The following is a 57,671-nucleotide window of genomic DNA, read 5'->3' on the forward strand; positions in this document are numbered from 1 at the left end:
AGGGTTGTTAATAGTTTAACTTGGAGTTAACTCTTTTGTCAAACTATATTGATTCGCTACGCTCAATTAATTAGCTGGTCGCAATTCATCTCCCGTTAAGCTAACGCTATAACGGGAGTCTTCTTGCGACATTAAGATAAATCGGGGATGAACTATCATCAGTACCCCAACTAACCCGACAGCTAGCAATCCACAATTATAGGTATTTTGCGATCCTGTCCCACTTAACTGGCTGGTAATTATCGCGGTCGATAGAGCGGCGGATATCATTAAAAAAGGCTCGATGACAACGCTCAGGGTAGCAATATTGACAGAAACCCCTGCCTGTTTAGCGCTCCAAATTCGACCGTAATAGTGCCAGACGTGACCCGGTAAATACTTGGCAATATGGGTTTTCAAATATACTTTAACTAACCAAGTGTAGTTCAAGCGGTGCTTGAATTCTTCCAAAGTCCAACCCCACACCAATCCAGACCAAGCAAAAGCTAGTAAACTGGCAATTATGCCGATCGCCAAACAAAACCATCCCGTACCATCAACGCGAATAGCTGCTACTTCCTCCCAGTGATGTCTGAGCGCTTTAGTAAAGAAAAATAGCATTCCTCCTAACATTAACCAGTGTATGTAATGCTTCGTGCGAGACCAAATTTGTTTCATGGCGTTATAAGTTTGATGTCTACAAAATTGGCCAACTTTATTTTCCTGAAATGCAGAAAAATCGGGATAAAAATCTACATTGCCAGTTTTTTCGCTATATACCCCTGAAGGTTAACTTGGTGGCCATTGGAGATAGTTGGCAAATTTGTCGCCATTCTTCTACCGCACCCTTCTCCAAGTCATCTACCCTGCGGTAGAGCAGGGTAGATGACTGGTGACCTGTCTCAAAACAGCAGCAGTCACAAAACTTACACTTTTTTGATTTTAAGGATTGTTAAGTGTGTTTTTGCCCGTTTGTGTAGTAGATAGAAGTCTACCGTATTGATAATTTGCCACGATAGAGACATTAACGGATTTTTGAAAATAATGGAAGCAACTTATAATTAATTTACAAATTATCAAGTAAAAGCTGATATCTAGGTAAAAAAGCAGACTGAGGTATAAGCAAAAGGGCAAAGATAAAGGCAAAAAGGGAAAAAGATTTATTTTACCTTTGAGCTTTGCCCTTTTTTTATAATTTTTGTTACCGAGAAGCAGCTTTCAGCAAAAAGGATTGAGTTTGGCGCACTTTCTGAGAGTAGAACGAAGCAGATTCCTCGCCTTTGGCACACTGACGAGTAAACTCGATTAAGTGATGAGCTACTAACCCTACATGAATTATGTTTTCAATTTTTCCTGCTTTTAATTTAGGTTTGGCCATCTGCCAAAAAGTTTTCCTGTAGCTACCAAAAACACCCACGCGCAGCAGGATTTTACTCAGCATAATTAAACCCTTGCGGATATTTTCCTTAGAAGCACGCTGCGGACTGTTGGGAACCTTAATGCGGTGCGGATAAGTATGTTCCATGTTGTAAGCAAATCGTTGATATAAAAATTCCGGTTCGTAAGCAGTTGTAATGCAGCGACGCCACATTTCGACCACCTGTTCGTAGGGCATTAAAAACTCGACATTTGATTCGCGATTTTCTGCCAAAACTAATCTTCCTTCTGTTTCCAACCTGCGCCACAAAGGAGTTTTTGGTAAGGCATAAAGCAGATTGATTGTCAGCATAGGAATGTTAGACAGACGAATAAATTCGAGTATTCTATCTGCCGTATCAGGCGTATCTGTATCGAGACCCAGGATAATTCCCGATACCACTTCCATGCCGTAGTTGTTCAAAGTTTTAATCGCTTCTAAAATCGGCATACTGAGGTTGTGGTCTTTGGAAATAGAGTGGAGTGCGTCGGGGTCTGGCGTTTCGATGCCGCAAAAAACAGTACCGAAATAAGCTTCCCGCATCATTTCCAAAAGTTTGGGACTTTGGGCTAGATTCAGGGTGGCTTCGCAAGCAAATTGCACCGGATAACCGTTGCGTTTTTGCCACTCAATTAAGTGAGGTAGGAGGTTCATGGCAGCGCGGCGATCGGCCACAAAATTATCATCGACAAAATACACCGCGCCGGGATTCCCGACCTTCAGCATAGCATCGAGTTCTGCTAACACCTGTTCGGGTGTTTTCATGCGAGGATTGCGACCGTAAAGTTCGGGAATATCGCAAAATTCGCAACGATAGGGACAACCGCTGGAAAACTGAACGCTGCCAATAAAATAATTATTGATATTCAGCAAGTGATAAGCTGGGATGGGAAATTCGCTGAGGGGCAAACGTTCTTTAGTTTCAAAGCGAATTTGCTTTTCCGGGCGTTCCTTGTGTTCGTCGAGGTATTCGATCGTTAAATCGGTCGCATCCCCCAACTCACCCAAGTGCAAAATATCAAAATCCGGGTAATATTCAGGGCAACCCGATACCGAGGGGCCACCGATAACTGTAATTTTGCCTTCTCGATGAGCGAGTTCGTTAATTTTATGCAGTTGTGGGCGCTGAATGTGCATCCCGCTAGCAATTACCACATCTGCCCATTTGTAATCGGATCTTTTCGCAGGGCGCACATTTTCATCAATAAACCTAATTTCCCACTCTTGAGGTAAATAAGCAGCCACAACCAAAATACCTTGGGGTGGCATAAAAGCTTTGACACCATTCGTCAGCGGATAAGCGTGCTGAAATGTGCCAAAAGAGGGGCTGTACTTGGGAAAAATACAGAGGATGCGACGATGGTTGCGCGGTGCGTAGAGCTTTCTCCCTGTAGTCATTTCGGGAACCGCTCGCTCCAAAGATTTCAACTTAGCAGTCATCCAACATTTCTCCTCGCATTAGTCATCAGTCATCATTCATTAGTCATTAGTCATTAGTTAGCGATCGAGAACAATGAGCAATGAAAAATGAACAATGAAACAAAATCATTTTGAGTTTTGAGTTAAAAATTTTTGAACTCAAAACTCAAAATTCAAAACTATTTAGCGCCGGTCACCTGAGAAATCAGCGCCATAACCGCACTGCGGCTGAGTTTCTTCTCGCCATGAGCCATCACGTTGAGAGTAGCATGAGCCAAAGTGAGGGGAATTTGGCAAAAGTCCAAAGCTGGCCCAGGAGGGAGAGACTTAGTATAGGCGTCCGCGAGGCTGAGATTGCGACGCGCATAAATCTGCAAATCGTTTGCTGTCCAGCCTTCTGGAAAGAACTCCACTCCACGCGCCCGATCCTCATTGTGATTGCGTAAAATGTTCACAGCTTGTAAGCCGCGCCCAAAGCCGATCGCCTGAGTTCGGTCTGTTTGCGTCCCATCATACCAAGCCCATAAGTCAGAAAGTAACAACCCCACCGCACCAGCCACCCCAAACGTATACCGATCGAGATCGGCTTCTGTACGAATTGTCCAGTTGTTCATCGCCCAGTAAGCCATGCGATCGGCCATTGCCGCCGTCGCATCCCAAACGCGAGGTGCAATGCTTGCAGGTGCCAGTAAAGCCCATTCCCGAATGCGAATAGATACTTCCGGCACCAAACTCTGGTGCGTAGCCAATCCCAACCAAAAGTCATCCATATTGGAACCATCAACCGCTGCCTGCAAAGTTAGGCTGATATTCCGCAATAGTTTCGCCTTGGTGGGATTATCCAGATCGGGATTATCTTCGATTTCGTCAATGGCACGCATACACAGGTAAGCTGACGCCACTGCTGCTTGCAACTCCACTGGCAAACGACTGATGGGAATGTAGAAAGTCCGGCTGGTTTCTTTGAGAATCTCTAAGGCATCTCGACGCAAATCCATCTGTTCACTCCTCTGAATCTGTATGGAGTTTAAACCAATGCCGAAAATTTACGCAGCTGGTACAGGTGACAGTTGGCAAAGAGGCACCTGTGCCATACACGTCCAATGTCGCTAAAATCCTTTAGGGACTAGGGTTAGGGAAAGTCACTCATTCAAAAGTCACTCATTCAAAAGTCAAAAGTCACTCATTCAAAAGTCAAAAAGAAGAGGGAGAGGGAGAGTGGGGGAGCGGGAGAGCGGGGGAACGAGAGAATTAATCTTTTCCCTCTTTCCTCTTCCCGACGCCCTAACCCCTAACCTCTAGCCCCTTTTTTTGACTTTTGACTTTCGCGTAGCGGTAGCCCCTCTTCTAGTGTTCGATCGCTTTGAGATATTCTCGATCGAATTGAGCTAACAAGCTTTCTGCACTTGAATAAGGGCCGGTAGTATAAGCACGGGACGAAACACCTGTCTGCATCAATTCACACACTTGCCAGTCTTGTCGGTCAGTCATATCGCAAACTTCACGGCATTCTGTGGATCGAAATCTGCTTGGTTCATTGCCTCTGGGTCAAATGACCATTCACAGACAACTTGAGTTCGACTGGGACTTTGGGGCCAAAGTCGGTGAACCATCACATAGTCACGATGAAGGCTCAGCAGCATATTGGGGAAAATCGAATCATAATAAACTCGCTGCAAATCTTCGCCGCTGACATTTGGGTTACGGCGCAGGAATTCAACTATTTATTTATGTTTTAAAATTTTCGCCTGCGCCTAACTTACCCTCCAAATTATACTTATATTTTTAAAGACTAATGACTCTTGACTCCGAATGGCTAAATTTATTTGTTCCCGGACGACTTTGCTTGTTTGGCGAACATTCCGATTGGGCTGGTTCTTATCGAGACTTGGCAGAAACACCGGGTTACTGCATTGCCGTCGGTACAGATGGGGGAATTTACGCCCGCGTTCGCAAACGAGATGGAATTATAGTAGCTTGTTCTCATCTTCCTAATGTAGAACCTCTTTGTATTCCTCCAGACTTGGCAGAACTGCTTTCAATCGCCAAAGCTGGAGGTTTTTGGAGCTATGTTGCGGGTACTTTGCACGAAATTTTGCAAAGTTACCCAATTTCAGGATTAGAAATAAAGTGCGATCGCATGGATTTACCCCTCAAAAAAGGGCTATCTTCATCAGCAGCAGTTTGCGTTTTAGTGGCGAGAGCGTGCAACGAATTATACAACTTAGGTCTTGACAAACGCGACGAAATGGAATTAGCTTACCGTGGCGAAACTCTTACACCTTCGCGCTGCGGGCGCATGGATCAAATTTGCGCCTACGGTCAAGTGCCGACTTTTCTTACTTTTGATGGTGAAGATTTAGCAATAGAAACTATACCTTTGGGTGGCGCGTTTTATTATTTAATTGTAGATTTGCAGGGAAACAAAGACACCGTTACTATCTTGCGCGATTTGAATAACCAATTTACTAAGAGAGAAGGTGCTATAGCTGAAGGAATTCGTCGCGCCCTTGGCTCTTTAAACCAACAAATAGTTTATCAAGTTCGCGCCGCTTTGATTTCTGGCGATGCGCGTCGAGTTGGTGAGTTAATGGTGGAAGCGCAAACGATATTCGATCGCCTCGTCGCACCCGCCTGTCCGTCCCAATTACAAGCGCCGAAGCTGCACCAGCTACTTGAATATCCTCCCTTGCAAGAGTTAATCTGGGGCGGCAAAGGCGTGGGCTCCCAAGGCGACGGCACCGCACAGCTACTCGCCCGTGGCCCAGAAGAACGGCTGCTTGCCCAGTCTACGATCGAGAGCGAATTGGGATTGCCTTGCCTGAGTTTGTTTTAATTGACATCCTCGCCGCCGTGAACGGGCGGGGCTTTAGACCCATTATTTTCGGTAATCCCCTCACCCCTAACCCCTAACCCCGACGCCCTAATTATGAAACCAACACGCGCCGTCATCCCTTTAGCTGGACTCGCCTCTCGCCTCTACCCAGCGACAAAAGTTATCCCCAAAGCTTTGTTACCAATTCCGGGACGAGATGGTTCCCTGCGTCCGGCGGTAGATTGGATTGTGCGGGAAGCACTTGCTAGCGGTGTAGAGGAAGTTGTGCTAATTGTTTCTCCCCGCGATGGGGAATTGATTCGCTCTTACTTCGACGAACCGCCACCGGGAATTTTGGAGGGTGCTGCTGGCAAACGCATCTATAATGCTTGGAACGAACTTCAACCGCTTTCGCAGCACTTGCGCTATGTGTATCAATTAGAACCTGGCGGTTTTGGCGATGCAGTGCTGCAATGTCGGGAAGTTGTCGGTGACGAGCCTTTTGTCCTGCTTCTGGGCGATCATCTTTATCAGTCAAGTTCTCCTGTTCCTTGCGTGCGTCAGGTGCTGGAGATGGGAACGCAATTCGGCAAAGGGATCTTGGGTGTTACTAGGCGCGATGAAAGCGAAATCGGTCAGTACGGTGTGGTAGGAGTTCGTCTGCTTCCCAACCAATCTTCTGTGTTTGAATTGACTGATATGCGCGAGAAACCTTCAGTTAGTGAGGCGCGAGCTAGTCTTCGCATTCCGGGAAGTCAGGAAAATAAATACATATGCCTGTTTGGTATTTATTTACTCCCCGGTCATTTTATGAAATATCTTCAAGCTGCAAGGGAACAGGAGCGCGGGGAACTGGATCTCTCAGATGCTTTGCGTTGCTGGATATATACAGATGGCGGTTTTGCTTATGAAGTGGAGGGCGATTTTTTCGATATTGGCACGCCGAAAAATTATTGCGATACTGTCGATCGCTTCCCCCAGTAGTCCCCAGCTTTGGAGGTTGGGTTTCGTACCTCAACCCAACCTACGAAAAAATGACTGCATAAGTAAACTTGACCCAGAAATACGTTGTTGCAAGCTAAGGTTGAAGGCACTCTGAATAGCCAAGAAGTCGCTTAGTTTGTTGGCAGGTTTTCGCTCGCCAAAAACATAAGTTCAGATGCCAGATACTAGCATCAATCAATTAGGAGAAAAACATGAGTTTCGCTATTTTTAAACAAGATTTTTGTCCTGTCAATAACTCACTTGTAAAAGCGGTTTTTATTGGCAGAGGTAATATGCTAAACTACTTCTGGGAGAATTACCTCGCACGTACATAATCAAAAAGGGCAAGGGCGACTCCTCCCCAAACCACCTATCGAGCGTGAAATATTCATGGGTGCTGCATCCCGATACTGGAAATTCATCACCATCGATGCTACGGGAAGGCGCAAAGTAGAGGAAATTGCCTCAGCAAAAGTATTTTTTAAACAGCAATTTCCGGAACAAATAGGTCAACCAGACGTCGGGGATACAATTTTGCAAAGTCAATTATGGCGGTTGCTGCTAGAAGATTCGACAAGAGGGATGGCTGACATTTGTTTGCGGTGTTTTATTTCTCACCAAATCGAACAAGTTTGCGTTCAGCTAGAAACTCAATTTGGCAGGGAACACGGCTTCACTCGCTCGGATCTATTTCCTTTTGTTCTGGATGACGATTCTGTGCTGAAAGATCGGGAAAAAGGTGGCGATCGCGAAAGTAATTATAAATCTCTTGCTACTGAAATTTTGCAGAGTTTCGATCCGGAACGCAGCAGTTTGGCTACCTGGACAACTAGACTGGTAAAACACCATCAAGAATTGAATAAATTTTTGTTGGAACGCGGTGTTTACCTAATTAGCAACTGGGCAATTCTGAACGATACCAAGCCGAAGCAATTACAACGTATTTTTTCTGAGTTTTGTCGCTTTACACCTGTTGAAATTGAACGCGCTTGTATATTGTTAGATAGCTATCATGCTGTTTATCGCCGAGATAGACTGAAATCGCGCCAATCTTTCAAGGCAGATTTAACTGCTAAGTTGCCAGAAAGTTTACCTTTAAGGAGTCGATGTCTGCCACCTACGGAGACGCAACTGCAACAAATTGCCCAATTGTTTCGCGCCAAAACCAGTCAGATATTGAGCGGTGATTCAGTTATGAAAGAACTGCAAGATATGGCAGAATATCTGCGGGAATATCGTATTTATGTTAGAGGGGGAAAACCGTCTGAAGAATCTCTGGATGTACCGGAAAATAGAGATTTTGTTGTGAGGATTCGCTCTGATAATTCGGGCGATATTTTAGAAGATGGAGAAGAAGAGGCAGAGTTTTTAAAGCTTTATCGCGATTCCTTTGAAAAGAGTTTGGATGAAGCGGTGAAAAGAGCGATCGCATCTCGCGTTTCTCTCTTACAGCGCCAGAATTCTCAAGTATCTCAACAATTTCTCTTGGCTCTCAATTTGTTTCATTGCCAAGCAAAATCTATGACGGAAATTGCTAGTTTAGTTGGACTGCAAGCTCAGTATCAAGTTACTCGTTTGCTCAAACTCAAAGAGTTTCGCGCCGATGTTCGCCAGCAGATGTTAAAGTTACTGCGTAACTGGGTTTTGGATCGAGCTACAGCTTACGCCGATCCGGAACAACTGCAAACTTTGTCAGAGCGAGTTGATACGGCTCTAGACGAACAAATTACCGCCATTATACAGCAAGCTGAGGCAGAAGCTTGTACTGCGAAAAAAACTCTTGGAAAAAGTTTATTTACAGAAAAACTTTGTCAGCACTTGGAGGAATTAAAAATTTAAATTTAAAGAATTTAAATATAATTAGATTATAGATATAAAGTTAGTTTAAGCAAGTAAAAAATAGTAATGCGAGAACCCACATGACTTATTACCCTAAAAATTCAGGTGAAGTGTTTCTAGACTTTGAAGCCGTAAGGATAGGAGCGATATCCTTATTACCGGAGGAGGTTAAGCGTGCAGTAGAAATCAGCAGTCAAGTTTCTAACGAAGCGCAACAGTGGCAAACTTATCTCAATGCTTTGGCACTGTTCGCTTTTGAGAAATGGCTAAAAGAGAGAGCAGCCGAACTTAGTCTAAATCGGGAGCAATGCTCGATTTTCCAGCCGTATTTAGATAGGTCGATCGAGGCTGTTTGCAATTTAAAAATTGGTGATTTCAGACTGTGCTTAATCGCCACTGGCAGTCAGCTTGATGACAAAATATCTTGTCCTAGAGCGGCGCTCGAATTACCGGAATTTGCCGCCCATTTTTATGTGTGGTTAGAAATTCAAGAAGAGTACGAACAAGCAATAGTTCGCGGGTTTTTGCGATACGATCGACTGGTAGAATTATGCTCGCAAGTCAACCTACAACCGGAGCCGGATTGGACTTACAGTTTGCCGTTAGATTGGTTCGATAACGATAGCGATCGCTTGTTACTTTACTTGCGCTGCTTAGAAGCAACTGCTATTGCTTTACCAGAAATTCCCCAGCGCAGTCTCGCTACTTTATTGAGTATGCAGGATGAACTGGCAGCAATATTATTTAGGTTACAATCTGGCACTCGTCCTTTGTGGGAAGTGCTGAATTGGGATCGGGCAACTGCCATATTAACCAGTAAAAATTGTTTGGATTCCGCTCGTCATTTAAACCGATCGCGACCAGAAATATTGCATCTGGAAAATTTATTACAACTGTTAACTCGACCTGCCTTAAATGTTGGACTTTGGTTAGAAGATAAGATGAATGATTTAGCAGAAGGTTTAGCTTGGGTGCTGATGCCAGTGTTTGCTCCTGCTGGTTCTGCATTGCGTTGTTCCACTCAAGAATTTGAAACTATCATTACAGAATTAGGTAACGCGGGAATAGAAATTCCTTGGCAAGCTCGTGGAGCTTATCGAGAGTTGAAATTAGCTGATGTTGACTTGCGTTTGTATGCGGTTACTTGGGCTTTTTTATCGCCAGAAAATGTTCCGGAATGGACTTTGATGTTAATATTGGGAGCTTACCCTGGCGAACGGCTACCTCCCGGTCTGAAACTGGGCGTTAGCGATGCGACTGGTATTTTAGTGCAGCGTCAGACGGGTCAAAATAGTCGGGATGGTTATATTTATGCCCAAATTGCCGGTACGTGGGATGAGAAATTTTTAGTGAGTGTTAATTTGAAGGATAGGGCTAGGGGCAAAGTCGCATCGCTGACGCTACCTCCGTTTGCTTTTCGAGTCGATCGCTAATTCTAAATACCCGCATTCACTGGTGTGAAATGAAACTCGATCGGCGATGGTTCGCTCGTGGCGCTGAATTATACTCGAAATAGGATCGTCCTGAGATTCGATCGCTTTCTTTCCCCTCCCGCATTCCCTAGTTTGGCGTGGCAATGACGGGGGATTATGAAGTAAAAATCGATATGATTCCTCATGAGAGCGTTTTTCGGCTCAAAGTTCAGCGCATCCATCAAACTTGTTTGTTTGAGTTATCTTGGGGCAGAGGACTGCAACTCTCTGCTACGCTGGAGTATCCAGAATCGCTGACGCGGATATATCAAGACTGGCAACGAACTTATTTAAATTTTTATAAGTCGGAACTGCGGGGACGAGTAGAAAACAGCGGCACTATTTCTATTCGCGATATCGACTGGCACGCCAAACTGGTAGAAGTAGAAGCAAATTTTCTGCGACAATTTCGGATTTGGTTACGGAGTGCTGAATTATACGAAATTCGCAGGCAAATTGTCAGCAGTCATTCGTCATTTGCGATCGCTCAAAATAAAGGAGAAAAAAAAGTCGATCTTTTTCTAACTTGTTCTCCTTTAGAGTTAGCGCGTTTACCGTGGGAAGCTTGGGAAATTGGCAGCGAATTTGCATCTGCTGCTAAGGTGGGGATTTTTCGGACTCCGCTGAATATTCGAGCAGAAACAATTGAGGAAAAATATTTGTCCCAGATGCGATCGCAGCGTCGCCGCAAAGCGAGAATATTAGCAATTTTAGGAGACGATCGGGGACTGAATTTCGAGCAGGATTTGTCGGCAGTGCGAGCGCTCGATCGCATTGTAGAAATAAAGTTTGTCGGTTGGCAACCCGGACGGGAAATCGCACAATTAAAAGCAGAAATTCGAGAAGCGATCGCCGACGAACAAGGTTGGGATATTTTATTTTTTGCCGGACACAGCAACGAGACGAATTTTACCGGGGGAGAAGTAGCGATCGCTCCCGGTACGTCAATTTTAATTAGCGAAATTGCACCGCAATTAACTATTGCTAAAAAAAGAGGTTTACAATTTGCTATCTTTAATTCCTGTAGCGGTTTGAGTATTGCCGAATCGCTGATCGATTTGGGATTGAGTCAGGTTGCCGTCATGCGGGAACCCATACACAATGCAGTTGCACAAGAATTTTTGGTGCAGTTTTTGCGAAGTTTGGCCGCAGATAAAGATGTGTGGGAATCTTTACAGGCAGCTTGTGAATATTTCCAACACAAAAAGAATTACATCTATCCATCTGCTTATCTAATTCCGTCGCTATTTTGTCACCCGGATGCAGTGTTATTCCGACTCAAACCTCATGGGGTCAAGCAACATCTAAAACAGTTGTTGCCCACAAGACAAGAGACGATCGCTGTTTTGACATTAATTTTACTGAGTTTGCAGTTACCAGTGCAGGGATATTTGTTAGAAAGACGCCTGCTGCTACAAGCGATTTATCGCCAAGTTACTGGGCAAATTCCCCACAGTAAAGCACAGCCTCCTGTTTTGTTGGTTCAAATCGATCAAAGATCGATTGATGAAGGAAATCTCAACCAATCCAAACCAATGCCTCGCGATTATTTGGCTAAGTTGGTGGATCGGCTTTCGGCTTTAAATGCCAGAGTTATCGGTTTGGATTATCTCTTAGTTCTACCGCGAACTGAGAGCGATCGCAAGCTAAGTCAGTCTCTGCGTAAGGCTGTACAAAAGCAACCTTACGGAACTTGGTTTGTATTTGTAGAAACTCAAGACGAAACAGGACAGCGACTCAAGGTTTTGCCTGAAATTGCCAGCCCTAAATGGAGTTTGCGAGGCGATATGGCTATACCTGTTGGCGGCTATATGAAGCTCGCACCGGGAGATAATTATTACTCGGATATGCTGCCGTTTTCTTACCTATTGGCGCTAGCTTATCAACTGAATTTTCAGCAATTTTTATTATCGACTCAACCTCGATTGGCAAGTCGAGAAGATTTGATCGACCGGATAGAATTCGATTTTAAACATCAGCATCAACGGGAATATACGAGTTTGTTTGCTTCGGCATCGCACTTGCAACCGATTACTGCTTTTTCTTACAATTTCGGGCAAACTTGGTTGCATCCGATTGTAGATTTTTCTATTCCTCCAGAACAAATTTATCAGCGCATTCCTGCTTGGCAGTTACTCAGGAATACTAGCCGTTCGCAGCTAAGTCACATTCAACAGCAAGCTGTGATGATTGTACCGGGTGGATATTTGGATGCTGGAGTATCGCGGGATGGCGAGGATAATTTTCCTTTGCCTGCTGCGATCGCATATTGGCGCAGACAGAATGATTCGGATACAAGTCGCATATTTACAGGCGGTGAAATTCATGCTTATATGCTGCATCATCACTTGACTCGAAGCGCGATCGTACCTATACCGGATCTTTGGGCGATCGCTATAGCGGCGTTGTTGGGAAAAGCCACTGCATTAGTATTTGGACTGCGCGATCGCCGTCGTCAAAAGTGGGCAATTTTGCTGATATGTATAACGTTAGGTTATGGTTTAATCAGTTTGCAACTTTATATCTCTGCGGCATTATTATTGCCTTTTGTTTTACCTTTAACCACCTTGACAATCTACGCTTTACCTGCTTTTATGAGGAAAAAAATTTAAAGTATTTTTTTACCGCAGATTCACGCAGATTCACGCAGATAAGTCTCGCTTTATTCCAAATCCTTTTACAATATCCGTCTTTAGTTAGATGCTTTTATGTAGATTTTTGTACTTAAATTTCGCTTTTGGAAAGCGGCTACAAATTTTAATTCTCTCATTTGGGTGAGGCAGCTTTATATGTAGATTTGTTTAAATTGATGAGTGTCGAAATAAGGAGTTTATTAAAGATGCGCCCATTGAACATAGGTTTATCGCAAGAACAGCGTCAAGGTGTAATCGATTTGTTGAACAAGGATTTGTCCGATGCGTATTTGCTGTTGATTAAAACCAAAAAGTACCACTGGGATGTGGTAGGCCCACAGTTCCGTTCGCTGCACCAACTGTGGGAAGAACACTATACTGCTTTGACAGAAAATATTGATGCGATCGCCGAGCGAGTTCGCGCCTTGGGTGGCTATCCGATCGGTACTGCGGAAGGCTTCTTGAAACACGCCACACTCAAAGAAGATGCTGGGACTTTGCCTAATGCCTATGGTATGGTAGAAAACCTCGTCGCCGATCACGAGCAAGTGATTCGCAATATGCGCGATCATATCGATCGCTGCGCTGAAAATTATCACGATCAAGGTACTGCCGATTTTCTCACCGGACTGATGGAACAGCACGAGCAAATGGCTTGGATGTTGCGTTCCTTCATTGAAGGCGAACAAATTTCCCCAGATGGTAAGCTGTCGGCAGACCTCAAGGTTCCCGTACAAATGAAGTAGAGAATAGGGAATAGGGAATAGGGAATAGGGGTTAGAGGAAGAGGGAAGAGGGAAGAGGGAAGAGGGAAGAAGGAAGAGGGAAAAGGGAAAAAAGAAAATATTAATTCTTCCGCTCCCCCGCTCCCCCACTCCCCCACTCCCTCTTCCCTCTTTCCCTAGCCCCTAACCCCTAACCCCTAGCCCCTAGTCCTTAATGCTTTGCAACTTAATGATATTATCTAACGCTCTTTGGTAATCATCAGTTATGCCTTGTGCTTGATAGAGTTGTGCGGCTTTCTGAAAATCCTGAATGGCGGCGGCGTAATCTCTATAGGCACAGCGACAATGCGCCATATTGTAGTAGGCATCTGCATAGTAAGGATTAATTTCAATAGCTTTGTGATAATCTGCGATCGCAGCTTCGCAATCGGTCATTTCAGCCATAACAATACCTCGGTTGTTGTAAGCTGCGGCATAGTTGGGATCTAGCTCGATCGCTTGCGTAAAATCTTCGATCGCACCCATCTGCGCTCCGATTCGATAGCGAATAATACCCCGGTTGTAGTAGACTTGGGGGTCGTCGGGATTGAGTTTTATGACTTCGTTGTAATCGAAGATCGCTCCTTCAAAGTCTCCGAGTTTGGCGCGGACATTGCCCCGATTGTTATAGGCTGAGGCATAGTTGGGGTCGATCGCAATCGCTTTGTTATAGTCTGCGATCGCTTTTTCCATCCCCTTGCCAACATCGCCGGACTTTTCGCCTAAGTAATAGAGGACAGAACCTCGGCTGTTGTAAGCTAGGGCACTATTTGGGTCGAGTTCGATCGCCCGATTGTAATCTGCCAGGGCTGCTTCGTAGTTTCCCAACCTCATGTACGCAGCGCCTCGGTTATGATAAGCACCCGCGTTATTCGGGTCGAGTTCGATCGCCCGATTGTAATCTATCAGTGCTGCTTCATAGTTTCCCAGCCCCATGTACGCAGTACCTCGGTTGTGGTAGGCAGCTGGATTATCCGGGTCGAGTTGTATCGCCCGATGGGAATCTACCAGCGCGGTGCGATAGTCGTCCAGCTGAACGCGGACAATCCACTGGATGCGGTCAGCACTTACACTGCGGTCTTCCAGGCTCTTTGCTTGAATGTCAATTGTTCCGGGCCGATCTTGTGGTTGGTGATACATGACTTGAATAAGAATTGGTATGTGAGCAACTCTCAGTTCAAGAGAACTCAGGGGGCTGCTCTTTCCGGCTACCCGATCGAACTTTACAGCAGATTTTCAGTAGCGATATACAAGTATCCTAATTGACGAGCTATTTTCGCCTTGGCGATTCTTTCAGTCAAGTCTTCCAACATGGTTAGTCACCCTGAGCAACTGACATTAGTATGCCGTGAACTACCCACACTGACCTTGCGGTACAGTGTGGGCTTCCTGCCCAACAGAAAGCGTGGTAGTGGATTTCTTGCGTCCTCCCTTACTACGGCTTACATCTGGGCGACAGGCTTTATCCCCCGTTCCAGAGGTCAAAATTCGTAGTCCCTCGTCTCTAAGGTTGATTGCTGCGTTGATATCCCTGTCATGTTTAGTTTCGCAATTCTCGCAAGTCCAAAACCTTATATTTAGCGGCAAACTACTGACTTGAGAGAGGCAAACATGACAGGTTTTAGAACTAGCAAAAAATCTATCCACTTCTCGGTAGACTTTCCCTTCTCGTTCTGCCTTATATTTGAGCATTGTGCAAAACCTCCCCCATCCAACTTGGTGAATAGCTTTGGAGAGTTTATGATTCTGCATCATGCCTTTAATGTTGAGGTTTTCCACACAAATAACTTGGTTTTCGTTAACTATCCTACGCGATAGCTTGTGCAGGAAATCCTCACGGCAGTTAGTTATCTTTCTGTGAACTCTAGCAACTTTCTTTCTGGCTTTAATCCGGTTGTTAGAACCTTTTTCTTTCCTGGATAATTGCTGCTGCTTAACTTTTAAATTCTTCTCATGTTTATTGATTATTCTTGGATTTTCAAATTTTGACCCATCACTGGTAACGGCGAAGTGGGTTAATCCCAGATCGATACCAATTGCTTTTCCTTCTATGCTTGTAGAAGGCTTTTCTTTACCGTCATCAAACAGAATGGCTGCAAAATATTGGTTTGAGCAGTTTTTCGATACAGTTACAGTCTTGACTTTACCCTCAATCGGTCTATGGATGACTGCTGTTACATCTCCTATCTTTGGAAGCGTTAAATAATTAACACCTACTTTGACATTTTGAGGATACTGGATCGACTGCTTACCATGCTTAGATTTAAACCTTGGATACTTTGCTCGTTTCTCAAAGAAGTTATTAAAAGCAACTCCCAAGTTCAAGCAAACCTGCTGCAAACATTGTGAGTATGTCAAAGACAGCCACTCATACTCTTTCTTTAACTGAGGAATTATCTTTTTAACTTCGTATCCAGACAACCCAAAACCTGTTTCTTTATATGTTTGATTCGTCAAGTTCAGGCAATAATTCCACAACCAACGACAAGAGCCAAAAGCTTGGGCTAGTGACTGCTGTTGCTGGACATCTGGGTATAACCTGACTTTGACAACCCTTAGCATATTAGAGTGAACAACGTTTGCTACAAAATAGCGTAGCACAAGATCTGTTCGTTTCCGACCTGTTCTCCTCCCTTGCTGTCGCATCGGTCGGAGAACTGTCGTCAACTCACCCGCCATTCATGAGCGAAAATGCGGTGTGGATTTTCCTCCCGCATTATTCGCGTCCCACGCTGCCCTGTCGGGTCAGGCGTGGGGCTTCTGTCGGTTCAAGCTAAAGGAGCAGGGGAGCAGGGGAGTGGGGGAGCGGGGGAGTGGAGCGGAAGAATTAATATTTTCCCTTTTCCCTCTTCCCTCTTCCCTCTCCCTCCTCCCTAGCCCCGACGCCCTAGCAAGCACCAGCGCGAGCCACAATTACGTAAATTGTTTTGAAGATAATGGCTAAGTCGTACCAAGGACTCCACAGACTCTGGTAGCGCAGGTCTAGTTCAACTATGGCTTCAAAATCTTTGACGGTCGATCGTCCGCTGACCTGCCATTCCCCAGTCAGTCCCGGCTTGACATCCAACCGTCGCCAGTGATGTTCGCTGTATTGGATAACTTCATCAAACGTGGGTGGGCGAGTTCCTACCAAGCTCATTTCCCCAATCAGCACATTCCAAAACTGGGGTAGTTCGTCCAAGCTAGTTCGCCGCAAAAAACGACCTACACGAGTAATGCGCGGGTCGTTTTCATTTTTGAAGATCGCTCCCTTGGCTTCGTTTGGCACCGAAGACTTTAATGCTTCGGCATTTTGCACCATCGATCGAAACTTGCGGATCGCGATCGCTTGTCCGTGCAGTCCGCAGCGTTGTTGGGTGTAGAAAATTGGCCCCGGACTGTCTAACTGGATTGCGATCGCGATCGGCACAAACAGAATCGCCAGAATCGCTAATCCCACCAAACTGCCTACAATATCCAGCAACCGCTTGAAAATTGAGCGAGTCGAAGGGTGAAGCGTCGGTAAACCTAATGAAACGGTTTCGATAACCGATTCGGTAGATTCGGTAACAGGTGGAGAAGTGACTGCGTTCATACTCATTTTCAACCTTTTCCTACTAGGACATTTGACGCTGTTAATTAACCTTTGTTTGCAGCTAATAACTAGGTATTGCCAAATTAATTACTGCGTCCAAACCTTTCTAAATTGAGGGATGACTTACGCTTCATCCTTTTCAATATAGACCCTTTCTAAAATTATTCTGTTCCAGTAAATTAATATTTAGTATTCTGATTTTTTAGGCCCTGTTTTTTATCTAAAAGTATGATTTTTGTATTGGAAATTACAATTCGATCGGCAATTAACACAAATATGTATTCTCTTGAATATTTAAACTTATTTTGGATGACTCTAACTACGGAATATCCTACAAATATATGAGGAATAAAATCATCTGCCTCCAGTCTGATATAAAGCTTAACTATGTTTATTAATAAGCAAGCTCATCTCATAAATAGCGAATAATATTATCCCCTGATTCATTTAATTAGGAGAATTTTGAAATTATTATACTTATGTTCATGGCGAACATTTTTGTACCTCGAAAGAACCAACTTCTTTCCCTAGTCCCGACGCCCTAATCCTTATTGATGCAAAGTTGTAAGGTAGCCTTTGTTCGAGTTGCTAGCTCCATTAGCGACAACCCCAATTACATTTAACTTGCTCAACATAGATGTAGCCTGCACGAGTTCAGTGCGAGTGACTCGACCGATGCGTCCGACCATGACAACGCCACTGCAAAAAGACGCAGCTAAAATAGTATCTACTATGCCCAAAACTGGGGGAGCATCCAGCAATACCAAGTCGTAATTTTGCTCAAAAGTTGCCATCAATTGCTTCATCTTTTGAGAGCTTAACATCTGAGCCGGGTCTAGGGGCGTAGGGCCGGAAGTTAAAATCGAGATATTGCCATATTGTGCCGATATTTCTATTTCTTGGTTAGCGATAGGAGTATCGTTTGCCAGCAGAGAAGAAAGTCCGCGATCGTTCGGCAAATTTAGCTCCTTGTGCAGACTCGGACGGCGCAAATCTGCATCGATCAGCAATACCCGCTGATGCAAACGAGCAGCACTAATTGCCAAACCCAAAGCTAAAGTAGACTTACCTTCTCCCGCTAGCGCCGACGTTACCACCAGCGACTTCAACCAACCAGAATTCATTAATTGAATATTTTGATAAATCAAATCTAGCGATTCCCGGAAAGGCGGCCAATTGATCACCTGAATCATCGAAGAAGCCAGCACTTGCGGCTTGCTGAAAGGCAGGGTGACGATCGCATCGCTGCTACCCTTAGCTTGAGCCAGTTCTGGCGTGATTCCCAGCAATGGCAGGTCAACTTGTTTCTTCAAATCATCGCAAGTATGAACCGCATCATCGACAACTTCGCGGATAAACGCAGCCACACCACCCAACATCAAACCAATTACTGCACCCAACAATATATTTCGTTTCAGACTCGGCTCTATTTGCAAACCTAATTCCGGTTCTTCTACAACTTGCCAATCAAAACCCCCCCGCGCAATTTCCAAGCTTAATTCTTGCCTTGCTTTCTGAAGCTGTTCCAGGGTTTCGCGCTTGAGTTTTACATCTGGTTCTAAGCGATTGTAGTCAGCCAATATAGCTGGTAAGCGGTTGATTTGGGCACGCATTTGCTGTTCTTTCTGTATTAAGGTTTGCTCGCGAGCTTGCAAACCGAGTACGTTTGTTTGTTCTTCCAAAAGCTTGTTAGCAAGGCTCACATCTAGCTTGCCGAGTTGTCCTTGTTTGAGTGGGTTTTCTATTGTCACGTTAGATCGATCGCCATTTGCACCCGGAATTCGTTTTTTCTCTTCCTCCAATAAAGCCAGCATCTCCTGACGCTGCTGTACCAAATCTTGAATATAAGGGTTAGCATCGGTGAAACGCTGGCGTTGCTGTGCTAACTCCAAATCTAGCTTTTGAATTTCGTTGAGCAATGTTTGGTAACGAGTGGACTCGCTCAGACGGGAGGAAACAACTGCTTGCTGTGGAGTACTGTTCGATTGCTGCTGCAAAGCTGTGTAGCGAGCTTGTGCATCGCGGTACTGAGCGCGAACTGTGCGTAGTTCCTGCTCAATGTCTTTGAGGGATTCAATTAGCGCTTTTGACTGTAATTCGGGTTCGATTATATTTTGATTTTTGCGAAATTGAGCCAAAGCTGCTTCAGATTGGACAGCATTCTGACGAACGGTCGGTAATTGCTGGTCAATGAAAGCAAGACCTTTGGCTAAACGCATTTCCTGTTGTTCGCGGTTGTAATCCTGATAAACTTTTTGGATTGTCTTGAGTACTTTTTGAGTTTTTTTGGCATCTTTATCGGTGTAAGTTACCTCAAATATCTTGGTATTGACTTTTTCTTCCTGGATCTGCGCTACGACCAAATATTTTTTAAGCTTTTTTATAGTAATATCTGGGTATTCCGGACGAAGTAAATCTACTGCTTTTCCCAACAACTGAGAACTTCGCATCAAGTTTAGCTGCGTGGCGTAGTCTATTTCCACATTTGGGTCGGCATATTCATTTTCGGTTTTTTCTTGGTCTCCAAGTTGTTGTTTACCTTGGTAATTTGCTTCTACAAGTAGCTGCATGGAGCTTTCGTATGTCGGCTTTGTGAGTAAGGTTAAGATGGCGGCTGCTGAGAAAACAGTGCAAAATACACCGATTAACCAAAAGCGTCGGCGGATGAGAATAGCAAATATTTGTCCGTAACCCGGGTCTGTTTCGGCAGCTGCGTTTAGATGATTTTCAGTAACTTGTACCATGTTTAACCTCAAGTCGCAACAAACCTATGATTGACGGAATCCGCAAACTTTATTCATGACGCGATCGACTTTATTAAAAAATGCTTCTTCAGAAAAATGATCCACCGCATGACTGCGGATTTTGCTGTAGTCCCATGCAATTTCCCTGGCATTATATAGTGCATCTAGCAGTGCATCCGGTGTTTGGCGTTTGAAGAAAACTCCTGTTTCCCCCGGTATTTGAGTATCCAATACGCCACCGGCACCGTAGGCAATCACTGGTGTTCCGCTAGCATTTGCTTCCACTGGCACCAATCCGTAGTCTTCCAGAGCTGCTACGATGACAGAGCGAGCTTTTGCCATTAAATTACTGCGTTCTGCATCGCTAACATATCCCAAAAACTCAACATTTTGCAATGCTTTAGATTCCAGGCGTTCTCTTTCCGGGCCATCACCTAATATGCGTAACGGCCATTTCAGCCAATTAAAAGCTTCGACGATCGTATCGATCCGTTTGTAGCTGAGCAAGCGAGCAGAGGCAAGATAAAAGTTATCTTTTTGTTCGGAAAAAGTGAACTTATTAGTGTCTATAGGATAATTTATAAAAATGGCTCGCTTACGGTAATATTTTTGGATGCGCCGAGCTACAACGCTAGAATTGGCGATGTAAAGGTCTGGTTCTTGTGCGTATTCCAGATCTACCTTGCGGAGCATCTCGAATATTGGTTCGATTACAGGAGCAAAACGTTGATAATCTGCATATTCTCGCAGATATGTTTCCGTATCCCACAAAAAACGGGTGATGTTGTGGCAAAAGCAAACGTGCAGTGCTTTGGGAGATTTTTTAACTGCTTTGGCAAAGCTGCTGCTACTGCTGATAATCAGATCGTAGTCTTGCAAATCCAGGGCGCGAAATGCAGGAAAATAGAAAGGAGCCAGCAGTCGAAAGTATTTTGCTGCTTTGGGGATTTTCTGAAGTGCGGTTGTGTGGACTGCGCGATCGGCCAAATCAATAGTTCGTTGGGGATCGTACAAAGAGGTGAAAATGTCTGCATCGGGGTAGCGCTTGCAAAGCAGTTCAAATACGCGCTCTGCTCCGCCTCGCTGCGTTAAATAATCGTGGACTAAAGCTATTTTCATATGTTTGTTTAAATGGGTTATAGTCCGCTTTTTTTGGCAACAACATCAATTTAGATGCCCTTGATTTGACTTTTTATCAGTCATTAGTTTGAGTTACTGCCACACCACGGTATGAAAAAAATTCCCAATCGCTCGACACCCTTTAAGCCTAACGTTGAGGAATTTGTTTCTAACTTTACTTATGTTTTGTTAGAACAAGAAAATCCTCTAGATTTAAAGCCGGATCTTGTTTGGCAATTAATTTATTCTGAACGCCAAGTCAGCTTCAAATCAGCCCTATCCAAAATAATCCTAAGTAAATACCCTTAGATATCCTTCAGTCCTAAGATAGAAGTTTTAATAAAAATTAACAACTAGACTTTACAGTGAAATACCTATGCTGTATAGGCTACAGCCAATTGTTTAAGTTTGGCTGCCTAGAGATATGTCTTTTGGCATAAGAGTTTCTACTTAAGAGAAATTACTGATGAAAAGCTCCTCAAGCCCAACTCTACAGATTTCCTACCCTGGCGATCGCCGCTGGCGCGATCGCCAACCAAGTAGGTACGCGCTCAAGTGGCGGCACAACCAGCTGTTAGTCAGCCTTGCCAAAGACGACAAACAGCGGTATTTGCCCGATCTCGACGATGAGCGATCGCTTGCAGAATGCTTGCAACACTCGCCCGTGCGACTTGTCCGCATAGATCCGAGTTTGGGTGAAACAAAATTAAGACTTTGGGCAGATGCGTGCTGGCAAGCTCACAAACCAGTATTTCTGCGCTTACCTTCTACCTCCGAACTGCCGGGAAAACGAAACCCGCTCAGTTGGTCGCTCAAGCGGCTATTTGACTGGTGCATGGCGGCAATACTGCTGTTAGTCTTCAGTCCAGTCATGCTGGGGTTAGTTTTGCTGATGCAAAGAGATTCTGCTGGGCCGATTTTATCCCGGCAGTGGCGTGTGGGAGAGCGGGGTAAGTTGTTCCGCATCCTCAAGTTTCGCACGACAGCAGAGAAGGAAGATGGTGTAGTGGCGATCGCACCCCTAGCGCGTTGGATGCTCAAGTACAACTTGGATAAACTGCCCCAGTTGTTCAACGTCCTGCGAGGTGAGATGAGTTTGGTGGGGCCACGACCTTATAATTTACACGATGCAGCGCGGATCGGCCCAGAAGGTTTGCGACGGCTGAATGCGCTACCGGGAATTGCAGGAGATTGGTTAGTGCAAGCAAGAGCGAATTGGCGAGATTTGGAAGCGCTAAATTACCGCGATTTGGAATACTTACGCAGTTGGTCTATCTGGCGAGATTTGAAAATCTTACCTTTGACAATGATCAAAGTTTTCTCCAGCTTTAGCGCTTACTAATCCACACAAAAACTCTTTAGCAAACCCTTATGCGTTTCCAACCGCCCGTACCAATTCGCAATCTGCTCAAAGCGACAAAGTTCTGGCAAGAAAACTATATTATTCTGCGAGAATTCAAATATTTTCGTCGGGTGGCAGTTTTGGCTCTGCTGTTCACGTTTATAGCAGCAGTATTAGAGGCATTTGGCGTTGGGTTCCTTTTAGCATTTTTGCAAAGTTTGACCGATCCGAACGCAGCACCAATTCAAACAGGCATTGAGTGGTTCGATGTTTGGATATTGGGGGTAAATGCTTCTGTTGCCGAGCGGCTTTATCGCATATCTGCCTTGATTTTATTTATGACCCTGTTACGTACAGGGTTTACTTATTTGGGGCAGGTTTACAGCGAGATTTGCAACCAAAGTCTGGCAGACAGCCTACGCAGACGGCTGTTTGAACAGTTACAAGGACTGAGCCTGAGTTACTTTGCCAAAACTCGTTCGGGAGAATTAGTTAATAGCATCACCTCCGAAAATTACCAGCTTACCCAGGCTTTCGGTGTATTTTCTTATTTAGTCACCAGAACTTCTACCCTGTTGGCTTATGTGGTATCGATGTTTTTGCTGTCTTGGCAGCTGACGATCGTTTCCATTATGTTGTTCGGTCTGCTGTCGGCTGGCATAACAACGCTGCTAGGAAGAGTACGAGAAGCCAGTTTTGAACGATCGATCGCCAGCGGCTGGTTTACCTCGGTGGCGTTGGAATTTATCAACGGGATTCGCACAGTTCAGGCATTTGCAACTCAGGATTTTGAAAGAAAACGGTTTTACAATGCCAGTTCGGAGTTGAAGAAAGCAACGGTCAAAGCGACTTCATTCCATGCTTCGGTGGAACCTCTCGCGGAAGGAGGTGCTACGGCAATTTTAGTTGGGATGTTGATTCTGGCTTTTGTGACTTTGATTCCCAATGGAGAGTTACAGCCAGCGGCATTACTGACGTTTTTATTTGTGTTATTTCGTCTCATGCCAATTATCCGTCAGGTGAATGGATGCAGAGCGCAACTGAGCAATTTTCAGGGACCGATGGAAAATATTAAAACTCTGCTCCGTACTGATGACAAACCTTATTTAGAAGATGGCGAAATCCAATTTGCTGGATTGAAGCGATCGATTGATTTTGTGGCTGTAGATTTTGGGTACGACAGCAATAATTTAGTGTTGCGCGACATCACGCTGACTATCAAGAAAGGACAGACGACGGCGCTGGTGGGTGCTTCTGGTGCTGGCAAAACCACGTTGACCGATTTAATTCCCCGATTCTACGATCCCACACAAGGTCAAATTCTGCTCGATGGCATTGACTTGCAAGAATTTGACATCAAATCGCTGCGGCGAAAGATGGCTGTTGTCAGTCAAGATACATTTATTTTCAACACTTCTGTTCGCAACAATATTGCTTACGGTACTGAAGATGCCGATGAAGCTGCGATTTGGGAAGTGGCGAGATTGGCGAATGCGATCGATTTTATTCTCGAATTGCCGGAAGGCTTCGATACGCAGTTGGGAGATAGGGGAGTTCGCTTATCTGGAGGTCAGCGTCAACGGATTGCGATCGCTCGTGCTTTGCTTCGCGATCCAGAAATTTTGATTCTGGATGAAGCAACGAGTGCTTTGGATTCTGTGTCTGAGCGATTAATTCAGGAGTCGTTGGAAAAGCTGTCTGTAGGTCGAACGGTGATTGCGATCGCGCATCGACTTTCGACAATTGTTCGCGCCGATAAAGTAGTCGTACTGGAACAAGGACGCATTGTAGAACAGGGTACTTATCAAGAATTGCTGCAACAGCGCGGCAAACTTTGGAAATATCACCAAATGCAGCATGAATTAGGTCAAGCAAGCTAATGCCGCTACGCGAAAGTCAAAAGTCAAAAGTCAAAAATATTTTCAGCGTCGCGCATTTAAATTGTTTCAATCTGGTCGGTTACTTCTGCTGTGCTGCACTGTATTCGCAAGGGAGATAAATGTAGAAAAATGAGCGCTGACAATCATCCCAAGGTTTCCGTTGTTATTCCTGCATACAATGCAATGCGCTATCTTCCAGCCACCTTGGATAGCGTTTTTAATCAGACTTACACCGATTTTGAAATTTTGATTATCGATGATGGCAGTAAGGATGAAACTGTAGAGTGGGTTGCTCAGATAACAGACCCCCGCGTGAAATTGATTTCACAACAAAACAAAGGTGTATCTGAAGCGCGTAACGCGGGTATTGCTAATGCTAGAGGCGAATACATAGCATTGTTAGATGCTGACGACCTGTGGGAACCAACTAAATTAGAAAAACAAGTACGCTGTTTGGAAGATAATCCCGCCGTAGGTCTGGTCTACACATGGGTAAAGTATGCTGATGAAGAAGGTAATCCCACAGAAAAAGTACAAACTGCCTATGTAGATGGCGATGTATTGAAGCATATTCTGCAAAGCAACATCCTTTGTTGTGCAAGTACACCTATGGTGCGCCGCAGCTGCTTTGAAGATGTGGGAGTATTCGATTCAAAGTTAAGCGGTGTAGCCGATTGGGATATGTGGATTCGCATCGCTTCTCGTTACTTATTTGGATTAATCAAAGAACCTTTGGTTCGCTACAGACAGCATACGAACAATATGTCCAATAATTGCCAAGCGATGTTGCTAGATTTTCGCAAAGTGATAGAGCGATCGTTTGCATCTGTTCCATCCAATCTACAATACCTAAAAAACAGAGCCTACGGTCATGCCTATCTCTACATGGCTTGGAAATACTTGTTTCATAAAGATCTCAAAAATGCCATTGATTTAAATCGGCAAGCTATTGCACACTACCCGCAACTATTTTTTTCTAAAAGCTATATCCGCCAGAGTTTGATATTGGCAGCGATGCGGAGATTTGGCCCACAGGGTTACACGAAAATGCGCGATTCCTTAAAGCAACTAATATCGAACAAACAGCCTTCGTTGGGAAATAACTAATTTCATAGCAACCGATGAAAGTCAAAAGTCAAAAGTCAAAAGTCAAAAGTCAGAAGGGTAATGGGGGAACCGTTATCTGTAATTTATTCTGCGTTTCTGCTCTGCCGCTCCTCCCTCTTATTTTTGACTTTTAAATTTTAACTTTTGACTTCTTTTCCCTCTTATTTTTGACTTTTGACTTTTGACTTTTGACTTTTTTTAGCTTCGCCCATGTCTAATTCTCCTACAAAAGGTTTTCACCTGCGTCTCCAACCAGCACAAGCTTGGATGGTGATTATCGGGTTTATCCTTTTTACAGCACTTTGCATACTGGTGCGTGCTGGACGCATCGTCAATCTGACTTTTCCAGCGGGAACTTTTGCCGTTGGGCTTTTCCTTTATTTGCGATACCCTATCCTCTACTTGGGTTTTACCTGGTGGATATGGTTCCTCACACCTTGGGTGCGCCGTTTAGCAGATTATCAAAGCGGTTGGACAGATCCCAGTCCCATTCTGCTGTCGCCGTATTTAGTGACATTGGTTACTATTATTACCTTTGTGCGATACTTTCCCAAATCGTACCGGCAGGGTGGCTTACCTTTTATTATGTGCGTTTTCGGTTCATTTTACGGCTTTCTTGTCGGAGTGGTTAACGCCTCAATCGCAGGCGCTATCCTCAGTTATTTGGGTTGGATAACTCCTATTCTTTTCGGATTCCACTTATTTGTACACTGGCGAGATTATCCCAAGCTTAAGCAGAATATTCAACGCACTTTTCTGTGGGGCGTGTTACTGACTGGAGGCTACGGAGTAGTGCAATATTTAGTAGCGCCTGAGTGGGATAAATACTGGCTTAACAATGCAGGTACAGTAGTCTTCGGTACTCCCGAACCTTTGGGAATTCGCGTATTTAGTACGATGAACTCGCCCCAACCTTTTGCCGTCGTGATGATGGCAGGTTTAATACTGTTATTTACTAACAAAACGCCTTTAACTTTTCCTGCGGCTGCATTTGGCTACTTATCTTTTTTGCTATCTTTAGCACGTTCTGCTTGGTTAGGCTGGTTGATGGGGTTAGTTGTCTTCGTTCCATCTTTAAAGCCGCGTCTGCAAATGCGGTTAGTCATTACCATTCTAATCATGGCATTGTTTGTCATTCCGCTCACAACAATTGAGCCTTTTTCTGATGCGATCAATTCCCGGATTGAATCACTGACTAATACTAAAAATGATGCCAGTTACAATGCCAGAGCAGAAGGCTACAATGAAGCGATGGGTCTAGCTGTTTCTGAGTTTATTGGTAGGGGAGTGGGAAGTTCATTAAATATCGGCGGTGATTTTGGCAGCTACGATAGCGGCGTTTTGATTATGTTGTTCGCGTTGGGTTGGTTTGGAACTATACCTTACCTCGGCGGACTTCTCCTACTTTTTTTCAATATATTCGAGAGTTCTGAGGCAAGCTTCGATCCGGTTTTTAGTGGGGCTCGCGCTATTGCGATCGCCGTTTTTGCACAGATTGGTTTGAACAGCGTACAACTGGGTATTTTCGGTGTAGTTATGTGGGGATTTCTTGGCATTGCTATGGCAGCGCGTAAATACTACAGCCATCAAAAAGAAGCTCATACTTTTGGTATAAAAAAAGATAGCTTTAATCGATTAAACACTACTTGAGTTAGATGTAAAACTAGCAAATTTAAGGTTAGGATAGCGAAAGTTAAAAACGAAATAATTACGGTGCGTTACGATAAAAGCCTAACGTTACCAACAGAGGTGCAATCTCTCAAAAGTCAAACAAAAGTGAAAATTGTAGCTCGCGTTAATCGTTATGAAACAACCTGCATCGATCGTTTGCTGCACACCTTTTTGGGGAGACAATTGGAAATGGTTTGCGCCTGAACTCGATCGAGAGCAACTGCGCTGGTATTTTTATGCCGATAAATCGCGGGGAGAACTCGAAAGGTATCTGCGAACTTCTGTGTTCCGCACTTGTCTAGAAGCTGTTCGTTGTGCAAAGCAACAGCAAGCTGACCTGTTATTCACCCATAACCCGCGACTATCATTGTGGTGCGTTTTGTTTGCCACCTTGCTAGGAGTACAAACAAATCATATTGCCTATTCCTTTAATTTTCACAACCTGCCGCACGGTTTGAGGTATCACTTGTATAAATGGGCTTGCAAAAAAATTAGCAAGTTTGTCGTTTATTCACAGTGGGAAAAGGAATTCTACAGCGAATATTTCGATATACCGCCAGAACGGATCGAAATGCGCTTTTGGAGTATGGCTGTACCTCAAATTGAGCCAGAAGAACCTTTAGAAACAGGGGATTATATTTGTGCGATCGGTGGCAATGCGCGAGATTACGAAACGCTGATGGCAGCGATGGCAAAACTGCCGGATATCAAAATGGTGATTGTAGTTAGACCGCATAACTTAAAAAATCTGAGCGTTCCACCGAATGTGAAAGCTTTGGTAAATATTGCCGAATCCCAGGCGATGAATATCCTCAAATATTCGCGTTTTATGGTGTTACCGCTCAAAGGTTCGGAAGTACCTTGCGGTCATATTACGCTTGTGGCGGCAATGCACCTTGGCAAAGCATTTATCATCACAAATTCGATTGGTGTGAGCGATTATGTGCTTCCCGATCGCAATGCCATCACCTGCGAAGCATTTTCGCCCGATGCTTTAGCAAAAGCGATTCGCAATTTGTGGAACGATCCTGCCAAATGTCAGCAACTCGGTGAAAATGGCAGGCAGTTTGCACAAAAATATTGTGCGTCAGATTTGGGTCGGCAGCATTTGCAGCGTTTGCTTTTTGATTTTTTGAACGCAGATGAAAGCAGATGCACGCAGATGCACGCAGATAAATTTCCCATTTCAAATTAGGATTATGAAAATTCTATTTTTAGACCAAAGCGGAAAACCGGGCGGTGCGGAACTGTGCCTGCTAGATATTGCTAAACCTTACCGAGATAGCTGTTTAGTTGGATTGTTTGCAGATGGTTCTTTCAGATATTTGTTAGAACAGCACAATATCCCGGTTGAAGTTTTAGCAAAGGAACCGATCGCAGTCCGCAAAGAAAGCAATTTGGCACAAGGGTTAAAAAGTTTTGGCAACCTCGCACCTTTAATTGCTAAGGTAGTTCGTCTCAGTCGCGATCGCGATTTAATTTACGCCAACACTCAGAAAGCTTTAGTCGTGGGTGCGATCGCTAGTTTTATCGCACGTCGTCCGCTCGTCTATCACCTGCATGACATTATTTCTCCGGAACATTTTAGCCAAACGAACATTCGCATTATTGTGACGCTGGCTAATCGTTTGGCATCATTAGTAATCGCCAATTCTCAAGCTACTCAAGCAGCTTTTATCGCCGCTGGAGGACGACGAGAAATAACCCAAGTTGTCTACAACGGGTTTACGCCTGAACTCTATAAAAACCGCGATGCCGACATTGCAGAAGCTAAACAGCGATTGGGAATGAATGGGCGATTTTTAGTCGGTCAATTCAGCCGACTTTCGCCTTGGAAAGGACAGCATATCTTGCTGCAATCGCTAAAACAATGTCCGGAAGATGTCGCAGCTATTTTAGTAGGTGATGCTTTATTTGGGGAAGAGGATTATGTCAAAGATTTACACGAAAAAGTGGCAGCAATGGGGTTGGAAAACCGAGTTAAATTTTTAGGATTTCAATCGGATATTGTGCCATTGATGAAAGCCTGTGACTTAGTTGCCCATACTTCAACAGCACCAGAACCTTTCGGCAGAGTGATTGTGGAAGCGATGCTGTGCGAACGTCCTGTTGTTGCGGCTAAAGCTGGAGGTGCGATCGAATTAATCGCAACAAATAAGACGGGATGGCTAGTTCCGCCGGGAGATGCGATCGCATTGGCAGATGCGATCGTCGCTTGTCGCGATCGGCCAGAAAATGCCGCTACCATTGCTCGCAACGCACAAATTGAAGCCAGCGAACGCTTTAATTTAACAGCCATAAATAAACAGATTTCGCAACTATTATCCGGAATTATTAAAACTTAATTGAAAAACTTAAATAGATGTTTCAAAAGCAGGTTTATATGAATAAAATACTGAAATTATGGATAAGGCGCTACAAATTTTTAACATTGGCTTTGTTAAGTGCGATCGCTCTAACCAGTACTGTTCTATTTTTACCAAAAGCGGAAACACAACCAGAACAAGCCCGCAGTGCAGATTCTTTCGTTGATTCGATCGGCGTTGTCGTACATCTAAATTATGCAGATACTGCTTATGCGAGATACGACGACATCATCAAACCCCGCCTGCAAGAGTTAGGAATTCGCCATATTCGAGACGGCGTAGCGCTAGGAGATACCGCCACTCAGCAAAAGTTTCTCGACTTAGCAACAATCGGCATCAAATCGATTTTGGTGATGGACCCGCGCTACGGCCAAACTGTCGAAGATGCCGTCAATATTGCCAAAATTATGGCCAATTCTATTGAGGGAGTAGAGGGTGCAAATGAATGGGATCTACATACCGATCTTCAATACAAAGGACAAAACTTTCCTGATGGAGTTCGCACTTACCAAGCGGAACTTTATGCAGCAATTAAAGCAGATTCTGCGATCGGCAATCTCGATGTTTTGGGCCCATCAATAGCCTTTGCAGAGAACGCTGTCAAGCTGGGAACTGTTGCTTGCGACATCGGTACTATGCACAGTTACCCAGGTTGGGGACAGCCTAGTTGGGAATTAGATAATCGGTGGATACCCGCGACCAGAATTATGTGCGGCGATAAGCCGATCGTTGCTACTGAGTCCGGTTACCACAACGCGATTAACGAACAATCTGGATTTGGAGTTTCAGAAAAAGCTTCTGCCAAATACTTACCCCGCTTGTTTTTGGAATATTTCAATCGCGGCATTAAACGCGCCTACAGTTATGAATTAATCGATCAAAAACCGAATCCCGAAGCAAATAATTCTCAACTTCACTATGGTTTGTTGCGGTATGATGGTTCGCCGAAACCTGCCTTCATTGCCGTAAAAAACCTGATTTCACTTTTGCAAGACTCAGGAGATAGCTTTGAGATCGGATCGTTAGACTATAGTCTGAGTGGGGACACAACTGACGTGCATCACACGCTTTTGCAAAAACGCGATGGCAAATTTTATCTGATTTTATGGCAAGAAGTTGCCAGCTTTAATAAGCCAACCAATGCAGATGTTGATGTACCCAGTCGAAAAGTGACTTTAACCTTAAATACTGCCATAAAAAATGCAACTACTTACCAACCGATCGAGTCAGTTAATCCCCTTAAAAAATCCGACAATCCCAAACAACTGAAACTAAAAATTCCAGACGCTCCCATTGTCGTTGAGTTAATACCTGTTTGAACAAAACGCAAATACTCAATTTAAAGAGATAAAACTATGACATCAAACAACAATTCTGTGAGTTTATTTCTCCCTTCCCTGACAGGCGGCGGTGCCGAACGGGTGATGCTGCACCTAGCGCGGGGTCTTGCAGCGCGGGGTTTGCACATTGACTTGGTATTGCAAAACGCTGAGGGGCCATACCTGAAAAAAGTGCCGATCGAAGTGCGGGTAATAGACCTGAAATCCCCCGATATCCTGTCTAAAACCCTTGCTTTGCGGCGCTATTTGCAGCAAGAACGACCCCAGGTGCTGCTATCGGCGCTAGACAACGTTAACGCGGGAAAATGGGCGCAACGTCTGGCTGGCGTATCCACGCGGGTAGTGTTAAGCGTGCATAATCACCTTTCCCACTACTTGCAGGGTGACACTGGGATCGCAGGCAAAATTAGGCCGCACCTGTTGCGCTATTTTTATCGATCGGCTGATGGAATTGTCGCCGTATCGCAAGGCGTGGCGGAGGATTTGGCGGATATGACCGGGTTGCCATTAGAAAAAATCCAAGTTATTTACAATCCAGTCATAATGCCAGAAGTTTTTGAGAAGGCAAAAGCACCAATAAATCACCCTTGGTTTGCGCCGGGAGAACCGCCTGTACTGTTAGGAGTGGGACGACTTGTTAACCAAAAAGATTTTCCGACTTTGATTCGCGCTTTTGCACAAGTTCGACAGGAACGTGCAGTCAGATTGATGATTTTGGGTGAGGGAGAAAAGCGATCGCAATTGGAAAGTTTGGTGCGCGAATTAAGATTAGAAAATGATGTCGCTTTACCCGGATTTGTCGAAAATCCTTATGCTTATATGGCGAAGTCAGCAGGATTTGTGCTTTCCTCTGAAGCTGAGGGATTGCCTACAGTAATGATTGAAGCAATGGCAACAGGAACTCCGGTAGTTTCTACAGATTGTCCCAGCGGCCCTGCGGAGATTTTAGAAAATGGTAAGTATGGCTATTTAGTGCCAGTTGGAGATGCGGAAGCTCTTGCCCACGCAATTTTAGCAACCCTGAACGAGCCAATAGACTCGAAAATTTTGCAACAGCGAGCCAGAGATTTTTCAGTAGATAAAGCAGTCGATCGCTATTTAGAAGTTTTGCAAAGCGTCGGAGCCAGAAACTAGAAAGTCAAAAGTCAAAAGTCAAAAGTCAAAAATCAAAAAAAACCTTCAACCTGACTGCGAGCATAGGTAAAAAAATGCAAACAGCATCGAAAACTCAACATCCTCAAACCGAATCGATCGCCAACGCTTCCTTGCGAATTTTGCACGTACTCAACGACGTTCGTCAATTGGGAAACGGCATCATCAATGCAGCGATAGATATTGCCTGTGGACAAGCGCAAGCAGGACACACCGTAGCGATAGCTTCTGCTGGCGGCGAGTATGAAGATTTACTAGAAAGGTTTGGCATATCTCACTACAAATTAGATCAAAAACGCAGACCTGTATCGCTATTTCGAGCCGCAAAACGCTTCCAAGATATCGTCAAAGAATTTCGCCCAGATATCGTTCACTGTCATATGATGACAGGAATATTGCTGGCGCGATTTCTGCGCGGTTCGGCAAATTATCGTCTTGTAGCGCATATTCAGAACGTGCATCAACGCAGCTCGGTACTGATGGGTTTGGCGGAAAGGGTAATTCCTGTTAGTGATGCCGTAGCTGAATATATGTCTCGCCTCGGTGTTCCGAAAAATAAGATGCGAGTGGTGCGGAATTTAACTTTAGGAAGTCCGAGATTACCTTCTTTAGATAGTTGCACTCCCGCACCTTTGCAACAACCTGCGATCGTCACTGTAGCAGGAATGTTTAAACGCAAGGGTATTGCCGAGTTGATAAGTGCTTTTGCACAAGTGGCGAAGCGTTTTCCTACAGCGCATTTGTATCTAGTTGGCGATGGTGACGATCGCGCTAATTTTGAAACTCAAGCGGCGGCGTCATCCGTCGCAAGTCAGATTCACTTTGAAGGTTTTCAAAGCAATCCCAAACCTTATTTGTTAGCGGCGGAAGTATTTGTGTTAGCTTCGCATCGGGATTCTTGTCCGCTGGTGATATCGGAAGCACGAGCTGCTGGTTGTGCGATCGTGGCTAGCAATGCAGACGGTATCCCAGAGCAATTAGATTACGGAAAATCCGGGATTCTTGTCCCGCCAGGAGATGTTCCGGCTCTCGCTAATGCGATCGAATCAATATTAGCTAGTTCCGCAGAACGAGATAAATGGAAGCAAGCAGCTCAACAAAACTTGGAGCGATTCTCTGTGGCTAATATGGTGGAGGAAATTTCTGCTGTTTATGATGAGCTTTTGGGAGATGGTAAAACTGCACAAAAAGTTTCTCTGATGTAAACCTCACTCTTACCTAACCGACGATATGAAATTCAACAACCAATTCTACGAATTAAGCGCACGACTTGTTGACTTCCTACCCAAAGGAAAACGCACAACTAGAAGAATTTTATATCGGTTGTGGAATAGTTACCCAAGTTGGGACCCGTGGATATTAAAAGATGGGGATATCTATCGCCTCTTCTATTTAGGAGGAGCGAGTCAGCTAGTGCACTGGTGGATGAACGGCACTATTTACGGTGCGATTTCCACAGATATGAAAACTTGGCAAGATGTGGGAGCTTTACTTGAGGTAAACCCTGCCAATTCATGGGAATCTGGACGAATGCTTGCCGGTTCTGCGTACAAAGAGGATGGTGTTTATTACCTCTTTTATTCAGCCGCAGGTAAGGGATTGGAAATAATGAATGAAGGCATTGGTTTGGCAACATCTGTTGATGGGTTACATTGGGAGCGATCGTCAAACTGCGAACTTGTCAAACCAGATGACAATCATCGTTGGTACGGACAGTTCAAACGCCAGATGGGTTATGACGAGTACGACCATTATCAGTGGCGCGATCCTTATGTTGTTAAGGATCGGGAAACAGGCAAATACTATATGTTTATTTGCGCTTATTTGAAGGAAGGAGGAGAAGGAAAATATCGCGGTTGTGTTGGTGTAGCGGTAGCGGACAAAATTGGTGGGCCTTACGAACTATTACCACCCGCTGCTACACCGTTTGTGGAGGGAACAAAAGCATCGCCATTTTATGAAATGGAAAGACCGCAAGTGATTTACAGAAATGGCAAATATCACCTGTTTTTCTCTTGTTGGACTATGTGGCTAAACCCAAGCTGGGTACAGAAAGTGGGTAAAGACAAAATTACCGATTCTACACTTTACTGGTATGTTTCCGATCGCATAACTGGGCCTTACGAACCTGTGAGCGCAAAACCGATCGTCAAAGGTAGCGATCGCACTGGCATATATGGTACAAACTTCTTTCCCGCACCGGATAATCCAGAAGAATTCATTGCCTATGGCTGGTATTACAGACGCATGACATTAGCCATTAAACCAGAAGTTCGCGTTTGTTGGCATAATGACTCAATTGAGATTGTTAATTTACCTCAATCGCAGCGCAATTCTAACAATCAACCTGTCATACTAAGCGAGGTTCGATAACCGTTAATTTCCCAACTTGCGGAAATCCAAGTGGAAATGGTGCGTTACGCTAGCGCTAACGCACCCTACAATTGATTTAAAGTTTGATAACTATTTGTAAGCCGCTAAAAGCTGAGAAAAAACTAAAACAGCCTTCTCTATTATCGTAAAACTCATCTACTGCTTGACGCGCACCCAGACAAAAGTCATGTCCGTAGTCTTCGTAGATGATAACGCCGCCATGATTTAGCTTGGGATAGATTTTTTCGGAAACAAATTTTACAGCACGATAGGAGTCGCAATCTACATAAACTAGAGAAAATTGGTTTTCAGGAATGGCATCAATTGTGTCAGCGAAATCGCCTTTAACGAGATGTACGTTTTCGTAATTATCGAATATTTTTTTGACTTCTTCGTAGTTAACAAAGTGGCTATCGTTCCAAAACTTATCTACCGCTAGGTCTTCTTTGGGAAATTCCTCGAACGCATCGCATAAATATATTTGTTTATTGAAATGAAGCCGCTTCGCAATCTCGCTGATAATCAAACCTGAATGCCCCTTATAGGAGCCAAATTCAGCTATGGCTCCTTCTACTTTTTTGGTTTGCAGTAATAGTTGATAAAGGTCGTAAGCATCGGTAACCTCGCACTTGCGCTCAACCTTTGTTAAGGAGAATTCGTATATATCATCAATCAGACCGTCATCAAAGATTGAAGACACATAGGAAGTGCCAAGATTATCGTAAATGTCTTTATCCTTGCTGAGAGCCCGATAGGAATCTAAGATGCGAATTTTGAAAATAAATTCGCTTTGTCGAAATTCGGGGTGACTCAGCACTATTTGGAGCGATTTTTTCACATCGGCGTTAGACATAAAGCACGATACAAAGACTGTCTCTTGGTAAGGTGCTTTCACATCTCTTAAGTCTTTAATCTTTTCAATCCGGCTGTCTGAGGTAGGTTGCAAACTAGAGTCTTCCTCATTCACGTCCAAAACAAGAATGCGTAGCTTTTCTGTATCGGCAGCACTTGCCAGCAAATTTTGCTGAACCTCTTGAGACAATTGGCCAGAGCCAAGCAGAACGATACAATTTACTCCCTTGGCTATATTTTTAAGGATTTCGCCTATAATAAATTTCACCCATTGGGTATCGGAAAATGAAGTCATCCCCCGCACATACTTGCTTTCTTCAAGGGAGGCAAATTTATGCTTAAATTCTCTAAAGGGTCTTAATAACTTGGATTTTTTCAACAAGTCTAAATCGCTGCTTGACATGGAAACACCTAGACAAATCTAAAAAAAATAGCCGATACAAGCTGTTTTATGAGAATCAAAAAAGTTGATTTTTGATTCCCTAAATTCGGGTTTGATTCGGAATATTACGTTTGCAAAAACATGATTACAATTTTAAATCTAAAACAGGAAATTATCTCTCTCGCCAGACGTATTTAGATGACTGACAAACAATCCCAACTCTACAAGCTGCGCTTCTCATCCGCACATTGCTCGATCAGGTCTACCACAGCTTTGTAATTGCGTTCTCCATTAAATAGGCGTTCTGCTCGATCGCGACTTGCGATTCCCATTGCGACAAGACGATCGGGATTATTTGCCAAAGATGAAACTGCTTGTGCGATCGCACTTGGGTTGTTTGGCGGTACCAAAAGTCCAGTCACCCCGTCCTCCACTTGCTCTGGTATCGCTCCCACGTTCGTCGCCACTACCGGCAAACCAGATGCCATCGCCTCCATAACTACAAATGGAATAAAATCTCCCAATGTTGGAAAAATGAACAAATCGGCATCTGCGAATAATTGCCGCAGCAAGGGACTGTTCGGCGTCAAACCGCGATGTAGGCGCACAGATTCTGCCGAGGTAACGATTTCGTCTTTGGTAACTATATCTAACGTACAGCGATCGCGTAATCCAGATCGAAACGCTTCCAATAAAACGTAACCGCCTTTGCGTTCAAAATCTCCACCCACAAACAAAAGTTTCAACGGCTGATTTTTGCCTACCTGTTTTACAGTCGGACGCCACTGATTGAGATCCAATCCCGGTAGAATTGTCGTCACTTTTTCAGATGCAATGTTGTAATCTCGAACAAGACTGTTTTTCGCCCAATCGGACATCGCAACGATCGTCGCCGCATTTTCATACATCCTTCGGAACCATTCAAACTTGAGGCGATCGAATAACTTATTTGGTGCATCGTACTTATATGCTGCTCCCATTCTCACCAAGTCGATGGGTGTGCAATCGAGGGAAAGAATTGTGGGAATGCGCCGCATCATTCCCAAACTCAGCAGTGCTGTCACCGGCGTATGGTAAAACAAACAATCGAGAGCGTTCTTTTGCACAGCAGCGCGTACTAAATCCCTTGCTCGCAAGCTCAACCTTAAGGTGTGACCGGGCAATTTTTGCCAAATGTCGTCGCTTTGAAATGGTACTGGCATCCAAGTCGGTTCGATGCTGGGATTGTGGCGCAGCGATCGCTCCAAATTTTGTGCGTGGGTGACGTGACCCATATACCATTCTATGACTAAGCCGATCCGGTAGTTGGCAACTCTACTTTCGACAGGGGAGACAATATTCTGCACGCGAACAACCTCTATTAATTTCAGTCTCGAATGAGCGGTAAGTCTCTAAAATTTGTGCAACGCTTTGACTGGGCGGATTATCCCAAGCAACAGCAAATCCTTCCCATTAAAACTTATATATCAGTTGCTGATATCCATCTTTGGAGCTATTCTAGTAGGTGTATTACCGTTGACATAGTTTAAACACAACTTCATAATTCCGCCAATTTGATGAAGTTTACGTTAAAACGCTGAGCTAGTCATTGCAGCAGAGTTTAATGGCAATACAATTTGAATAACTGGAAAGTTTTAAGGACTAATTACCGTGAATTTACTTATCGTCGCATTACTGGGTGCTTATTTCCTAACAAGTATATATTTTTTCAGAAACTGGCTAAAATTCTTCAAGCGTTCTCCCAGATTATCTCCAGAGGATTGGTTCCTATCTCTGGCAATCTTGCTGATAGTAACTATTTCATGGCCTGTTGTTGTACCGATCTCTTTTATCGCTGCCGTTAGTTCATCACTGATTGAGCAAGTGTTTTCCACTACAACTGAAAGTAAAAACAAGCACAAAGATACTGCGGCAGCTTCAACAAGATTGGACGCAGACGAAACATTAATATCTTTAATTAATGCAGAGTTAGGAATAATTGATTGAGCGTCGATCGAGCCTAATCCGAATATTATTTCGATACCAGCGCGATCGCGCTGGTTTTTTTGCGTGCGGAAACGTTGTAGATTAGACATCTCCTCCAAAAGAATCTCAAAGGGCAGGCAGGATGCCTACCCCACAAGAATTTTTGGAGATGTCTATTATTGATTGAGACGACGGGGTGCAGGTAAAATACGTAGAACTTAGGCAAATAAACTCGGTTTCTAGGCAAAATCGTGGGTTTCAGAGTAGGTGTACGGTATGAGTAGATCTATACAGCGATCGTGGATAGGTTTAGCGATCGGTTCTTTGGGATTTTGGTTATTTCCTACGGTTTTGACGGCAATTCCAGCTTATAGTGCCGATCGCGTTGCAGTTTTTTACGGCCCTTTGGAATTTACCCTTTCCGTTGACGCTTTGGAAACCTTTGTTAAGGAAGGTAAAATTACTGACGAACTTACACCCTACGCTGGCAGCATTAAGCCAGAAAGTCAAGCGCAACTGCGAGAAATTCTGCAACAACGCTTTGAAGCGAATCCCACTCTCATCTCGCAGTTTACCAGCGCACAGCTAGGTAAAACCGTGCTGGAGCGTATGGGGAAAGTGCTGCTGACGGAAACTGGCGAAAATGGCGCGACTGCTTTGCGTGCGGCTTTAATTTCAGCTGCTGGCGACGCGCAAGGTTTGAGTTTGCTAAATCTGCTTCGCAAGTTTCCCGATCGCACCATCCGGGTTAATTTAAATTTAGGTTTGCAAATTACCGCACAATTCTCAGAATTTACTAAATATAGAGATGCGATCGTCAAGGTAATCGAACAAGAAGCTGCAACGGAGGCGGAAACTGCGGCGAAAGTTGACTTTTCCCAACAGCCGGATTTACGGAAAGCTGGAACTTTTCAATGGGAACAACAAACCATAACTCTCAATGATACTGTGCGCGATCGCACTTTAACTTTCGATCTTTATCTGCCTCAAGCAAACAATCGCGTCAGCGTTCAGCAAGCTGCTCCTGTAATTGTAATCTCTCACGGTGCGGCTGGAAACCGCAGTAGTTTTGCTTATTTAGCTCAACATCTCGCATCCCACGGCTTTGCAGTCGCTGCGATCGATCACCCAGGCGATAACACCAAACTGTTTGAACAATTTTTCAGCGGATTAACAGGTTCTCCTCAACCAATAGAATTAGTCAATAGATCTTTAGAGATAACATTTGTTCTCGACGAACTGGAACGTCGCGCACAATCAGACCCCACATTAAAAGGTAGATTAAATCTACAGCAAGTCGGTGCGATCGGTCAATCTTTAGGCGGTTATACAAGTTTGGCATTAGCAGGTGCAAAGATTAATTTCCCCCAACTGCAAAAAGATTGCAACACCGACCAATTTTTGAACTTATCCCTATTAGTTCAGTGCGACGTCGCTAGATTACCTAATTCAAATTATAGTTTACAAGACGAACGGATTAAAGCAGTCTTTGCTATCAATCCTTTAACTAGCTCGGTTTTCGGACAAAGCGGTTTAAGTCAAATAAAAGTACCCGTCATGCTAGTTGCTGGCACCGACGATATTTTCACCCCCGCAGTTACAGAACAAATACAACCTTTTACCTGGCTGACTGCGCCGGAAAAGTATTTAGTTTTGCTCGAAAACGCCACGCATTTTACTACTATTGCCAAAAGCAGAGATGAGAGAAGCGTGCTACCTATTCCGCCGGAATTGGTTGGCCCCGATCCGGATCTCGCTAGACCGTATATTAATGCGTTGAGTACCGCTTTCTTTAAAAATTACTTGACAAATGCGTCAGAATATCGTGCTTATTTGAGCCCTGCTTATACGCGATCGATTACCCAAGAACCGTTTAAGCTTACTCTCGTACAGTCACTCACAGCAGATCAAATAAATCGAGCAATTGAGAGCGTTACTCCCAAGCAAGCTTCTCAACCGTAAAAAACATCAAAAAAGGTCGATCGAGTACAGGTACGTTGTTGCGCTTCAGCGCTCTGAGTAGCCAATCAATTTGTAGGTTGAGTTAATGTTACGAGCTAAGCATCCTTTCTTAAAAAGACCAAACACTTATTTACCAGGCAGAGAACCAAACTGCCAACAAACCTACCGTTGGCTATTGTGCCTAGCTTATAAGCTCAAACAAGACAAAAGTAAAGAATTTTCAATTGAACAAATGCAGCCGGACTGGTTAGAAACCAAATCTCAAAAATGGCGCTATCGCATTTTAGTAGGAATTATATCTGGACTTGCGATCGCGCTAATTTATGCACTCGGTACCGGGTTAATTGGCGCAACTATAGGCGGGCTAACTTACGGGTTAATTTTGGCGATGACGAAAGAAGTATATTTAGTCCCAAAAATGAGGTTCTCGATTAAATTTGCTAAATTTGCTTTATGGGAATCACTTAAACAATCGCTGTGGTGGGGATTTATATATGGTTTTATTGATGCGATAATTTGCTGGTTTATTTGGGGTATTCCAGGATTTATTATAGGAATGGTGCAAGTAATAATTTGGGGCTTAGTTGAAGGAATAATTTGGGGATGTTGGGAACCGGAATTTACAAAAGAAAATAGTAGCGATCGCGGAATTCGCGAATCGGCTATCAATGCAGTAATTTTTACCGTAATAGGTGGCATACTTTGGTTAGGATTTTATCTACTCTACCTGTGGGCTGTGCGGGAACCTTTGGAACCCCTAAGCATAGCGCTTGATACCATAAGTAATGGATTATTTTTTACTATTTATATGGGTGGTTTCACCTGCCTACAGCATTTCCTTCTGCGCTCGATTTTGGCAGTAGATGGTGCTATTCCTTGGAACTATGCTAAATTCCTCGATTATGCTACTAAACAGGGATTTTTGGAGCGAGAAGGTGGACGATTTTCGTTCAAATACGATCTGTTAGAAAATGCGATCGATGTCAAAATTAGATAACTCAGCTTATTAATTGATAAAATTGTCAACTTCTGCTGGCTATCATAAAGCTATTACTATTGCGGAAATCCGTTATGTTAAAGTACAAATCGTGGGAATGCTTGCCCCCAGCCGAGTGCCTACCCGACTCTGACGATACACCTGTGGATAACGAACTGCAAGACTTAATTCCTCACCTGCTGAAAACAATACTAGCTTTTGCGTGGGCAAACCGCTGGGATTGGTTTTTTGGAGTGGATATGGGAATTTACTATGACTCCAAAGAATCCCCCATAGCGCCAGATGGTTTTCTCAGCTTAGGAGTAGAGCGGTTTATTGATGAAGAACTCCGCTCATCTTATGTACTTTGGGAAGAAAATTATATAGCGCCCATTTTCGTGCTAGAAGTCATATCCCATAAACCAGGAGGGGAATATAAGCGGAAAAAAGATATCTATGCCAAAATGGGAGTTTTGTACTATGCAATTTACAATCCCCTGCGTCGCCAACAACCACGTTTGGAAGTGCGTCATTTAGTGAATGGTTCGTATAATTTGCTGTCGGGAAATCCCATTTGGCTACCTGAAATTGGTTTGGGAATTGGCAGAGAAAGGGGAACGTTTCAGGGAATCACGCGAGAATGGTTGTACTGGTACAACGAACAAGGACAAAGATTGCTAACACCGGAGGAACAACTAACCGAAGCCGATCGACGCGCCGCCGAAGCCGATCGACGCGCTCAGAGGTTAGCAGAACGATTGCGAAATGCTGGAATAGAACCTGATTTGTAGAAAACGCAAGTTACCAGTTTTTGAGGTGACAATAAAAACTTATCTAATCGTAGGGTGGGTTAGGCACGGGCGATAATTTCAGAATTTTCAAGCAATAATTAACTTCCCGTGCCGTAACCCACCGCTCGCACTAGCAACTTGTGTTACTATCATCTCAAAAACCCATCAAATAAAAAGCTGATTAAAGTTTGGATTTGAAAAGCAGCTGCAATCTAAAACCATCAACTTCTGCTAGTGATCGTAAAGCTATTAGTATTGGGGAAATCCGTCATGTTAAAGTACAAATCGTGCAAACACTTGCCACCAGCCGAAGAACTAGACTACTCTGACGATACACCTGCCAATCACGAACTGCAAGATTTAATTCCCTACCTGCTGAAAACGATACTGGCTTTGGCGTGGGCAAATCGCTGGGATTGGTTCTTCGGAGTGGATATGAGAATTTTCCACGACCCCGAAGAATCTGCCATTATTCCAGATGGTTTTCTCAGCTTAGGAGTAGAGCGGTTTATTGATGAAAGACTCCGCTCTTGTTATGTACTTTGGGAAGAAAATGATATAGTCCCTATTTTAGTGCTAGAAGTTGTAACTAAAGTGTCAGGCGAGGAATATATCGCGAAGAAGGAAACCTATGTGGAAATGGGAGTTTTGTACTATGTAATTTACAATATCCTCAGTCGCAGAAGACCACCCCTGGAAGTATATCGTTTAGTGGATGGTTCATATCAATTGCAGTCGGAAAATCCCGTTTGGTTACCTGAAATTGGTTTGGGAATTGGCAGAGAAAGAGGAACATTTCAGGGAATTACGCGAGAGTGGTTGTATTGGTACAACGAACAAGGACAAAGATTGCTAACACCGGAGGAAAAACTAATCGAAGCGGAACGACGCGCCGAGAGGTTGGCAGAACAATTGCGAAATGCTGGAATAGAACCGGATTTGTAATATTGACGATCGCCTAAAACTTGTTAACGGTTTTCCGTAGCGTAGCAATGGCGCTGTGTTTGGATCGCCCAAACAACGAGTGAAAACACTGTTCGATCGCTCATCCAAAAGTGGTAGACTAAAACATAAATTTATGGTAATGCTCCTCCACTCCGCCAATTATGACTCAGCCGAATCTTCTGGAACTTGCCAAACAGGGAGATGCAAGTGCGATCGCTACCCTGATGAACCGCAAATTGCAGAACCTGTTCAGCAAGAATGAGGTTGATTTATTTTGATACAACAAAATCATCAAACATCGTGAAAGTGAAATAAAGATGACAGAATTTGGTCTGAAAGCAACTGTTAATATTGACTCTGGCGGGATGGAAGTTAATCAAATTGAGATACGTTCTCGCTTATCATTCAGCCACCTTAAGGCATCTGCTCACCTAGCGAGATTGAGCTATGAAATAGAAGCTGCTGATGATGGTAAACATTCGACAGAATCATTTTATGTACATAGGGCTTATGTAATTGGTTCTATCATTACTGCCACCTCGTATCTGGAGGCAAGTATAAACGAATGTTTGGCAGCGCTCAAAGAAGGTGATAGCTCTATAAAATTGAGTGCTGATGCTGCGGCACTAATGAAGATAATGTGGGAAGATATAGATTTGAAGAAGAAAATCCTAGAAAAATACCAAATTGTTCTTACTTTGACTGAAAATGAATTTGACACAGGAAAAGAGCCTTACGAGTCTACATCCTACCTTATTAAACTACGCAATGCTATAGTCCATTACAAACCTGAGTGGGTTGGTACTGGAGACAGTGATGAAAACACATTTAGTGAGAAGTTGAGGAAAAAGCTAGAGAACAAAATCAAAAAACTCAACCCATTGGCAGGTGCAGGAGATTGCGCCTTCTTCCCGCACAAGTGTTTGGGGTATGGTTGCGCTAAATGGGCAGTTGAAACCAGTATAAAATTCACTGATGAGTTCTTCTCAAAAATGGGTTTACCTTCTAACCTAAATGAGAATGTTCGCTCTGAAATGAGTTTACCAGAAATACCTTTGCAACACTGATTCGGAATTTGGAACTGACAAAAGTTAATTAATTTCATTGTAGGTATACACTATGACACAACCAAATTTTTGGGAATCGCTTACAAAATCAGCAGCCGAGTTGGGAGAAAATATCGGCAATGCTGCATCACAAGCAACTCAAGCTGTAACGGGTATGGTAACGGGAAGTGAAAGCCAAGGGTTAGATCTTGCTAAAGTTCCAGAAAGCGATCGCATTTATTTCTACGGTGCTTTATTTGCTATTGCAACAGCCGATGGTTCCCTCGATAAAGAAGAAATGGATCTGATTTTTGGCATCATGGATTTAGAGGGAATGTCTGAATCTGCCAAACGCAAAGTACAATCTTATATTATCGAACCCCCACCTTTAGAGGAATGCCTAGAAGCGCTATCAACGGCAGATGAAAAATTGCGCTTTGGCTTAATGGTTAATTTGATAGATACGGCTTTGGCAAATGGTGAAATCGATCTTAATGAAAAAAAAGCGATTAAGTTAGCCCAAGTGGAATTAAGCGTAACAACTCAACAGGTAGAAGCAATTAAAAAATTTGTGATAGAAATGCGGAAAATACGCGATCGCGGTTTAGATGACAACCAAGCTGCCGATGCTGCGAAAACTGCTGCTGCTGGACTTTCTGCCGTTGGTGTTCCTATTGCAGCCGTTTATTTTTCTGGTTCCGTGATAGGATTAAGTGCAGCCGGAATTACATCAGGATTAGCAGCACTTGGATTAGGATTTGGTATGGTTCCCGGTATTGGCGTTGCCGTTCTTTTAGGTGCGGGTATTTTTTGGGGAGTCACCACACTTTTAGATACAGGAGGTACACGCGCCAAAGAAGAAGAAATGCGGAAAAGAGAACGCAAAGCAGAATTAGTAATTCAAAACCTGCAAGGCGCACTCAATCAGTTAATACAAAGAATTGATAATTTGCAAAAAGCTGCTGCTGATGCGGAAACTAATCGCGAAGCCATTCGGATTTTAACTGAAAAAATGCGCTATCTTCAGCAATTACTTGCTAAACGGAAACAAGCAGAAATTTAAGTATTAGGTACGTTGTTGGGCTGGATTCGCTCAAGCTGAACAGAAACCCGGTTTCTCAGCCCAGAAACCCGGTTTCTCTAAGAAACCGGGTTTCTAAAACCACAACAGAGAGTTTAAAATGATTAGCGATCGCTTTGTTGCCGAATTAAGATCTGTCCTGCAAGCACAGCATCATATCCTACACAAACTTGATGTTACAGTCACAGATATAGAAGAAAAGTTAGCCGATGTTTCCCAGCAATCTCAAGATATTCAAGAACTTGAGAAAATGATGGCAGAGTTGGAAGCATCGATCGATTTTCTCGATGCAGATGACTTCAGCGATTTTAATGCTGATGAGATTTTACAATTGTACGATCGCCGTCGCGCAGCAGTCAATCGAGAATTAGTAAAAATCGGTTTCAAAGATTGGGATAGTTTTGTCAGACAGTGCCAAATCTACGCACTTCAGCAACAACTCGATCCGCTTGCACCTTATGAAGCTTTTTTAACAGAAGCAGACTTGAAAAAGCTGCAAAATGAATCCTACGATGCACAGTACGCCTGGGATAAATGGGATTATATTTTCGTTGGCGCTAGTGGCGTTTTGGCAGCACTAACCGATTTTATGCTAGTCAAAATTCCCGCTACAATGACTAGCGGCGAATACAGCGGACAAATCGGCAGTCCTCTCACAGCATGGCTAAAGCAATACAATATTAAAAAAGCCGATGATTGGTTTGCACAATGGGCGAGATATCTAGAAGAAGTCTGCAAAGTTCCTTACGATGATCGGAAACTTATTGCAGGAATGTACCCCCAATCACACCGCTTTCAATCATTAGGACACGATCCCGTTTTGGGATTTATTTTTGGTGTCCTTGATATTATGCGAGGAACCATCACGGGTTTTTCCTACGATAAGCTTACTGGTATGCACAATTTAGATATTAAATTTGTGCAAAATAGCCAACCTGTCGGACTAATCGAAGCTATTTTAAAACAAATCGGGCATTTAATTTCTGATGTTGCAACGCCGATGGGATTACCCGCACCATTTATGACTTTAGTGCAAGGAATCAATGCTGGTAGCTTTGGCGAAAAAGGTCGGACTCTGGGAGAATTATCGCGATGGATGTATTTAAATGGCTATGATTTTCGCCATTTTTTAGTTTCGGGAATTACGCCAGCGGTAATAGAAATTGTCCTGAGAGGATATATCATGTTAAGGCACTATTCCGAACATGGCGAAACGAAATTTATTTTAAATGACCATCCCAAATATCGTTCTATGTTGCTGGTAGCGCATAGTATTGCTGCTTTGGGAAATGCAGGTAAAATTGCACTCATGCAAGGTAATCCCTTAGCTTTCAATTTAGCAGAATGGATGGCTTTGATTCGGTATCTTTTACCCAGCGTTAAGTATTGGGTGTTTGACGAACATCGCCTGCGCCTAGAACACATGGAGCGAATTAACGAAGCTGGTTGGAATGAACTATTGCAAAATAGTGAAAAAATTGTGGAAATTATTGCTAGTGAATCTTCTGCGATCGATCTCGTACACTTGCCAGCTTTGTGTTAAAAATTGCCATTGCACCCCCATCACCATCTCACAAACCATTCATCTCAGTAATTGTTGATTACCTGTGAGAATCGTCAAATCTTCACCCTGAAAATCCGCATCGTGCGTCACCAACTTCAGTCCTTTTGTCCGGCACAATTCAGCTAATATCTGGTCGTTGAAATCCTTTTCTCCAGTGGCATAATTGCTCACGAGCGAGCGCAAATAGACAGCTTCAAAACCGCTCTCCGTTCGTTCTGAATTCTCTAATATCCGCCGAGTGTATTTGGCGATATCTTCTGCGATCGGTTTAAATTCAGCACTATTGCGAAAGTTTTTAAAACTCAATCGCTTCTCAGATGCGGGCAAGTTATTGTAAACGAATCGAGAATAAGCATTAATAAATTCAGACAGCACCAGCACGTCGATAAAAACTCGAATATTCGCGCTGATAATTCTCTTAAATGCGAAAGTATATGTGCCTCTGAGATGCGGATGTACCTGACGCTGTGGGCCATAAATGTATAACCAAATATTAGCGTCAAACAACACCGCATCAGTTTCGCTAAATGTATAAGATTCAATGTGGTAGACTTGCTTACTCATCCTCATCACCCAAAGATTTCCGCGCTGCTTCCCTGAATCGCTGGGGGTCTTTTAAATATTCCTTTTTCCAGTAAACTGCATTTTTGATATCATCGATACCATTTGCATCGATATCGATCGCACTCAATTTAGCTTCGATCTCCTCCTCCGTAAAATGTTCGTACAACTGTGCAATGGCGGTGTCCATGAAAGCTGGAACAGTCTCTTTAACACCCAAGAAAGAAACGATCGCTTTCTTACCTTGCTGGAAAGCTGCTGAAATGCGATCGTAAACCTTCTGTCCGTCTCCACAGCATATACATAGATTGTCTCCCACAACCTCAGTTACAACAATCTTAACGATATCGTCACCCAACACAGAAAAAGAGTTTAAAAATTTCATGCTGTTATAGCTAGGGGTTAGGGGCCAGGGGCTAGGGGTTAGGGCAAGAAGCGTCTAGAATAAAGAGTTTCAGGAATTCCAGCGCTTTGCAGGTGAATGATATCATATCCAGGAGCATCCGTTACCCAAAAAATTCCTTTCTTATCTGCGTTTATCCGCGTTTATCTGCCTACATCTGCGGTAAAAATTTAACCCATAATTCCCACAAATAACTTTTCGGATGACTCATGTACTATAACGTAAAAAGAAACCCGGTTTCTTCAAGAAACCGGGTTTCTTTAGACTCACCAAAACAGCGCTTTAAGCAGCAACCAAACCGTTATGTCTGAGCAAAGCTACAGTACTTGGTTCCCGTCCCCGGAAAGATTTAAACACATCCATCGGGTGTTTGCTACCACCCAACGCCAACACAGTATCGCGGAAACGGATACCCGTATCAGTTAAAGCTTTCTCGTCTGACAAACCGGCTTCTTCAAAAGCAGAAAAAGCATCGGCGCTGAGAACTTCAGCCCACTTGTAGCTGTAATAACCCGCAGCATAACCGCCCGCAAAAATATGCCCAAACGCACATAAGAAAGCATCTTCTGGCAAAGGTGCTAACACAGTCGTAGTTTTGGCAATGCGACTGCGTACATCGGCAGGAGTTTCATCGCCACCGGGTTGATAGCGATGGTGCAATTCTAAGTCAACAATCGCAAAGTGAAGTTGCCGCAACATAGCGCTACCGCTCATATAATTGCGTGCAGCCAATAGCTTTTGATAATAATGTTCTGGCAGAGTTTCGCCTGTTTCGTAATGCTTCGCCATGCCGAACAAAGTTTCGCGATGGTAACACCAATTCTCCATAAATTGGCTGGGCAATTCCACTGCATCCCACTCTATATTATTGATGCCAGCCGCATCGGGATAATCGACTTTGGTGAGCATATGTTGCAAGCCGTGACCGAATTCGTGGAACAATGTTTCCACTTCGCCAAAAGTCATCAAACTTGGTTTCCCATCGACTGGAGGAGTTTGATTGCACACCAAATACGCTACTGGCAAACGAGTAGTTGTCGTGCCATTTTCCATTATTTTGGCGCGGACTATGCACTCATCCATCCAAGCACCGCCGCGCTTTTCCGCTGGGCGACTGTAGGGATCTAAATAGAAGTAGGCAATGGGGGCACCAGTTTCGTCAGCAATTTGGAAATAACGCACATCTTCATGCCATACTGGTGCAGTGCCATCGGCAGGGGTGATGGTGACGCCAAATAGCCGTTTTGCTAAGGAGAATAATCCATCTAAAACTTGCGGTAGTGGGAAATAAGGGCGCAATTCTTCCGCATTGAAGGCAAATTTTTCTTCGCGCTGACGTTCTGCCCAAAAACTAATATCCCAGTGCTTCAAGTCGTTGGCTTCGGCGACATTTTTTGCAGCAGCATATGCTTTCAATTCTGCCAAATCTTTGGCAGCTGCATCGTAACTGACGCGGCGCAGTTCTTCTAACAAAGCTTCTACTGCTTCTACTGAAGGAGCCATTTTGCGAGCTAAGCTGAGTTCGGCGTAGCTGTTGAAGCCGAGAAGTGCTGCTTTTTCTTTACGCAATTGTAAGATGCGATCGATCGCAGGTGTGTTATCCAATTCCCCACTAGAAGCGCGACTGATGAACGCTCTGTACAGCTTTTCCCGCAAGTCGCTACGGGTGCTGTGCTGCATAAATGGGCCGTAACTTGGTAAATCTAAAGTGATGCGCCAAGGGCCATTTTCTGGGGTGGCGTTTTCTTCACCCGCAGCACGCGCCGACTGCGCTGCTAAACTGAGTAAGCTGCTGGGTAAACCTTCAACTTCTTCTTTGCTTGTCAGCGTCAAGCTAAAAGCTTTGGTGGCGTCGAGTACGTGGTTGGAAAATTTGGTGCCAAGTTCTGCCAATTCTAGTTGAATGGCGTTGAAACGCTCTTTCTTTTCGCCTGACAAACCGACGCCAGAAAGTTCGGCATCTTTAATCGCTGATTCTACAATACGCTGTTGTGCTGGATCTAGAGTATCAGAGCGATCGCTTTCTCCCAGTTTCTTAAAAGCATCGTACAGCGGTTTGCTTTGGCTGAGCTTGTTGTAAAACTGCACAACTTTTGGCTGCACGGTTTCGTAAGCTTGGCGCAATTCCGGGCTATTCTTGACGCCCATTAAATGGCTCACCACTCCCCAACTCCAGTTTAGGCTTTCTTTCAGTCGGTCTAGTGGCTCTACCAAACCGCTCCAAGTCGGCTCTACCTGTGCTTCCAAGTTGGTAAGTTCTGCATCTAGTTTAGCCAGCAGCTTCTCAAAAGCAGGCACCACAAGATCTGGCTTAATGGTTTCAAAGGGAGGCAATCCTTTGCCAATTAACAAGGGGTTTTCAGTTATATTCGCGTGTTCGGTCATCTGTGGTTTTTCGGAGCGGTGTTTGTTGACGTTTTCACCGCCCTAAAAGTGCGGTGATTCTAAAAATTGCTTTTTAGGTTTTCTCTTTCAGCGACCAACCTTAAAATCAACTATCCATTGCTGGCAATGCTTAAACCAATTAACCGTTCCATAGAACCAATCAACGAGTCTAACTTAGCTGACCCCAGAGGGCTGTATCTCCTCCAGACTTACTAGGATACTGAGCCTAGCGTTATCGTGCGCCCCACGATACGTTTACGGACAACAATATTTTGTTTTCTGGTAGATGGTACTCTGTTGATTTCCCTAGCTCTGATTAGACTCGTTTTCGCTACCGAGTTGTCTTTATTGTTTTCCGACCTATCGTGTTTCACTTTTTTGAGTCGTCCTGTATCGGCGGATATTCTACCTGAGACAATTCAATTATAACAAAAAGCCGTCCTAGAAGGACGGGGCTTTAAACCCAGTTTTTTGATAATTTCCAATAAAATTAGTCTTATTACTTATTACGATCGATTGTAACGAGGCTGTGGAAATCCCATCGCCTGCCTGTGAGGGGCGAGCCCCCTCGTTGATGCGATCGCGATTTTTTCCAGCCCAGCGCTAGATTATAATCCAAATTTATTTTTCTGCAAGTTGGGAGCTATTAGACATCTCCAAAAATTCTTGTGGGGTAGGCATCTTGCCTGCCCTTTGAGATTCTTTTGGAGGAGATGTCTATTGTGGTTTTTGGTGGTGAATGGGAATCTTAATCACAAACTCTGTTCCCTGTCCGAGTTCGGAATTGCACTCCAACTCACCGCCGTGTTTTTCGACAATAATTTGGTAACTGATCGATAAACCCAGTCCCGTTCCTTTACCGACTGGTTTTGTCGTAAAGAATGGATCGAATATTCTTTGTCTGACTTCCGGTTTTATGCCAGAGCCGTTATCAGCCAGTCTAATTATGATTCGCTCGTCCTCTACTTCTGTGCGAATGCGAATTATGGGTTGTCGGTTGCATTTTTCGTTAGTACCTGCTACAGAGGACTTACTACCATCTTCAAGGGCGTCGATCGCATTGCTGATGATATTCATAAATACCTGATTTATTGGCCCTGCATAACACTCTACTTCAGGTAAATTGCCGTATTCTTTAATTACCTCAATACTGGGATGTCCTCCTTTCAACTTGAGCCGATTTTGCAAAATTAGCAGCGTGCTATCAAGACCTTCGTGGAGGTTAACCGGTTTCATTTCCGCTTCGTCAAGTCGCGAAAAGTTCCGCAACGACAAAACAATCTGGCAGATGCGATCGACGCCCATCTTCATAGAAGACACTAATTTGGGTAAATCCTCAAGCACAAAATCGAGTTCGATCGCCTCTATTTTTTCTTGAATTTGCACTTCTGGATTGGGATATCGCTCTTGAAATAGTTTCACCAAAGATATCAATTCTTGAGTGTATTGATTGACGTAGTTCAAGTTGCCGCTGATGAAATTTACGGGGTTGTTAATTTCGTGAGCGACACCTGCGACTAACAATCCCAAGCTGGACATTTTTTCACTCTGAACGAGTTGGGCATGGGTGCGTTGCAGATCTTTTAAAGTTTTTTCTAATTCAGTCGCTTGTTCTCTAAATCTAGTTTCCGATTGCCGTAATGCTGACTCTGTTTGTTTGCGTTTAGTAATATTTTGCGTCATCACCATGCCAGCAAAAATCTCATCTTGTTCGTTTTTCAGCGGCAAAATATGAGTATCGTAGATATAGCTACCGTAGGGCATTTCGCAAACATTTGTTATTCCCGCTAATGCTGACTTGTACATGGGTTCTATTATGTCGCAGATTTCCGCCGACAGCACTTCCCTAATTGTTTTTCCTTCCAATAATTCTTTGGAGAGACCAACTGCTTCTAAATCTGTTCCTTCCGCCAAGGTATAGCGCAAGTCTCTGTCAAACAAAAACACCGCACCGTTCGGGAAATTACTAGCAAGGGTGCGATATAACTTTTCGCTGTTTGCCAGCGCTTCTTCTACTTCTATACGTTCGGTGATGTCGTTTTGGACGCCGATGTAATGCGTCAATTTGCCATTGCGATCGCGCACTGGGGAAATTGACAGATCGTTCCAAAAAGGCTTACCATCTTTACGATAATTTTTAACTACAACCCGGCAGGAAGTTTGGGTACGCAAAGCTTGGCGTAATTTGTCCACAACAGCTTCTTGAGTGTCAGCACCTTGCAAAAATCGGCAATTGCGCCCCAGCACTTCCTCCCGCCCATAGCCTGTAATTCTTTCAAAAGCAGGATTGCAATGAACGATCGGATTGTCCGGTTTGGTTGCATCCACAATTACAATGCCGGTGCTGGCAGCTTCCATTGCCCGACTGTACAACTGTAACATCTCTTCTGTGCGTCTGCGATCGCTAATGTCCCGCAGCGAAACGAGATAAGCAACTTCCCCTTCCCATTCCGTTTCCACCACGCGCATTTCCGCCAGCAGTTTTTCTTGGTTCTTCCCGATCAATTCAACTTGCGTTTGCACTACACATATCCCAGATGTGCTTGTTTCTCCAAATTTAGGAATAATTTCTGTATCCATCTCGCAGGCTGTCCCTTCAACTACAAGACAACCAAAAAATTCTTTACCTAAAAGTTCATCCTCATTAAAATTGAAAAGAGACTCCGCGCAGGGGTTGACGAAACAAACTATTCCTCTTTGGTTGACTATAACTATGCCATCCGCGCTTTTGGCGATCGCATTATGAAAGCGATCTTCGCTGGCTTTTAACTCCCGTTTCAGCCTCTCCAGTTCTATCCGCATTTGACACATCTCTCTATCCTCGGCAACACAACGCGCAGGTACATAGATATTGACCGAATCCGGTGCTAAATAGTTTGAGTATTTTTTAATTTTTGTCTTGGATGCCATCTTCCCTTTCCTTTGCTTGCATATTTTAGCGAGCGTTTTTTTCTAATTATCTGTTCTGTCATACCATTTAGTCATCTTTCTCAACTATATTTTCACCATATTTAACTAAAACTTTATTTTTGCTCTCGCATTACAAAAAATTCCAATTTACACAACATATCTTGTTAAATTTTCATAAAAATTGAACTAATGTGCATCATTAATTACATTTTTGTTGCGGTACGTAAATTCACTGAAATTACTTTGTGTCAGCCTCTAAACAAAGAATATGTGACAGATTTTTTTGTTTGCAACTATGGCGCGGTAGCTAGTTGTGGCAGCCGCACAATACTCATCCATACTCAGGAAAGTTGTCACCGAATCCAACTGCGAGTATGTTTAACTCAATTGTATCTTGCGGCTACTTATAGAAGGTGTAAAGCAAGCAACAAAATACTAAATATAAGATGTTCTTTGTAGGGCAAATAAATCTAAAAGAAATTGCGATCGGCAAACTATGGTCTTAATTGAAGCCATCTCGAATCAGTTTAGATCGAAATTATTCTTCTTTCTTCCTTCCTTACTCCCCTACCCCCCAGCAGAACGAAGCAATCAGATGCAACCCAACCGCAAGGGATATTGTGGGAAGCAAACCTAACCTGCAAAAGTTTTTCATCGGGGAAAAAAGCGATCGCTGCCAAACAAAAATTTTACCAATGTATCCTAGCGTACAGAAAATCTGGTACATCAGATGATATACCAGATAGATAAGAATGAACTTGCAAGTTGCCGTAACCGTACTTAAGGGGATCGCAAAAGTTGATTGATGAGAGAAGTGCTGGCGCGATCGAGAATTCTCACTCCCCAAAACCACTTGCTTTTTTCGCCAAAAAGAGAGGGAAAGTCAGTTTCAGGCGATCGATCTCTCTCCCAATGCTTAGCCCCATCCAAACTACCAGCCTCAAAATCGAAACTGTTCTACCGCGCTTCTATAATGTATTGGCAAAACAGTCTCCACATTTTCGTGGGGACGAGCAATCACATGATAAGAAAGCAGTAGCTTCTCTTCGGTATTGACTCGCGCTACCGAATCCACACCAGCAGAAACAGAAGTTTGCACCTCGGAAACATCCCCGCGCACGATAACTGTGTAGCGAGCGCTACTAACCTTTTCTACATAGACCAGTGTCACGCGGGCAGCTTTTACCATCGCGTCTGCCACTGCTAAAGCGGGAGGAAGACCTTTGACTTCAACCATACCGACCGCTGCTGGCATTGTTAATCTCCTGAATCAAACAAAGACGTGACACTCATTGTAGAATCTTACCACTGTTTACAACAGAGCCCTTTGCGCCTCCCCCATCGGTCGCATTTGTAAACTATTGCAATTTTATGTAACATGGAGCGCGGTAAATATTTGTGCGATCGCCGGTAAACCTATAAGCGCAGGCAGAAAGTTGCGAAACTAAAGCCACAAGCGCAATATATTTTACTTTGTTTAACATAGATAAATTTTCAATTAAAAATTTGATATTTCAAATCTAGGCCAAAAATTAAGTTGACTATTTATAATTGGTAATACCCTATTCCACCCGCTCAACAACTTCCAAGTAAATGATTATTTTCTACTTTTTCGTAAAGAGAAATTCGAGCGGGAGGAAAAAGCTGCTTATTGGCAATTAGTAACTCTTCTAACTTGTCCGCCGACACTGGTGGGCTGAATAGATAGCCTTGCACTGCATCGCACCTATTTTCATACAGGAAAGTTAGCTCTGATTCTGTTTCCACACCTTCCGCGATCGCCTTGAAATTCAAGCTGTGGGCCATTTGAATTATTGCTTTAGTAATTGCGGCGTTTTTAGAATCGTTAGTAATGTTGCGGACAAATATTTGGTCGATTTTGAGCGTGTCTACAGGAAATATTTTCAAATAGCTTAATGAAGAGTAACCAGTACCAAAATCATCGATCGATATCTGAACTCCTAGCTCTTTCAAACTATTTAATGTTTGAATCGCCGCTTGTGGATCTTGCACTATTGTACTTTCTGTCAGTTCTAATTCCAGATAACTGGGTTCTAGACCTGTTTCTGCTAGTATTTGGACAATTCTGTCCCTAAGATTGGCTTGATGAAATTGACGAGCTGATAGGTTGACAGCGACCCTGAAAGGCGAAAAGCAGGTGGATTCTTTTTGTTTGCTCTGCCACAATCTGGCTTGTTTGCAAGCTGTGCTTAAAATCCATTCTCCAATAGGTACGATCGAGCCTGTTTCTTCTGCTAGGGGTATAAATTCTCTAGGAGAAACAAACCCCCTTTCTGGATGGTGCCAACGTAACAATACTTCTGCGCCCATTATGCGTCCGGTTTGCAGCTCTATCTGGGGTTGATAGTATGCCTGAAATTCCCCTCTTGCTAAGGCGATATGCAAGTTATTTTTTAAATCATTAAATTCTTCTTCTATCAGCGGTTGTGCTGCGGTAAAATTATATGTTATATCTGCTTGCCTTTGCAATCTAGCTGCGATCGCACCCAACAATTCCGATCTTGTAAACGGCTTCGTTACATAATCATCCGCGCCGAAATTCATACCTTGGCGTACCTCAGTACGATCGGCTTTAGCACTGAGAAAAATGAACGGAATCTTTGCCGTGTTGCGGTTTTGACGCAGCAAAGTCAGTACGCCGTAGCCATCTAGCTCAGACATCATTACGTCGCATACAATCAAGTCGGGCATATGCGTCTGTGCTAACTGCACTCCCAATATGCCATTGTCTGCGCCAATGACCTCAAAACCTTCAGATCCAAGAAGTTTGACCAAGTTAGATCTTACTGGCCGATCGTCTTCTATTACGAGAATCTTTTTCATTTTTATTTTCCTAAGTTTAGCTGCATTCACTCCTTACCTTATTAGTTTATGGAGAATATATTCCTGCTAATAAATTTAAAGCTTAAATTAAAGTAAAATTTATTTTTTGTATCACAACGTACATTATTTACGATTTTTTTGTTTTCTGCTCCCTCTTTTTTCTGCGAGTCAGATATGAATAGGCAGATAGACTTTAAATGTTGTACCGAGTCCCTGTTCACTATACACTGCGATCTGGCCTCCGTGTAAATCTACACATTTTTTTACAATGGCCAGACCCAAACCAGTTCCAGCTACACTGCCTGCGTTGCTAGCTCGATAGAAAAACTCAAACAAACGAGGCCGATCTTCCATCGGAATACCAATCCCTTCATCTTGAATCTCAAAGACCGCTTCACCATTTTCGCAGCTAAGGGTAAATTTAATCCGGCTGCCTTGAGGCGAATATTTGATAGCATTGGAAAGTAAATTGGCCATAATTTGCCGCAACAAATTTTCATCAAATAAGGGCAAATCAGCATTTTTTTTGGCCAAGTTTGGGTAATTGTTCACAAATAAAATTCTCTGCTTGGCAGGATAGTTAAGCTGCATTTCTGCGATCAAATTTCTGCAAAAATTTGTTAAGTCAAGGGGGGCTGGGTTAAAGTTCAGTCCTCCTGCTTCTGCTCTACCAATAACTAAAACATCATTTAATAAATTGGTCATTTGTTTAACAGCACCTTGGATAAAATGCAGTTGTTCTAGTCGTTCCTCCTCAGTCCATTTATGACCGTAGTATTCCAGCAATTCGGCAGCAGATTGGATGGTAGTTAATGGCGTGCGGAATTCATGAGAAGTCATAGAAACAAAGCGGGATTTCAATTCGTTGAGTTCTTTTTCCTTCGCTAGAGCATAAAAAATTTCTGTTTCGGCCCGCTTCCGTTCGGTGATATCTTCTGCAATTCCGGCAATGCGGTAAATTTCTCCTTCTTCGTTGCGGATCGGAAAGGTACGAGCCCATATCCAGCGAATCTCCCCATCCGATCGCACAATGCGAAACTCTTCGTTAAGATAAGGATACGCTGCCAATCTATTCTTAACGGCGCTTTCTACGCGCTCCCAATCTTCAGGGCTAACGATCTCTAACCAAGATTCCGCTCGATCGGACAAACTCTCTAGACTGCGACCCCAAATTTTTTCGTAAGCAGGACTGACATAAAGTAACTCGTGTGTATTTGGCGAAATCATCCAGAAAATCTGATTTATATTTTCCGCTAATTGGCGGAATCGTTCTTCACTCTCTCGCAGCGCTTGCTCTGATTGTTTGCGTTTTGTGATGTCGCGATACACGCTCAAAAAAAGAACTTGATGCTGATGTTGCACAAGCGTAGTAGATACCAGCAGCGTCTTTTGCATTCCAGCTTTGGTTTGAATCGTGGTTTCCAAGTTGCGAACTTCTCCCTGTTCGGTAAGTGCGGCTAGGTTAGCTTGCGCCTTCTGGTAGTCTGAGGGATCGGGATATAACACAGCCAAAAAATCGCCGCAACAGTTAGCTTCTGCCTGGGTATAACCTGTGATTTCCTCCATTTTGGAATTGAAAATTTCAAATTGCCCGGATCGATCGCTAAGAGTGATTCCTTCGCCAACCGTTTCGATCACCGTGAGCAATCGCTGAGCGCTCGCTTTGATTTCTGCCTCTGTCTGCTTAGCAAGAGTGAGATCGCGGACGATCGCCAGCACAAGTTCCACTTTACCATCAACTATTAATTCCGGTACAATTCGCGATTGAAACCATCTCGATCCGGAAGGTGTCGGATACTCGAATTCGTCGATCGTCTCTTCCCCCGTCTCAAAAACGCGACGTAGGCTTTGTTGCCACTGGTAGACCAATTTCGGTGGCATCCCCAAGTCCAGGTGAGTTTTGCCAATGAACGTCTCAGCTGAAACTCCAGCCGCTCGGGAGATCGCTGGATTGATATAGACATGGCGCAGCTGTCGATCGAAGCTAGTAATAATATCCGGCGCATTTTCCACCAAAGCTTTGAACTGTTGTTCGCGTCTGTGTAGCATTAGCTCAGCTTGCTTGCTCTCGGTGATATCCCGCCAACAAGCCGCAAAACCATCGCCCAGTTTAACCACACGAATATCAAAAGCTCCCTTATACTGTCGATCGGCAAACGCATCTTCGTAATATAGCGATTCTTTGACTAATGGTTTCCCCGTTTCCACAACTTGGCAGTATTCCGCAAACAGCCCTATTGTTCGATGCGCCGGTAACATTTCACAAAGCAGCTTGCCAATTTGCTCCTCCTTAGTCATACCGTTATTTACACAAGCGGCAGTGTTGACATACTCTACTACAAAGTCTGTAATTTCTCCTTGTTCGTTGCGAACAGCAGCATAAATACCAAAACCGTCCAACATATTCTCAACCGATGTGCGGAATCGCTCTTCACTGTGTCGTAGCGCTTGTTCTGCCAGCTTGCGATCGGTGATATCTTGCACCATTCCCAGATAATGCAGAAAATTTCCATCCCTATCTCGAATCAGAGATACGGTTAAATCCACCCAGACAAGCTGTCCGTCTTTCTTCTCATATCTTTTTTCAACGCTGAAAAACGGTATTTTTCCGGTATTCAGTTGCTGCACAACTTCTATATTTTTCTGAAGATCGTCTGGATAAGTAATATCTAAATAGGAAAGCGCGGTTAATTCATCCTGAGTGTAGCCAACTATTTGACAAAACTGTGCATTCACTTTCAGAAAGCGATAATTAGAGTCCGAGATAGCCATACCCAGCGGCCCTTCCTCAAAAATTTTGCGGAAGCGTTCTTCACTTTCTCGCAGCGCTGCTTCTGTGTGTTTGCGATCGGTAATATCTCGCACCAAAACCAACACTTCCTCCTCACCGCTTACAGCAATCCGCGCCTCAAAATCTTGCTGTCGGTCGTTAATTGCCAAGCGATACTCAAAAATTTGCACCTTGCTCGTTGATAGCGCTTGTTCTATAGAGTGCATTGCCTGTTGAGCTACCT

General features: G+C 43.8%; 43 protein-coding genes and 1 pseudogene (1 of these 44 running past the window's edge). 23 read left to right on the forward strand and 21 right to left on the reverse strand.

The features are described 5' to 3' along the window. Positions 1-66: 66 nt before the first annotated feature. The 4 genes and pseudogenes from ACE1CD_RS08670 to ACE1CD_RS08685 form a co-directional block, all read right to left on the reverse strand. On the reverse strand, positions 67-657 hold the full coding sequence (locus ACE1CD_RS08670; RefSeq protein ID WP_374823226.1) for a hypothetical protein: 591 nt from the start codon (positions 655-657) through the stop codon (positions 67-69). 523 nt (positions 658-1,180) lie between these two features. Further along, on the reverse strand, positions 1,181-2,836 hold the full coding sequence (locus tag ACE1CD_RS08675) for a B12-binding domain-containing radical SAM protein (RefSeq protein ID WP_374790155.1): 1,656 nt from the start codon (positions 2,834-2,836) through the stop codon (positions 1,181-1,183). Positions 2,837-2,994: 158 nt separating this feature from the next. Continuing rightward, positions 2,995-3,813, reverse strand: a complete 819-nt coding sequence (locus ACE1CD_RS08680) for a squalene/phytoene synthase family protein (RefSeq protein ID WP_374790157.1) — start codon at positions 3,811-3,813, stop codon at positions 2,995-2,997. Positions 3,814-4,162: 349 nt separating this feature from the next. Further along, positions 4,163-4,494: pseudogene (locus tag ACE1CD_RS08685) on the reverse strand (SRPBCC family protein). A 116-nt stretch (positions 4,495-4,610) separates the two neighbouring features. On the opposite strand from ACE1CD_RS08685, the gene ACE1CD_RS08690 reads away from it, so the two are divergent. From ACE1CD_RS08690 to ACE1CD_RS08715, 6 genes are all read left to right on the forward strand, one after another. Further along, positions 4,611-5,651: a mevalonate kinase gene (locus tag ACE1CD_RS08690; RefSeq protein ID WP_374790159.1), complete on the forward strand. Its 1,041-nt coding sequence runs from the start codon at positions 4,611-4,613 to the stop codon at positions 5,649-5,651. A 93-nt stretch (positions 5,652-5,744) separates the two neighbouring features. Beyond that, entirely contained in the window at positions 5,745-6,614 is an 870-nt protein-coding gene (locus ACE1CD_RS08695; protein ID WP_374823229.1) for a sugar phosphate nucleotidyltransferase, read from the forward strand. Positions 6,615-7,004: 390 nt separating this feature from the next. Further along, positions 7,005-8,453, forward strand: coding sequence for a hypothetical protein (locus ACE1CD_RS08700; protein WP_374790163.1), 1,449 nt, complete (start codon positions 7,005-7,007; stop codon positions 8,451-8,453). Between the two features lie 80 nt (positions 8,454-8,533). Then, on the forward strand, positions 8,534-9,886 hold the full coding sequence (locus ACE1CD_RS08705; protein WP_374823231.1) for a DUF1822 family protein: 1,353 nt from the start codon (positions 8,534-8,536) through the stop codon (positions 9,884-9,886). A gap of 173 nt (positions 9,887-10,059) precedes the next feature. Next, a complete protein-coding gene (locus ACE1CD_RS08710; protein WP_374823233.1) occupies positions 10,060-12,537 on the forward strand; it encodes a CHASE2 domain-containing protein in 2,478 nt (825 codons plus the stop codon). 227 nt (positions 12,538-12,764) lie between these two features. Then, positions 12,765-13,304, forward strand: a complete 540-nt coding sequence (locus tag ACE1CD_RS08715; protein WP_374790169.1) for a Dps family protein — start codon at positions 12,765-12,767, stop codon at positions 13,302-13,304. Between the two features lie 183 nt (positions 13,305-13,487). Here the strand turns inward: ACE1CD_RS08715 and ACE1CD_RS08720 are convergent, their stop codons facing one another. The 5 genes from ACE1CD_RS08720 to ACE1CD_RS08740 all read right to left on the reverse strand — a co-directional run bounded on the left by ACE1CD_RS08720 (position 13,488) and on the right by ACE1CD_RS08740 (position 20,759). Beyond that, positions 13,488-14,462: a tetratricopeptide repeat protein gene (locus ACE1CD_RS08720; protein ID WP_374823236.1), complete on the reverse strand. Its 975-nt coding sequence runs from the start codon at positions 14,460-14,462 to the stop codon at positions 13,488-13,490. 213 nt (positions 14,463-14,675) lie between these two features. After that, positions 14,676-15,884: an RNA-guided endonuclease InsQ/TnpB family protein gene (locus ACE1CD_RS08725; RefSeq protein WP_374823239.1), complete on the reverse strand. Its 1,209-nt coding sequence runs from the start codon at positions 15,882-15,884 to the stop codon at positions 14,676-14,678. Between the two features lie 325 nt (positions 15,885-16,209). Then, positions 16,210-16,902: a sugar transferase gene (locus ACE1CD_RS08730; protein WP_374790172.1), complete on the reverse strand. Its 693-nt coding sequence runs from the start codon at positions 16,900-16,902 to the stop codon at positions 16,210-16,212. Positions 16,903-17,444: 542 nt separating this feature from the next. Then, on the reverse strand, positions 17,445-19,640 hold the full coding sequence (locus tag ACE1CD_RS08735; RefSeq protein WP_374823242.1) for a GumC family protein: 2,196 nt from the start codon (positions 19,638-19,640) through the stop codon (positions 17,445-17,447). A 24-nt stretch (positions 19,641-19,664) separates the two neighbouring features. Beyond that, a complete protein-coding gene (locus ACE1CD_RS08740; protein ID WP_374823244.1) occupies positions 19,665-20,759 on the reverse strand; it encodes a glycosyltransferase in 1,095 nt (364 codons plus the stop codon). 466 nt (positions 20,760-21,225) lie between these two features. Here ACE1CD_RS08740 and hepC point away from each other — a divergent pair, with 466 nt between their 5' ends. The 10 genes from hepC (at position 21,226) to ACE1CD_RS08790 (ending at position 33,990) form a co-directional block, all read left to right on the forward strand. Continuing rightward, complete coding sequence (gene hepC, locus ACE1CD_RS08745; protein ID WP_374823247.1) at positions 21,226-22,101, forward strand: heterocyst development glycosyltransferase HepC; 876 nt, start codon at positions 21,226-21,228, stop codon at positions 22,099-22,101. Between the two features lie 29 nt (positions 22,102-22,130). Beyond that, positions 22,131-23,981: a heterocyst formation ABC transporter subunit HepA gene (gene hepA / locus ACE1CD_RS08750; protein ID WP_374823250.1), complete on the forward strand. Its 1,851-nt coding sequence runs from the start codon at positions 22,131-22,133 to the stop codon at positions 23,979-23,981. Between the two features lie 129 nt (positions 23,982-24,110). Then, entirely contained in the window at positions 24,111-25,088 is a 978-nt protein-coding gene (locus ACE1CD_RS08755; RefSeq protein ID WP_374823253.1) for a glycosyltransferase family 2 protein, read from the forward strand. 210 nt (positions 25,089-25,298) lie between these two features. Then, complete coding sequence (locus ACE1CD_RS08760; RefSeq protein WP_374790184.1) at positions 25,299-26,738, forward strand: O-antigen ligase domain-containing protein; 1,440 nt, start codon at positions 25,299-25,301, stop codon at positions 26,736-26,738. Positions 26,739-26,892: 154 nt separating this feature from the next. Next, positions 26,893-27,954 (forward strand): glycosyltransferase family 4 protein, encoded by a 1,062-nt coding sequence (locus tag ACE1CD_RS08765; RefSeq protein ID WP_374823256.1) that lies wholly within the window; start codon positions 26,893-26,895, stop codon positions 27,952-27,954. Between the two features lie 4 nt (positions 27,955-27,958). Beyond that, complete coding sequence (locus tag ACE1CD_RS08770; protein WP_374823259.1) at positions 27,959-29,104, forward strand: glycosyltransferase; 1,146 nt, start codon at positions 27,959-27,961, stop codon at positions 29,102-29,104. A gap of 38 nt (positions 29,105-29,142) precedes the next feature. After that, positions 29,143-30,444, forward strand: coding sequence for a hypothetical protein (locus tag ACE1CD_RS08775; protein WP_374823262.1), 1,302 nt, complete (start codon positions 29,143-29,145; stop codon positions 30,442-30,444). Between the two features lie 36 nt (positions 30,445-30,480). Continuing rightward, positions 30,481-31,599, forward strand: a complete 1,119-nt coding sequence (locus tag ACE1CD_RS08780; protein ID WP_374823265.1) for a glycosyltransferase — start codon at positions 30,481-30,483, stop codon at positions 31,597-31,599. A gap of 74 nt (positions 31,600-31,673) precedes the next feature. Continuing rightward, the gene (locus ACE1CD_RS08785) at positions 31,674-32,822 is read left to right on the forward strand and encodes a glycosyltransferase family 4 protein (protein WP_374823268.1); all 1,149 of its coding nucleotides are present in this window, start codon (positions 31,674-31,676) and stop codon (positions 32,820-32,822) included. Between the two features lie 25 nt (positions 32,823-32,847). Next, the gene (locus ACE1CD_RS08790) at positions 32,848-33,990 is read left to right on the forward strand and encodes a glycoside hydrolase family 68 protein (protein ID WP_374823271.1); all 1,143 of its coding nucleotides are present in this window, start codon (positions 32,848-32,850) and stop codon (positions 33,988-33,990) included. A gap of 76 nt (positions 33,991-34,066) precedes the next feature. Here the strand turns inward: ACE1CD_RS08790 and ACE1CD_RS08795 are convergent, their stop codons facing one another. The 3 genes from ACE1CD_RS08795 to ACE1CD_RS08805 all read right to left on the reverse strand — a co-directional run bounded on the left by ACE1CD_RS08795 (position 34,067) and on the right by ACE1CD_RS08805 (position 37,299). Continuing rightward, entirely contained in the window at positions 34,067-35,245 is a 1,179-nt protein-coding gene (locus ACE1CD_RS08795) for a TylF/MycF/NovP-related O-methyltransferase (RefSeq protein WP_374823274.1), read from the reverse strand. A gap of 200 nt (positions 35,246-35,445) precedes the next feature. Further along, positions 35,446-36,570: a glycosyltransferase family 4 protein gene (locus ACE1CD_RS08800; RefSeq protein ID WP_374823277.1), complete on the reverse strand. Its 1,125-nt coding sequence runs from the start codon at positions 36,568-36,570 to the stop codon at positions 35,446-35,448. A gap of 336 nt (positions 36,571-36,906) precedes the next feature. After that, entirely contained in the window at positions 36,907-37,299 is a 393-nt protein-coding gene (locus tag ACE1CD_RS08805) for a hypothetical protein (RefSeq protein WP_374823280.1), read from the reverse strand. Positions 37,300-37,465: 166 nt separating this feature from the next. On the opposite strand from ACE1CD_RS08805, the gene ACE1CD_RS08810 reads away from it, so the two are divergent. From ACE1CD_RS08810 to ACE1CD_RS08840, 7 genes are all read left to right on the forward strand, one after another. Next, positions 37,466-39,151 carry an alpha/beta hydrolase gene (locus ACE1CD_RS08810; protein WP_374823283.1) on the forward strand — a complete coding sequence of 562 codons (1,686 nt, stop codon included), beginning with the start codon at positions 37,466-37,468 and terminating at the stop codon, positions 39,149-39,151. An 85-nt stretch (positions 39,152-39,236) separates the two neighbouring features. Next, positions 39,237-40,148, forward strand: coding sequence for a hypothetical protein (locus tag ACE1CD_RS08815; RefSeq protein WP_374823286.1), 912 nt, complete (start codon positions 39,237-39,239; stop codon positions 40,146-40,148). 74 nt (positions 40,149-40,222) lie between these two features. Further along, positions 40,223-40,918, forward strand: coding sequence for a Uma2 family endonuclease (locus ACE1CD_RS08820; protein ID WP_374823289.1), 696 nt, complete (start codon positions 40,223-40,225; stop codon positions 40,916-40,918). Positions 40,919-41,188: 270 nt separating this feature from the next. Further along, positions 41,189-41,863, forward strand: a complete 675-nt coding sequence (locus ACE1CD_RS08825) for a Uma2 family endonuclease (RefSeq protein ID WP_374823292.1) — start codon at positions 41,189-41,191, stop codon at positions 41,861-41,863. Between the two features lie 317 nt (positions 41,864-42,180). Beyond that, the gene (locus tag ACE1CD_RS08830; protein ID WP_374823295.1) at positions 42,181-42,930 is read left to right on the forward strand and encodes a hypothetical protein; all 750 of its coding nucleotides are present in this window, start codon (positions 42,181-42,183) and stop codon (positions 42,928-42,930) included. Between the two features lie 52 nt (positions 42,931-42,982). Beyond that, positions 42,983-43,972, forward strand: coding sequence for a hypothetical protein (locus ACE1CD_RS08835; protein ID WP_374823298.1), 990 nt, complete (start codon positions 42,983-42,985; stop codon positions 43,970-43,972). A 118-nt stretch (positions 43,973-44,090) separates the two neighbouring features. Further along, a complete protein-coding gene (locus tag ACE1CD_RS08840; protein ID WP_374823301.1) occupies positions 44,091-45,533 on the forward strand; it encodes a hypothetical protein in 1,443 nt (480 codons plus the stop codon). Positions 45,534-45,572: 39 nt separating this feature from the next. Here ACE1CD_RS08840 and ACE1CD_RS08845 read toward each other — a convergent pair whose 3' ends face one another. From ACE1CD_RS08845 to ACE1CD_RS08885, 9 genes are all read right to left on the reverse strand, one after another. Then, entirely contained in the window at positions 45,573-46,118 is a 546-nt protein-coding gene (locus tag ACE1CD_RS08845; protein WP_374790219.1) for a type II toxin-antitoxin system VapC family toxin, read from the reverse strand. Beyond that, entirely contained in the window at positions 46,111-46,500 is a 390-nt protein-coding gene (locus ACE1CD_RS08850) for an STAS-like domain-containing protein (RefSeq protein WP_374823303.1), read from the reverse strand. The genes ACE1CD_RS08845 and ACE1CD_RS08850 overlap by 8 nt, the downstream gene beginning before the upstream one ends. 300 nt (positions 46,501-46,800) lie before the next feature. Then, positions 46,801-48,903 carry a M3 family metallopeptidase gene (locus tag ACE1CD_RS08855; protein ID WP_374823306.1) on the reverse strand — a complete coding sequence of 701 codons (2,103 nt, stop codon included), beginning with the start codon at positions 48,901-48,903 and terminating at the stop codon, positions 46,801-46,803. A gap of 717 nt (positions 48,904-49,620) precedes the next feature. Then, positions 49,621-51,813 (reverse strand): PAS domain S-box protein, encoded by a 2,193-nt coding sequence (locus ACE1CD_RS08860; protein ID WP_374790225.1) that lies wholly within the window; start codon positions 51,811-51,813, stop codon positions 49,621-49,623. 780 nt (positions 51,814-52,593) lie between these two features. Then, entirely contained in the window at positions 52,594-52,743 is a 150-nt protein-coding gene (locus ACE1CD_RS08865) for a hypothetical protein (RefSeq protein ID WP_374823309.1), read from the reverse strand. Between the two features lie 10 nt (positions 52,744-52,753). Continuing rightward, positions 52,754-53,068 carry a carbon dioxide-concentrating mechanism protein CcmK gene (locus ACE1CD_RS08870; protein ID WP_190470886.1) on the reverse strand — a complete coding sequence of 105 codons (315 nt, stop codon included), beginning with the start codon at positions 53,066-53,068 and terminating at the stop codon, positions 52,754-52,756. Between the two features lie 103 nt (positions 53,069-53,171). After that, the gene (locus ACE1CD_RS08875; protein ID WP_374823312.1) at positions 53,172-53,297 is read right to left on the reverse strand and encodes a hypothetical protein; all 126 of its coding nucleotides are present in this window, start codon (positions 53,295-53,297) and stop codon (positions 53,172-53,174) included. A gap of 91 nt (positions 53,298-53,388) precedes the next feature. Continuing rightward, positions 53,389-54,657 (reverse strand): EAL domain-containing protein, encoded by a 1,269-nt coding sequence (locus ACE1CD_RS08880; RefSeq protein WP_374823315.1) that lies wholly within the window; start codon positions 54,655-54,657, stop codon positions 53,389-53,391. Positions 54,658-54,825: 168 nt separating this feature from the next. Next, positions 54,826-57,671 carry part of the coding region annotated (locus tag ACE1CD_RS08885; protein WP_374823318.1) for a PAS domain S-box protein on the reverse strand (this coding region is incomplete at its 5' end). 624 nt of the annotated region lie beyond the right edge of the window, so 2,846 of the 3,470 annotated nt are shown.

Source organism: Aerosakkonema sp. BLCC-F183, assembly GCF_041929145.1.
GTDB lineage: Bacteria > Cyanobacteriota > Cyanobacteriia > Cyanobacteriales > Aerosakkonemataceae > Aerosakkonema.

Bases quoted from the DNA above. Each gene is read 5' to 3' on its own strand.
- ACE1CD_RS08670 (WP_374823226.1), bottom strand. From the start codon at position 657: ATGAAACAAATTTGGTCTCGCACGAAGCATTACATACACTGGTTAATG.
- ACE1CD_RS08675 (WP_374790155.1), bottom strand. From the start codon at position 2,836: ATGACTGCTAAGTTGAAATCTTTGGAGCGAGCGGTTCCCGAAATGACT.
- ACE1CD_RS08680 (WP_374790157.1), bottom strand. From the start codon at position 3,813: ATGGATTTGCGTCGAGATGCCTTAGAGATTCTCAAAGAAACCAGCCGG.
- ACE1CD_RS08690 (WP_374790159.1), top strand. From the start codon at position 4,611: ATGACTCTTGACTCCGAATGGCTAAATTTATTTGTTCCCGGACGACTT.
- ACE1CD_RS08695 (WP_374823229.1), top strand. From the start codon at position 5,745: ATGAAACCAACACGCGCCGTCATCCCTTTAGCTGGACTCGCCTCTCGC.
- ACE1CD_RS08700 (WP_374790163.1), top strand. From the start codon at position 7,005: ATGGGTGCTGCATCCCGATACTGGAAATTCATCACCATCGATGCTACG.
- ACE1CD_RS08705 (WP_374823231.1), top strand. From the start codon at position 8,534: ATGACTTATTACCCTAAAAATTCAGGTGAAGTGTTTCTAGACTTTGAA.
- ACE1CD_RS08710 (WP_374823233.1), top strand. From the start codon at position 10,060: ATGATTCCTCATGAGAGCGTTTTTCGGCTCAAAGTTCAGCGCATCCAT.
- ACE1CD_RS08715 (WP_374790169.1), top strand. From the start codon at position 12,765: ATGCGCCCATTGAACATAGGTTTATCGCAAGAACAGCGTCAAGGTGTA.
- ACE1CD_RS08720 (WP_374823236.1), bottom strand. From the start codon at position 14,462: ATGTATCACCAACCACAAGATCGGCCCGGAACAATTGACATTCAAGCA.
- ACE1CD_RS08725 (WP_374823239.1), bottom strand. From the start codon at position 15,884: ATGCTAAGGGTTGTCAAAGTCAGGTTATACCCAGATGTCCAGCAACAG.
- ACE1CD_RS08730 (WP_374790172.1), bottom strand. From the start codon at position 16,902: ATGAGTATGAACGCAGTCACTTCTCCACCTGTTACCGAATCTACCGAA.
- ACE1CD_RS08735 (WP_374823242.1), bottom strand. From the start codon at position 19,640: ATGGTACAAGTTACTGAAAATCATCTAAACGCAGCTGCCGAAACAGAC.
- ACE1CD_RS08740 (WP_374823244.1), bottom strand. From the start codon at position 20,759: ATGAAAATAGCTTTAGTCCACGATTATTTAACGCAGCGAGGCGGAGCA.
- hepC (WP_374823247.1), top strand. From the start codon at position 21,226: ATGAAAAGCTCCTCAAGCCCAACTCTACAGATTTCCTACCCTGGCGAT.
- hepA (WP_374823250.1), top strand. From the start codon at position 22,131: ATGCGTTTCCAACCGCCCGTACCAATTCGCAATCTGCTCAAAGCGACA.
- ACE1CD_RS08755 (WP_374823253.1), top strand. From the start codon at position 24,111: ATGAGCGCTGACAATCATCCCAAGGTTTCCGTTGTTATTCCTGCATAC.
- ACE1CD_RS08760 (WP_374790184.1), top strand. From the start codon at position 25,299: ATGTCTAATTCTCCTACAAAAGGTTTTCACCTGCGTCTCCAACCAGCA.
- ACE1CD_RS08765 (WP_374823256.1), top strand. From the start codon at position 26,893: ATGAAACAACCTGCATCGATCGTTTGCTGCACACCTTTTTGGGGAGAC.
- ACE1CD_RS08770 (WP_374823259.1), top strand. From the start codon at position 27,959: ATGAAAATTCTATTTTTAGACCAAAGCGGAAAACCGGGCGGTGCGGAA.
- ACE1CD_RS08775 (WP_374823262.1), top strand. From the start codon at position 29,143: ATGAATAAAATACTGAAATTATGGATAAGGCGCTACAAATTTTTAACA.
- ACE1CD_RS08780 (WP_374823265.1), top strand. From the start codon at position 30,481: ATGACATCAAACAACAATTCTGTGAGTTTATTTCTCCCTTCCCTGACA.
- ACE1CD_RS08785 (WP_374823268.1), top strand. From the start codon at position 31,674: ATGCAAACAGCATCGAAAACTCAACATCCTCAAACCGAATCGATCGCC.
- ACE1CD_RS08790 (WP_374823271.1), top strand. From the start codon at position 32,848: ATGAAATTCAACAACCAATTCTACGAATTAAGCGCACGACTTGTTGAC.
- ACE1CD_RS08795 (WP_374823274.1), bottom strand. From the start codon at position 35,245: ATGTCAAGCAGCGATTTAGACTTGTTGAAAAAATCCAAGTTATTAAGA.
- ACE1CD_RS08805 (WP_374823280.1), bottom strand. From the start codon at position 37,299: ATGTCTAATCTACAACGTTTCCGCACGCAAAAAAACCAGCGCGATCGC.
- ACE1CD_RS08810 (WP_374823283.1), top strand. From the start codon at position 37,466: ATGAGTAGATCTATACAGCGATCGTGGATAGGTTTAGCGATCGGTTCT.
- ACE1CD_RS08815 (WP_374823286.1), top strand. From the start codon at position 39,237: ATGTTACGAGCTAAGCATCCTTTCTTAAAAAGACCAAACACTTATTTA.
- ACE1CD_RS08820 (WP_374823289.1), top strand. From the start codon at position 40,223: ATGTTAAAGTACAAATCGTGGGAATGCTTGCCCCCAGCCGAGTGCCTA.
- ACE1CD_RS08825 (WP_374823292.1), top strand. From the start codon at position 41,189: ATGTTAAAGTACAAATCGTGCAAACACTTGCCACCAGCCGAAGAACTA.
- ACE1CD_RS08830 (WP_374823295.1), top strand. From the start codon at position 42,181: ATGACAGAATTTGGTCTGAAAGCAACTGTTAATATTGACTCTGGCGGG.
- ACE1CD_RS08835 (WP_374823298.1), top strand. From the start codon at position 42,983: ATGACACAACCAAATTTTTGGGAATCGCTTACAAAATCAGCAGCCGAG.
- ACE1CD_RS08840 (WP_374823301.1), top strand. From the start codon at position 44,091: ATGATTAGCGATCGCTTTGTTGCCGAATTAAGATCTGTCCTGCAAGCA.
- ACE1CD_RS08845 (WP_374790219.1), bottom strand. From the start codon at position 46,118: ATGAGTAAGCAAGTCTACCACATTGAATCTTATACATTTAGCGAAACT.
- ACE1CD_RS08850 (WP_374823303.1), bottom strand. From the start codon at position 46,500: ATGAAATTTTTAAACTCTTTTTCTGTGTTGGGTGACGATATCGTTAAG.
- ACE1CD_RS08855 (WP_374823306.1), bottom strand. From the start codon at position 48,903: ATGACCGAACACGCGAATATAACTGAAAACCCCTTGTTAATTGGCAAA.
- ACE1CD_RS08860 (WP_374790225.1), bottom strand. From the start codon at position 51,813: ATGGCATCCAAGACAAAAATTAAAAAATACTCAAACTATTTAGCACCG.
- ACE1CD_RS08870 (WP_190470886.1), bottom strand. From the start codon at position 53,068: ATGCCAGCAGCGGTCGGTATGGTTGAAGTCAAAGGTCTTCCTCCCGCT.
- ACE1CD_RS08875 (WP_374823312.1), bottom strand. From the start codon at position 53,297: ATGTTAAACAAAGTAAAATATATTGCGCTTGTGGCTTTAGTTTCGCAA.
- ACE1CD_RS08880 (WP_374823315.1), bottom strand. From the start codon at position 54,657: ATGAAAAAGATTCTCGTAATAGAAGACGATCGGCCAGTAAGATCTAAC.